This is a genomic window from Phaeodactylibacter xiamenensis (genome assembly GCF_965229835.1).
Lineage (GTDB): Bacteria > Bacteroidota > Bacteroidia > Chitinophagales > Saprospiraceae > Phaeodactylibacter > Phaeodactylibacter xiamenensis.
In genome coordinates this window covers 2364524-2422194 of record NZ_OZ245931.1, presented here as the reverse complement: position 1 = coordinate 2422194, position 57671 = coordinate 2364524, and the positions used below count along the sequence as shown (strand labels likewise).

42 protein-coding genes (2 of these 42 running past the window's edge) are annotated in these 57671 nt (G+C 50.9%); 29 read left to right on the top strand and 13 right to left on the bottom strand.

All coding sequences use genetic code 11. The features are described from left to right. A protein-coding gene (locus tag ACO08I_RS08940) for a hypothetical protein (RefSeq protein ID WP_421949104.1) crosses the window boundary here: on the bottom strand, nucleotides 1-143 show its 5' portion. Its footprint begins 127 nt before the window's first position; the window shows 143 of its 270 coding nt (coding positions 1-143); the start codon lies at nucleotides 141-143; its stop codon lies beyond the left edge, outside the window. A gap of 30 nt (nucleotides 144-173) precedes the next feature. Between ACO08I_RS08940 and ACO08I_RS08935 the strand changes: the two genes are divergently transcribed. Together ACO08I_RS08935 and ACO08I_RS08930 are read left to right on the top strand one after the other, a co-directional pair. Next, the gene (locus ACO08I_RS08935) at nucleotides 174-458 is read left to right on the top strand and encodes an AbrB/MazE/SpoVT family DNA-binding domain-containing protein (RefSeq protein WP_421949103.1); all 285 of its coding nucleotides are present in this window, start codon (nucleotides 174-176) and stop codon (nucleotides 456-458) included. Continuing rightward, nucleotides 455-871: a type II toxin-antitoxin system VapC family toxin gene (locus ACO08I_RS08930; RefSeq protein ID WP_421949102.1), complete on the top strand. Its 417-nt coding sequence runs from the start codon at nucleotides 455-457 to the stop codon at nucleotides 869-871. The genes ACO08I_RS08935 and ACO08I_RS08930 overlap by 4 nt, the downstream gene beginning before the upstream one ends. Nucleotides 872-883: 12 nt before the next feature. Here ACO08I_RS08930 and ACO08I_RS08925 read toward each other — a convergent pair whose 3' ends face one another. Continuing rightward, the gene (locus ACO08I_RS08925) at nucleotides 884-1879 is read right to left on the bottom strand and encodes a UPF0236 family transposase-like protein (RefSeq protein WP_081969018.1); all 996 of its coding nucleotides are present in this window, start codon (nucleotides 1877-1879) and stop codon (nucleotides 884-886) included. Beyond that, on the bottom strand, nucleotides 1876-2103 hold the full coding sequence (locus ACO08I_RS08920; protein ID WP_044220747.1) for a hypothetical protein: 228 nt from the start codon (nucleotides 2101-2103) through the stop codon (nucleotides 1876-1878). The genes ACO08I_RS08925 and ACO08I_RS08920 overlap by 4 nt, the downstream gene beginning before the upstream one ends. A gap of 108 nt (nucleotides 2104-2211) precedes the next feature. Between ACO08I_RS08920 and ACO08I_RS08915 the strand changes: the two genes are divergently transcribed. The 3 genes from ACO08I_RS08915 to ACO08I_RS08905 all read left to right on the top strand — a co-directional run bounded on the left by ACO08I_RS08915 (nucleotide 2212) and on the right by ACO08I_RS08905 (nucleotide 7896). Continuing rightward, on the top strand, nucleotides 2212-3426 hold the full coding sequence (locus ACO08I_RS08915) for a TPM domain-containing protein (RefSeq protein WP_421949101.1): 1215 nt from the start codon (nucleotides 2212-2214) through the stop codon (nucleotides 3424-3426). Nucleotides 3427-3503: 77 nt separating this feature from the next. Further along, complete coding sequence (locus tag ACO08I_RS08910) at nucleotides 3504-4745, top strand: hypothetical protein (protein WP_421949100.1); 1242 nt, start codon at nucleotides 3504-3506, stop codon at nucleotides 4743-4745. Nucleotides 4746-5040: 295 nt separating this feature from the next. Next, nucleotides 5041-7896, top strand: coding sequence for a M16 family metallopeptidase (locus ACO08I_RS08905; protein WP_421949099.1), 2856 nt, complete (start codon nucleotides 5041-5043; stop codon nucleotides 7894-7896). Nucleotides 7897-7920: 24 nt separating this feature from the next. Here ACO08I_RS08905 and ACO08I_RS08900 read toward each other — a convergent pair whose 3' ends face one another. Further along, a complete protein-coding gene (locus ACO08I_RS08900; protein ID WP_421949098.1) occupies nucleotides 7921-10881 on the bottom strand; it encodes a DEAD/DEAH box helicase in 2961 nt (986 codons plus the stop codon). 274 nt (nucleotides 10882-11155) lie between these two features. Between ACO08I_RS08900 and ACO08I_RS08895 the strand changes: the two genes are divergently transcribed. The 4 genes from ACO08I_RS08895 (at nucleotide 11156) to ACO08I_RS08880 (ending at nucleotide 20299) form a co-directional block, all read left to right on the top strand. Further along, the gene (locus ACO08I_RS08895) at nucleotides 11156-14923 is read left to right on the top strand and encodes a T9SS type A sorting domain-containing protein (RefSeq protein ID WP_421949097.1); all 3768 of its coding nucleotides are present in this window, start codon (nucleotides 11156-11158) and stop codon (nucleotides 14921-14923) included. Nucleotides 14924-14986: 63 nt separating this feature from the next. Continuing rightward, on the top strand, nucleotides 14987-16750 hold the full coding sequence (locus tag ACO08I_RS08890; RefSeq protein ID WP_421949096.1) for a PKD domain-containing protein: 1764 nt from the start codon (nucleotides 14987-14989) through the stop codon (nucleotides 16748-16750). Nucleotides 16751-17842: 1092 nt separating this feature from the next. Continuing rightward, nucleotides 17843-18526 (top strand): PKD domain-containing protein, encoded by a 684-nt coding sequence (locus ACO08I_RS08885; protein ID WP_421949095.1) that lies wholly within the window; start codon nucleotides 17843-17845, stop codon nucleotides 18524-18526. A gap of 12 nt (nucleotides 18527-18538) precedes the next feature. Beyond that, nucleotides 18539-20299, top strand: coding sequence for a PKD domain-containing protein (locus ACO08I_RS08880; protein WP_421949094.1), 1761 nt, complete (start codon nucleotides 18539-18541; stop codon nucleotides 20297-20299). 200 nt (nucleotides 20300-20499) lie between these two features. Here ACO08I_RS08880 and ACO08I_RS08875 read toward each other — a convergent pair whose 3' ends face one another. Further along, a complete protein-coding gene (locus ACO08I_RS08875) occupies nucleotides 20500-22365 on the bottom strand; it encodes a hypothetical protein (RefSeq protein ID WP_282775135.1) in 1866 nt (621 codons plus the stop codon). Between the two features lie 501 nt (nucleotides 22366-22866). Between ACO08I_RS08875 and ACO08I_RS08870 the strand changes: the two genes are divergently transcribed. The 5 genes from ACO08I_RS08870 to ACO08I_RS08850 all read left to right on the top strand — a co-directional run bounded on the left by ACO08I_RS08870 (nucleotide 22867) and on the right by ACO08I_RS08850 (nucleotide 28709). Beyond that, nucleotides 22867-25182 (top strand): hypothetical protein, encoded by a 2316-nt coding sequence (locus ACO08I_RS08870; protein WP_421949093.1) that lies wholly within the window; start codon nucleotides 22867-22869, stop codon nucleotides 25180-25182. A 10-nt stretch (nucleotides 25183-25192) separates the two neighbouring features. Beyond that, nucleotides 25193-26470 carry a dihydroorotase gene (locus tag ACO08I_RS08865; RefSeq protein WP_421949092.1) on the top strand — a complete coding sequence of 426 codons (1278 nt, stop codon included), beginning with the start codon at nucleotides 25193-25195 and terminating at the stop codon, nucleotides 26468-26470. A 68-nt stretch (nucleotides 26471-26538) separates the two neighbouring features. Then, nucleotides 26539-27105: a DUF4199 domain-containing protein gene (locus ACO08I_RS08860; protein WP_282775141.1), complete on the top strand. Its 567-nt coding sequence runs from the start codon at nucleotides 26539-26541 to the stop codon at nucleotides 27103-27105. A gap of 67 nt (nucleotides 27106-27172) precedes the next feature. Then, nucleotides 27173-27679, top strand: coding sequence for a DUF4199 domain-containing protein (locus ACO08I_RS08855; RefSeq protein ID WP_044222779.1), 507 nt, complete (start codon nucleotides 27173-27175; stop codon nucleotides 27677-27679). A gap of 52 nt (nucleotides 27680-27731) precedes the next feature. Next, the gene (locus tag ACO08I_RS08850) at nucleotides 27732-28709 is read left to right on the top strand and encodes a glycosyltransferase family 2 protein (protein WP_421949091.1); all 978 of its coding nucleotides are present in this window, start codon (nucleotides 27732-27734) and stop codon (nucleotides 28707-28709) included. A gap of 60 nt (nucleotides 28710-28769) precedes the next feature. On the opposite strand, the gene ACO08I_RS08845 is transcribed toward ACO08I_RS08850, so the two are convergent. Further along, nucleotides 28770-30293 (bottom strand): M20/M25/M40 family metallo-hydrolase, encoded by a 1524-nt coding sequence (locus ACO08I_RS08845; RefSeq protein WP_421949090.1) that lies wholly within the window; start codon nucleotides 30291-30293, stop codon nucleotides 28770-28772. Nucleotides 30294-30569: 276 nt separating this feature from the next. On the opposite strand from ACO08I_RS08845, the gene ACO08I_RS08840 reads away from it, so the two are divergent. From ACO08I_RS08840 to ACO08I_RS08830, 3 genes are all read left to right on the top strand, one after another. Further along, complete coding sequence (locus tag ACO08I_RS08840; RefSeq protein WP_421949089.1) at nucleotides 30570-33230, top strand: TonB-dependent receptor; 2661 nt, start codon at nucleotides 30570-30572, stop codon at nucleotides 33228-33230. Between the two features lie 159 nt (nucleotides 33231-33389). After that, nucleotides 33390-34337 (top strand): DUF4249 domain-containing protein, encoded by a 948-nt coding sequence (locus tag ACO08I_RS08835; RefSeq protein ID WP_282775151.1) that lies wholly within the window; start codon nucleotides 33390-33392, stop codon nucleotides 34335-34337. A 202-nt stretch (nucleotides 34338-34539) separates the two neighbouring features. Further along, nucleotides 34540-35220, top strand: coding sequence for a Crp/Fnr family transcriptional regulator (locus ACO08I_RS08830; protein ID WP_282775153.1), 681 nt, complete (start codon nucleotides 34540-34542; stop codon nucleotides 35218-35220). Nucleotides 35221-35325: 105 nt separating this feature from the next. Here ACO08I_RS08830 and ACO08I_RS08825 read toward each other — a convergent pair whose 3' ends face one another. The 3 genes from ACO08I_RS08825 to ACO08I_RS08815 all read right to left on the bottom strand — a co-directional run bounded on the left by ACO08I_RS08825 (nucleotide 35326) and on the right by ACO08I_RS08815 (nucleotide 39155). Further along, nucleotides 35326-36414, bottom strand: a complete 1089-nt coding sequence (locus ACO08I_RS08825; protein ID WP_282775155.1) for a T9SS type A sorting domain-containing protein — start codon at nucleotides 36412-36414, stop codon at nucleotides 35326-35328. Then, the gene (locus ACO08I_RS08820; RefSeq protein ID WP_282775157.1) at nucleotides 36404-37108 is read right to left on the bottom strand and encodes a DUF547 domain-containing protein; all 705 of its coding nucleotides are present in this window, start codon (nucleotides 37106-37108) and stop codon (nucleotides 36404-36406) included. Before ACO08I_RS08820 ends, ACO08I_RS08825 begins: the two co-directional genes overlap by 11 nt. Before the next feature lie 286 nt (nucleotides 37109-37394). Further along, nucleotides 37395-39155 (bottom strand): M28 family peptidase, encoded by a 1761-nt coding sequence (locus ACO08I_RS08815; RefSeq protein WP_421949088.1) that lies wholly within the window; start codon nucleotides 39153-39155, stop codon nucleotides 37395-37397. 188 nt (nucleotides 39156-39343) lie between these two features. Between ACO08I_RS08815 and ACO08I_RS08810 the strand changes: the two genes are divergently transcribed. Then, nucleotides 39344-40033 (top strand): hypothetical protein, encoded by a 690-nt coding sequence (locus ACO08I_RS08810; protein ID WP_421949087.1) that lies wholly within the window; start codon nucleotides 39344-39346, stop codon nucleotides 40031-40033. A 71-nt stretch (nucleotides 40034-40104) separates the two neighbouring features. On the opposite strand, the gene ACO08I_RS08805 is transcribed toward ACO08I_RS08810, so the two are convergent. The 3 genes from ACO08I_RS08805 to leuS form a co-directional block, all read right to left on the bottom strand. After that, nucleotides 40105-41007, bottom strand: coding sequence for a M20/M25/M40 family metallo-hydrolase (locus ACO08I_RS08805; RefSeq protein WP_421949086.1), 903 nt, complete (start codon nucleotides 41005-41007; stop codon nucleotides 40105-40107). Between the two features lie 135 nt (nucleotides 41008-41142). Then, nucleotides 41143-42267, bottom strand: coding sequence for an IS701 family transposase (locus tag ACO08I_RS08800; RefSeq protein ID WP_421946523.1), 1125 nt, complete (start codon nucleotides 42265-42267; stop codon nucleotides 41143-41145). Nucleotides 42268-42392: 125 nt separating this feature from the next. Then, nucleotides 42393-45215, bottom strand: coding sequence for a leucine--tRNA ligase (gene leuS, locus ACO08I_RS08795; RefSeq protein WP_421949085.1), 2823 nt, complete (start codon nucleotides 45213-45215; stop codon nucleotides 42393-42395). A gap of 186 nt (nucleotides 45216-45401) precedes the next feature. On the opposite strand from leuS, the gene ACO08I_RS08790 reads away from it, so the two are divergent. Further along, nucleotides 45402-46421, top strand: coding sequence for a hypothetical protein (locus ACO08I_RS08790; protein WP_421949084.1), 1020 nt, complete (start codon nucleotides 45402-45404; stop codon nucleotides 46419-46421). Between the two features lie 86 nt (nucleotides 46422-46507). After that, nucleotides 46508-46978: a hypothetical protein gene (locus ACO08I_RS08785; RefSeq protein WP_044222810.1), complete on the top strand. Its 471-nt coding sequence runs from the start codon at nucleotides 46508-46510 to the stop codon at nucleotides 46976-46978. 4 nt (nucleotides 46979-46982) lie between these two features. On the opposite strand, the gene ACO08I_RS08780 is transcribed toward ACO08I_RS08785, so the two are convergent. Then, on the bottom strand, nucleotides 46983-47573 hold the full coding sequence (locus ACO08I_RS08780) for a hypothetical protein (RefSeq protein ID WP_282784768.1): 591 nt from the start codon (nucleotides 47571-47573) through the stop codon (nucleotides 46983-46985). Nucleotides 47574-47750: 177 nt separating this feature from the next. Here ACO08I_RS08780 and ACO08I_RS08775 point away from each other — a divergent pair, with 177 nt between their 5' ends. The 9 genes from ACO08I_RS08775 to ACO08I_RS08735 form a co-directional block, all read left to right on the top strand. Continuing rightward, nucleotides 47751-48629 carry a cell division protein FtsX gene (locus tag ACO08I_RS08775; protein ID WP_282784770.1) on the top strand — a complete coding sequence of 293 codons (879 nt, stop codon included), beginning with the start codon at nucleotides 47751-47753 and terminating at the stop codon, nucleotides 48627-48629. Between the two features lie 22 nt (nucleotides 48630-48651). After that, nucleotides 48652-48987, top strand: a complete 336-nt coding sequence (locus ACO08I_RS08770) for a DUF3098 domain-containing protein (RefSeq protein ID WP_081968787.1) — start codon at nucleotides 48652-48654, stop codon at nucleotides 48985-48987. A 53-nt stretch (nucleotides 48988-49040) separates the two neighbouring features. Next, entirely contained in the window at nucleotides 49041-49835 is a 795-nt protein-coding gene (locus ACO08I_RS08765; protein ID WP_282784772.1) for an undecaprenyl-diphosphate phosphatase, read from the top strand. Between the two features lie 73 nt (nucleotides 49836-49908). Then, a complete protein-coding gene (gene truB, locus ACO08I_RS08760; RefSeq protein WP_238578290.1) occupies nucleotides 49909-50658 on the top strand; it encodes a tRNA pseudouridine(55) synthase TruB in 750 nt (249 codons plus the stop codon). 71 nt (nucleotides 50659-50729) lie between these two features. Then, complete coding sequence (locus ACO08I_RS08755) at nucleotides 50730-53288, top strand: T9SS type A sorting domain-containing protein (RefSeq protein WP_421949083.1); 2559 nt, start codon at nucleotides 50730-50732, stop codon at nucleotides 53286-53288. A gap of 150 nt (nucleotides 53289-53438) precedes the next feature. Then, the gene (locus ACO08I_RS08750; RefSeq protein WP_421949082.1) at nucleotides 53439-54536 is read left to right on the top strand and encodes a DUF4856 domain-containing protein; all 1098 of its coding nucleotides are present in this window, start codon (nucleotides 53439-53441) and stop codon (nucleotides 54534-54536) included. A gap of 84 nt (nucleotides 54537-54620) precedes the next feature. Continuing rightward, nucleotides 54621-55739 carry an imelysin family protein gene (locus ACO08I_RS08745; RefSeq protein ID WP_421949081.1) on the top strand — a complete coding sequence of 373 codons (1119 nt, stop codon included), beginning with the start codon at nucleotides 54621-54623 and terminating at the stop codon, nucleotides 55737-55739. Further along, the gene (locus ACO08I_RS08740) at nucleotides 55726-57090 is read left to right on the top strand and encodes an HTTM domain-containing protein (protein WP_421949080.1); all 1365 of its coding nucleotides are present in this window, start codon (nucleotides 55726-55728) and stop codon (nucleotides 57088-57090) included. Before ACO08I_RS08745 ends, ACO08I_RS08740 begins: the two co-directional genes overlap by 14 nt. Nucleotides 57091-57101: 11 nt before the next feature. Further along, nucleotides 57102-57671, top strand: the beginning of a protein-coding gene (locus ACO08I_RS08735; protein ID WP_421949079.1) for a TonB-dependent receptor domain-containing protein. Its footprint extends 1860 nt past the window's final position; the window shows 570 of its 2430 coding nt (coding positions 1-570); its start codon is at nucleotides 57102-57104; its stop codon lies beyond the right edge, outside the window.

Below are 57671 nucleotides of genomic sequence, written 5' to 3'. Positions count from 1 at the left end.
TGGTCTTGTTGGTCGGGCATGGCCATATGGTTGATCTTTAGGTATTGAACGGCTAAAATAGAAGGATATGCCGGAATGGACAATTTTGATTCCGGATTGTTGCGTCGTGGTTTAGCATTCCAATACTGGAACTGTTTTGCCAATTTTTTAGTTTTATTGCCAAAATGAAGATTATGGAAGTCAAAATAGACAAGTTTGGGCGCATTCTGATCCCCAAAAAAGTCCGGGAGGAACTGGGGTTGAAGGCTGGGCAATATCTGGAAATAGGGCAGGTGAACGAGCAGGAGGGAATTTACCTTAAAAAGCAGCCGGCAGCAGCACCGCAATTAACACATTCTGCTGAAGGCTTCCCGTTTTTTTTATTTGAAGAAAGCATGGAACAAGAGGACGTCCCTGATGCTGCAAGCCTGATTAAGATCTCACGCGAGGAAAGAGACCAAAAAATAATGGGCTTATGATCAGGCATTATTTTGATACTTCTGTTTTACTTCCGGCATTGGTTTCGGCACACCCTCAGCATAAAGCAAGTCTTCAGTTGATGGACAATGCGCTAAGCAGTGGAGTAGGTGTTACCTCGGTTACACATACCTATGCCGAATTGTATTCCAACCTGACAAAGCTGCCCAAAGGCTTGGCGATTCCACCGGATTTGGCCTTCCAGTTGATCACAAAAGAGATCGGGGCTATTTTTGAAATTGTTGAATTGGCCAGGTCTGACTACGAAGCCGCCCTTCACCGCTGCGCCCAAAAGGGACTGGTCAGCGGAGTGATTTACGATGCGCTGCACCTGCAGGCGGCTTTGAAGGCAGAAGTGTCCGTGCTGTACACTAATAATTTTTCCGATTTCGAACACCTTCTCGAGTGTGTATAACAAATTGCACAGCTATGCCGCTGCGACAAGTTGCTGGATCGTACTCCACGCTCCACTTTTACGATAGCACCGCAAATCCGCGATGGCTTGCGCCCCATCAACCGTCCAGCGTTGGCCGGATAATTTGAGCCGCTGCTGCAAGACACTACGATGAGCGGCCTCTACTGGTCCAGAGCCGATGAGCAGCCCTTCATCCCTGTAGGTTTTGTACTGCATACGGTCTTCATGCTCTTCGTAATAAGATAGCAGTTTCGCCTTAGCTTCCCGGGCTTCGTGATTTCTCGCTCTGAGGCAGCTTACGTTATCCACTACCTCGTGCACTCTATTGGCTGAGAGTACTTCACACTGGCCAGCCACCCAGGCTTTGCGTTTTTCATCTACTCTAAACTGATGTTTTGCAAAGAGCACCAGTTTTTCTTTGGCGTGATAGAAGTCTAATATTTGACGAGCCCCAGGGAAGTTGTCCTCGGCCCAACGCCATATCCATGGGGCTCCATCTCCCAAAATGACCTTTTTTTGATAGGGTACTAGATGGCGCTCCAGTTTAGGGAAAAACTGGTCGACACTGCCAAAATGGGACACATAGACGGATTGGCGTATTTGTCTGCGCTTGGCCGACAGTTGTACCACATCTTGGTGTTGAAATATGCGGCCGAGCTTAATTTCTTTCCAGCTCTTTTCCTCTCGTGTAGGGAGCATCATGCCATCCATCATCACATAAGTAGGCGCTTGCTCATCAGTAATTTCTAAACTGGGTATGGCCCCTTCCGCATCCGCGCTGACCAATGGGCCTACTAAACTGCCATAGTGCATACAGACACGCTGTATTTGCATACCAGATAAGTCTAGCCTAAGCAGTTCTTCCAGTGTCTCGCTAGCCTGCTCGTAAACACTGCCCTGTCCTAGCAGGCAGCACAGCTCCCGCAGGCGCTCACTGAGGGCAAAGCGTTTTGTGCCTTGGCATAGCACGTGGTTTTTAGACAGCGTAAGCTGCCCAAAACTTGTCAAGACTTTTTTTTAGCGTTGCGGCTCTTTGGCAGTGGCCCATCTTGTTGGGTAGCTACCTTTTGGGCAAATTGGCGGGCTAAATCTAAAACGCTATTCTCATAAGCTGACGATGAGGTCGCGTTGGCTTGAGATTGCAGAAAGTCGAGTAGCTCGGCACGCATGCCACTTAGTATCTCGTCGGCAACTTGTTCTAGCTCGCTCGGGGTGGGGGTTGGCTTCTTCATACTTTAAAGATAGCTAACTTGTGCAATTTGTTATACACACCCTTCTCGATCCTGCCGATAAAATTGAACTGAAAGCTGTACCTTAGGAGCCGGCTAATTCCTATTTCTATGCAAATCCGATGGCTCCTCCTGGCCGTAATGTTAATGTTGGCTGTTGCCGCGATGGCGCAGACCACCTATACAATTGAAAACCTTCCCAACCCCAAGGACAACGGCAGTGGCTACGTCAGTGATCCCGATGGTATCCTCAACTCACAAGACCGAAGTACGCTCAATGCCCTTTGCAGTCAGCTGGAACAGAACAGCACCGCTCAGGTGGCCATTGTTATCGTCAATTCAATCGGGCAGGAAAACCCCAAGGATTTTGCCACCCGCCTGTTCAATCACTGGGGCATCGGGCAGGCAGATGTAGACAACGGGCTTCTCGTCTTTTCGGTAATGGACCAGCGGCGCACGGAGTTTGAGACGGGCTACGGGCTCGAAGGCGTACTGCCGGATGTGATCTGTTACCGCATCGGTATGCAGGAGTTGGTGCCTTATTTCCGGGAGGGTGACTATGGCGCAGGGCTCATTGCCGCCACACAGCGTATCAAGGAAACATTGGAAAACCCGGAGACGATTGAGGAAATTCGCTCCAGCGGGCAGCCCCGGCAAATGATTGACGGGGTGCCGGATGGCCTGGTATGGTATGCTGTGATTGACGCGCTGTTTGTCCTTTTTCTAATCATCTGGCTCATCTATACCAACTATTCCAAGCAGGAACTTTATGACCGCTTCATGATGGTGCGCAAGGTGCACAGTTGGATTTTCATCCTCTTGTTCCCGTTGCCCTATGCCTTGTTTTACCCACTCCTCAGCCGTCACCTGAAGAAGCTCCGCAATCAGCCCCGTTATGGCCGCAAAACCGGTGCCATTATGCACAAGCTGCACGAAGTTGAAGATGACCGCTATTTGGAATTGGGACAGGTGGTAGAGGAGCATCTGGGCTCGGTCGACTACGATGTCTGGATTACCGAGGACGAGGAGGATATTCTCATTTTGCCCTACAAAAAACGGTGGAGTAAATACAAAGCCTGCCCGAAGTGCCAGTTCAGGACCTATGCGCTATCCGATACCAATGTGCTGCGCAATGCGACCTACAGCCACTCTGGCAAGAAGGAAGTCATTCACACCTGCAAGAACTGCAACTACCGCAACCGGCGCATCGTGGTCATTCCTAAGAAAACCCGTTCCTCCGGTGGTGGAGGCTCCTTTGGCGGTGGTGGCGGTAGCTCCTTCGGTGGCGGCAGTTCCGGTGGCGGAGGGGCAGGTGTGAGTTGGTAATGCACACTTAACAATTCCACAACATCTTTTTACCGAAAGGCGTATTATATTAGTCCGAAAACTCAAAACCAAAATGCATGATCCGGGCTAAGTACCTTACCTGTTTTATCCTGCTGCTTTCGGCAGTATCCTTATTTTCTCAAACCCTGACGTTGTCGGTTACCAAAGACCGCCTGCAGTCTGAGGATCTCAAAGCCATTATGGTGAGCAATCAGTATGGGGTACTCCGCTACTTTACTTTCGCCGGGCAATTGCCTAAAGATTCGGCCCACACTTTTAAGGTCCGGCAGCGGATAGGGGAGGCCCTGGCGCTTACTCTGGTGGAGGAAGTGGAGGATCAGGGCTACTACAGTTTTGAGAATACCACTTATATCGGGCTCAGCGATGGCGCAGTGATTGGAAGGGCGATGGCACCGAAAAAAGCCCCGAATTACCGCAATTTCAATGTGCGTGTAGCAGATGTGGATGGAGTGGAAGAATTTCAGTTGTTTGGCCCGCTGTCCCGCCGGCCGGAGTACCGAGTAAGCCGTGGCGTGCTCAATATCAGTGCCAAACTGGAAGACAATGCCGGTATTTTTGCCGTTATGCGCCTGCCGGGCGAAAACTTCCTGCGCCACTTTACCAGCCCCATGACGGCTGACAATAACTTCGAACTGTCCCGGGAGGGCCTGGGCAAAACCGTCTACATGGGCAAAATTGCCATGCCTTACCAAACCGAATGGGAGGGTACGATAAAAGGGATGCTGGACGGGTATGAGTTCCACTTGTTCAATAGTGCCCAGAAGCAGATCGGAGCTACAGATACCATCCCCTTCTTTGTGCCAGGTGGGGTGCAATTTGACTCCCTCAGCCTGTTCCTGTCCGACATCAACAATAAAGGCATCGCACTCTATGGTACTTACAAGGAGGCACTGCCAGCCAGAATCGATACGTTCAGCTTCGAACCTTCCTTCCTCCGTTCGGAAAGCAAAAGCTTTACCTTTGCTGCGGGCAGCGACGAGGGGCAGCACTATGCCATTTCCTATTACTACAGCCTGGGGCAGGGGCGCCCTCTTGCAAGCTGGCACCTCTGGGGTGAAATGGAAGGCATGGACCAGGTAGACTTTATCCTGCCCGATATCCCGGAGGAGCTGTACGAGATCATCCCCGAACTGGCGGAAATCGCCTCGCCGATTGCCATTGATAAGAATAGTTTTTACTGTACGCAGTACTGTGATGATTATGACTTCAGTGCCCGCCCGGCTCTGCTGGAAAACCCTAAGTGGCGTATGCGGCATGGTATGGTGGCTCGCCGCAAATTAAAGGAGTTGGAGGAGTAAGGTTAAAATTTCACTCCTTTGTAAAGGGTCTGAAAGCCCAGGTATCCCTTATCTAATACAGGAATTTGATCGTCTCCATTTGCAAATTCGCTCAGCGTAGTGGGTATTGGAGTAGACAGTAACGTAGACATGATAATAGTTGAAAATTAGATACCGAATATAGACAAAAAAACAGTGCCTTGCCACCCTGTTGATTTGAAGAATGGGCAAATATCGACGGGGAAGTTCCTATCTGTAAAACTTAATCCAGCGCCACTGTGTTGTTGCAAAAGTCAGTTAAAATAAGCATTCGACTATGGCCGCAACTACTTCCCTGACGCCCAAAACCATTGCCGGCGATCCGCTTCAGGTGCAGATTTATACCCTGCGCAATGGCATGACTCTATTCCTTTCCGTCAATCCGGAAGAGCCACGTATTCACACCAATATCGTTGTACGTGCGGGCTCCAAGCAGGATCCGGCTGATGCTACGGGCCTGGCCCACTACATGGAGCACATGCTCTTCAAGGGAACAAGCCGCATCGGTGCCCTGGACTGGGCGCAGGAGTCGAAGTTTCTGGAGCAGATTTCAGACCTGTACGAACAGCACCGTGCTACCCGCGATCCGGAGGCACGCCGTGCGATCTATCAGGAAATCGACCGCTTGTCTAACGAAGCGGCAAAGCTTGTTGCCCCCAATGAGTATGATCTGCTGTCGGGTGCCATCGGTGCCAAGGATACCAATGCTTATACTTCCGTAGACCAAACGGTTTACATCAACAATATACCGTCCAATGAACTGCAGCGTTGGATGCGCCTGGAGTCGGAGCGCTTCCGTATGATGGCGCTGCGCCTGTTCCATACCGAACTGGAAACAGTGTACGAGGAGTTCAATATCGGGCAGGATCAGGATAACCGAAAGGTGAACAAGATGATCCGGGAAGCCTTGTTCCCTAACCACCCCTACGGTACGCAGACGACGATCGGTTCTGCCGAGCATCTGCGCAGCCCTTCCCAAAAGAAAATACAGGAATTTTTCCGCACCTACTATGTGCCGAATAATATGGCGCTTATCCTGTCCGGTGACTTTGAGCCGGAACAGGCCGTTGCGCTGGCGGAAGCCCACTTCGGTGTCTTCGAGCCCGGTGCTGTGCCCCCGTTTAGCTACGAGCCGGCCCCACCGATTAAGGAGCCGGTAAGGCTGGAGGCCTGGGGGCAGGAAGCTCCCTTTGTGGATATCGCCTGGCGCTTTCAGGGCGCTGCATCAGATGATCCCATGATGCTGTCGCTCATTCAGAACTTGCTGCATAACTATCAGGCGGGACTGCTCGACCTCAACCTCAATCAGCAGCAGCGCGTCCTCGATGGGAGTGCCTGGTCCTGGCAGTTTCAGGACTACACTGCGCTAGGACTGGTAGCCCGCCCCCGGGAAGGGCAAACCATGGAAGAAGTGGAAGCCTTGCTCATAGGGGAGGTGCAACGCCTCCGGGAGGGCGACTTTGCGGACTGGATGCTGGAAGCGGCCATCAAAGATATCCGGCTGAGGGAGGTCAAGCTTACCGAGAGCAACCGCGGCCGCGTAGACCTCATCACGCAAGCCTTTGTCTTGGGCGTTGACTGGGGGCGGATGGTCAGCCGGTTCGACTGGTGGGAGAAGGTGACCAAAGCGGATGTGATGGAATTTGCGCAAACCAATCTGGGCGACAACCGGGTGGTGGTCTACAAGCAGCAGGGCGATGACCCCAACGTCATCAAGGTGGAAAAGCCGCCCATCAATGCCGTGCAGCTGGAACGCAACCGCCTGTCGGAATACGCACAGGACTTCCTTTCGGTAGAAACGCCGCCAATGCCACCGGTATTTGCGGATTTTGAAAAAGGCATTCAGCAGGTCGACCTGCAACCGGGGCTTCGCCTGGAATATGTCCACAATTACCGCAATGAGCTGTTCCGCCTGGACTACGTCTTTGAGCTTAACAAGCTTTCTGATCGCACCCTGTCAATGGCGATCGCCTACCTGCCTTACCTTGGCACTTCCCGATACAGTGCAGCCGAATTGCAGCGGCAGTTCTTCCGTCTGGGCTTATCCTTCGATGTGCACGTCAATAACGACTACACTTATCTGACGATCAGCGGGCTGAGCGAGTCAATGTCTGAGGGCATCCGTCTCATGGAGCATGTGATGGCCAACCTGCAGCCCGATGAGCAGGCCCTGGCAAACATGAAAGCTGATGTGATTAAGCGGCGCGAGCATGCCAAACAGAATCGCAATTTTGTCCTGCGCCGGGCGCTGGGCAGCTATGCCCGTTATGGTGCCGACTCGCCCTTCCGCTACCGTCTCGAGGAGGCGGAGGTTCGTTCACTAACTTCGGAGGAACTGATTCAGCGGCTCAAAAGCCTAAGCAATTACGAGCATACCGTGCATTATTATGGTCCAAACCCGGTGAAGGAAGTTGCTGCCGCCATTCAACAGTACCACAAGCGGGCGGAGCAGTTGAAGCCGGTACCGGAGAGCAGGTCCTTTGAACAGCCCCATACGTCAGAAAACGAAGTGCTTTTCCTCGATTTTCCAATTGTACAGGCCGATGTGATGCTGATTTCCCGGGGCACGCCTCACTTTAGCCTCGATGAATTTCAGCTCAGCGAGTGGTACAATGAGTACTTCGGCTACGGCCTGTCGAGTATCGTCTTTCAGGAAATCCGGGAGTCGCGGGCGCTGGCCTACTCCTCTTTTGCCTACTACAGTTCGCCCGACCGCCTGGACCAACCGCATTATTTGCAGGCCTATCTGGGCACGCAGCCCGACAAGCTACAGGAAGGCATTCCCGCCCTGACCGGCATCTTACAGGATATGCCCGTGCTGGAAGGGCAGGCGATGCAGGCCCGGCATTCCATCCTGCGCCGTATCGAAAGCGAGCGCATTGTGCCCGGCCGCTACTTCTGGGAGTCACTGACCGCCCGCCGGCTGGGCTTCGAAAAGGATATGCGGGAAGATTTGTACCAACGGCTACAACGCAGTGAACTGCCTGACCTGCTCCGTTTCCATCAGGAGCATGTCCGCGACCGTGCCTACAAGCATGTGGTATTGGGAAGTGCAGACCGCATGGATTGGGCGGCACTGGAACAGGTGGGGCCCGTTCGTAAGTTGAGCATGGAGGAGGTATTTGGGTATTGATCTTTAAGTTTTTCCTGTTTGGGCCTACCCAAACAAATACTCAATATCTCCTTTCGAGAACTTCGCCTTCTCCACATCCCCGATGATGTCTTCCGCCAGTTTGGACTTTTTCTCCTGAAGGCGGAGGATTTTCTCCTCGATGGTGTCTTTGGTAATGAATTTGATGGCAATCACATGCTTGTCCTGCCCGATCCGGTGCGCCCGGGCGATGGCCTGTTGCTCCGTCGTTGGGTTCCACCAGGGGTCAAGGATGAAGACATAGTCTGCGGCGGTGAGGTTAAGCCCGGTACCCCCGCTCTTGATGGAAATGAGGAACGGCTGCACCTCTGGTTTTTCCATGAAGGACTGAATGGCCCGCTCCCGCTCTTTGCTGCTTTGACTGCCGGTAAGCCAGGCGTAAGGCTGTTGGTGCCCTTCAAATTCCTGCCGGTAAAGTTCCAGGTGTTGCACGAAGGAGCTGAAGATGAGTACTTTGTGCCCGCCCTTTTGAATGGTCTCCCAATGCTCCAGCACGTCCTCAAACTTCCCGCTGCCTTTGGCGTAAGCCTCTACCGCCATTTTGGGATGGTTGGCAATTTGCCGCATCTTGGTCAGCGATTGCAGTACTTTAAAGCGGAACCGCGGATTGTCGGCATCGTAGTTTTCCAGCAAGTAGTTGCGGGCCGCTGATTTTTCGCGTTCGTACAGGCGCTTTTGTTCGGCCGTCATCTCGCAGTAGAACACCTGTGTGCTCAGCGGTGGCAGGTCTTTAGCCACTTCCTCCTTGGTCCGCCGCAGCAGGTAAGGCTGCACCAGTCGCCGGAGCTGATTTTTCTTATCCTCATCCTGAAGGCGCTCAATCGGGCGGATGAACTCCTTTTTGAAAAAGTTGAAACTGCCCAGCAGGTTGGGATTGATGAACTGCATCTGCGCCCAGAGGTCTGACAGCGAATTCTCAATCGGTGTGCCGCTGAGCGAGAGCTTGTGCAGGCCTTCCAGCTGATTGATGGCTTTGAAGACCTTGCTGTCCTTGTTTTTGATGTACTGGCTTTCATCCAGCACGATGTACTCAAATTCCATCTGCTTCAGCACCTCCACATCGCGCAGGGCCGTTTGGTAGGTGGTGAGGATAACATCGAAGCGCGACAGCAGGCGAATGTCTTTGTAGCGCTTTTGCCCGGTATGCCGGTACACCTGCAGGGTAGGGGCGAACTTCTTAATCTCCGCCTCCCAGTTGAACACCAGCGATGCCGGCAAGATGACCAGGGACTGCAACGGCTTAAGCGTATCGTGGTCGTCGGGGGCTGCGAAAAGGCCAAGCTGAGCGCCGGTATCCGTGTTGCCTTGTGTTTTGGCTTCCTGTTGGCGCTGTGCCCGCTGCGACTTGGCATGGAGGAGTACCGTGATAGTCTGCAGGGTTTTGCCGAGCCCCATGTCGTCGGCCAGACAGCCACCGAGCTGACTTTCGTAAAGGCCTACCAGCCATCTTGCCCCTTCCAGCTGATAAGGGCGGAGTGATGCTTTAAGCTGATTGCTGGGTATGAAACCCACGGCCAGTTGGCGTTCCTCGGCTACCTCATCGCCGGCGCTGATGCCAATTTCCTGCAAGAGGGTGAAGTGGCTTTTGGCCAGGCGCATCTGGTCTTTGTCCTTTTTCCCAAATTGGAACAGCCCCTTGTAGCGGGCCATCCACTCCTGCGGGATGAGAAAGAACTGCCCATCGGGCAAAGGGAAAAGCCGTATCCCGTCGCGTATGTACTTGGCCAGTTTCATAAAGGGGAAGGTATGCGCCCCAACCGTTACCTGACCTTTGAGGTCGAACCAGTCATTATCCTGATCGGCTATCAGCTCCACCTTGGGTGGGTGCAGGTAAAGTGCCTTGCCCTCCGCTGATGGTAGTTTTAGCGTAAAGCCTTCAGCCTCCAGTGCAGCACGGTTATCGCTGATCCATTCCAGCAGGGCGTAGCGGTCTTCGCTGGCATCTGTAAGTACAAAATGCTGATGCGCGTTGACCTCCAGCCCCTGGTTTTTCAGCTTCTCCACAAAAGCAGCCTCTACTTCCCGTTGACGGAGTGCCTGCAGGATGCGCACCTCGTCCCCCTCATCGAATTCAAGGCTTGTACGTTTGTCCTTCGGGTCGCTCCAGGTGAACGTGCTGCCTGGATAAGCCATTTGTACCGAAAGCACCCATTGCCCAGAGAAGAGGTCCTGTACAGGCTCAAGGATGCAGGCTTGCAGCTCCTCGTGCTGCTGTACCTCGAAGCCTTCTGCCTCGATTTCCGATTTAGCCGCCACTTTCAGGATGAACTTCTGGAAATAGGTCTTAACGGCTTTGCGGGGGATATGCACCTCTTCCTTTTTCTGAAAAGGCAGCACCATATTGCCGTTGATAGCAGGGGCACGGTACAGTTTGTAGTCCACAAAGAGCCAGGCCGGGTGGTTGGTAATCGGCACCACATCGCGGGAGCCAATCGCCCAGGCCCCGTCACGGTCAGCCAGTTGCAGGCGGTAGTGGACACCCGCTTCTTCCCGTTTGAAAAACAGCTGAGGCTCCAGGGGCTCCAGCCCGGTTTCAATGACAAAATCTTTGGCCAGCACGGTGCGCTCTACCTGCCAGGTCACAGGGAGCCCTTCAGCATTGGCACGCTCCAGGAGTTCCGCCAGGCGGGTGTGTACGTATTTGTAAATGGGCCCTGCCAGGTCGCGGTCCGCCAGGAGTGTTTCCAGCGTCGGTTTGCTCCGTTTGTTGGGCCGGAATTTTTCCGCCAACAGTTTGGGCTGCAGTTGCTCGATGAGGTCAAAGAGGCGGTCGCGGGTAGGCGTCAGCTCCAGCTCAAAGCTCCCGATGGTCTCCTTGAGCGCCTTCTGCTTGATGTGCGCCAGGTAGCCTTCCTGATCTTCACTAACGATGTAGGCGGTAGGGAGGTAGAGCTTCTCCGCAAAGTGGTAAATATCGTACACCACATGGTGCGTGGCGCGTTGTGTATCGGTTTTGAATAACTGCATGTTTGCGACTCCTGTACAGAAGGCGGGTACTTGTCAACGCTGCGCCTTCCCTTTACTTTGATTTTATCTGAACTGACAAATGTAGGGAAAAAAATGCGGGTATTGGGCAAGGAGCTGCCGTTTGGGGGACCAAACTTAACATTCATTTAATCCGCCTTTCTCCAGAACACCGGGAAAGATTCCGATATTGACATTGTGCTTATCCAGCGCCCTGAACTATGCTTTCTTTACCTATTAAATCCAAATATCGATGAATGTTTTAAATCCCCCGCGCTTGCTCAATTGGCTTGCCATGCTGCTCCTGACCACCGCTTCGCCCCTTTCCGCACAGCTTTTGCTGCAAGAAGGGTTTGAGGTGGAAACTTGTGTGCCTGTTACGTTGCCCTGCACTAACGGGCAGCTGATCGATGGAAACAATTGCATGCCAGGATGGAGCCCTTGGTTTGGGCGCCCAGCTATTGCGGCTAATGCCTCCCCTCCACAGGGGATAAATGCAGCATTGCTCGATTGCTATGTTGCAGAATCGAATAATATTCCCGCTATCTTCTCAGAGGGATTAATTGCAGCACTTGATGTACCTGCAAATGCGGGGGATGAAGTCCGTTTGAAGTTTAGCATTAATCCCTCAAATAATTATTTGTTCGCAAATCCTACTATTGAATTTTTTCTATCCTCCGGAGTACAAACGATTCCTATCGCAAACCCGGTTTGTCTGCAAGCACCTCCATTGGTGGCAGGTGCACAGCAGATAGCTTCAATACCTGGAAATACTTTGAACCCTGGCTGGCAGACGATAGAAGTTCCTTGTGTGACTGTCAATAATGCCTATGATCAATTGTTAGTGAGAATAAACATTGGAGTATCATCAAATGATGATTCGAATGCGGCCTGCGTAATAGACGACATCCAACTCCAAAAAGAGCCCACCTTCACTGAGCCCACCGCTACCATCACCAATGTAACCGGCGACCTGTGCAGCGGCGATGCCCTGTCGGTGACTTACGAGATATGTTCAGACGAAGACGTAATCCTGAATTTCGCCCCTTTTGCCAGCCCTGCCAGCATATCGGTGATACCGCCCAGCCAAAGTGCCAGTGTCAGTTCTGGAATGTGTAAGACCTTCACTTTTACCTATAATGAAACAACAGAACTGCCTTTAGGGGCGCCTATTACGCTGGGGCTGAACTATACAGTAAGCTATGACGGTTCCGTTTGCGACCATACCTCTACGGGGACGCTCAGCCAGTCTTTGGAAAAGTACTGCTTTGCCGAGGAGGCATGCTTGCCGGATGGCCAGCCATTTTATGCCCTTTCCGGAGGCAATTTCAGTGCACTATTGAGTGAAGGGCTGCTGCCGCCTGTGCAAGCGGCTACCACTCCGCAGTTTTTGTACTTTGAAGGGGATGCGGTGGTGGATTTTGCCAGTTATACTTTTGCGCAAGGCTCCATATTGTATTTTGACGAAGGTGTGGAACTTACCGTACCTAATGGGAACAGTCTGGAGGGCCTCAAATCAGAGTTCAATGGGTGTGAGCGTATGTGGAAGGGGATTACTGTGGAGGGAGGAGGTTCTTTATCCATAGAATCCAGTACGGTATCGGGTGCCCAATACGCCGTGCAAGCCTTGCATAATTCTACCTTGCTCATTGCGAACAACGTCTTTCAGGACAATTACATCGGGATTTACAAGCCTAATACCATGACAGCCTCGCCCGAGCAGGTCAATCAACCACTTCCGATTGCAGGGAATACCTTCGAGGGTACTGCGGCTGGCTTATTGCCGCCCTATCCCGGACAGGCACCTGCACCGGGCACAAGTGGGCTGGCAGGTATCGTAGCATCCAATTGCAACCTGCTGGAAGTGGGGATAGGGAGTACACCCAATAGTAACTTTTTCCGGGAGGTGCGCAATGGTCTGATCACCTTCAATACCGGCTTAAGGCTTAGAGGGGCTAATATCTCAGACCTGTCCGGTAGCTTTAACCCCACTACTATTGCGTTCCCTTCTGCCTTTGCCAACTTCCACAACTTAAGGGGGCATGGTGTCTTTTCGGGGCTTAACGACAACAGCGCTGCTCTGGTTTTTATTGGCTACAGCCACTTTGAGGGACTGACGCGCTGTACCCATATCGAGAACCAATCGGGTATTGCAACTGTAAATTTTGCTTTGAATTCTTCCATAGATACAAAGGATGGGCTGATAGTAGCCAACCACAGTGGGTCTACAGTTTTGAAGGAAGTATTCGATAATAACCTGGAATTTGAGCAGTATGGGATTGCCGGGCTGAACAGCACAGGGGCTATCCCTTTCTTCGTTGTGCGCAGTAATACCCTGGCTCAACTGAACAATAACAACTACCCTTTCACAGCTGGTGTGCTTTTTTCCAATACCATTAGCCCTTCGAGCTCTGGTGCCGTAAAGGATAACGTTATAGGTATGACGGACGATAACGGGCATGGCGTGTCCCTGACTTTTGTAGACAGGGTGGAAGTGGAGCGCAACCTGGTCGCCCATACCGGTAGCTCCACGCTGATTAAGCAAGAAGGTGCCGGGATCCATCTTAGCGAAAGCGGGGATCACAACAATATCCGGGAAAACACTGTCACTTTCAATATGCAAGCTGAGCGCCACAATACCCGGGGCATTGAAGTGCTGAACACTGCCTACACATACCTCTGCTGCAATACGACCGACGGGCACCGCACCGGGCTGCGCTTCAAAGGGGCCTGCCCTGACACCCGCTACCGGCAGAATGATTTCTTCGACCACGATACCGGGTTGCGCTGTGAGTCTGATGCCGTGACAAGCCTGCAAGTCCACCCTGGCAATGAATGGCTGGGGAGTTACGGCACTCAGAAGGCACTTCATTTGGGAGCATTATCTGAAGTCCTTAATTCATTATACTTAGTTGATTTCAGTACAAACCCTCCAATGACACCTAAAAACCCTCTACCTGATGTAAGCACTCCAAATACGACTCAACCATGGATAGTACCCGACGATGGCTTCGAAGCAGGAAACTGCGAAGCCGACCAGGTTTGTGGGGAAACCCGCAACCCCAAACTTTCCCGCTACGATAGCACGGCTGTAGAAGGGGGATACCTGGAGGCCGGGGAATATGGCCCCACCCGGGACTGGAGGGGCAGGCGGTCGGTTTACCAAAAACTGCAAGCTCATCCGGAACTGCTGAATGACAATGCACTAATGACCGCTTTTTGGGAAGAGGCAGCCAACACCCCCGTTGCGACGGTAGGGGAAATGGAAAGCGGCACTCAGCGTTTGTTTGCACTGGATAGCCAGGCAGAAGCCCAGCTTGCTGAAAGCGATGTGCAATTGGAAGAGTACCTGCTTAGCCTAGCTCAAATAGACAGTATTTTGAATACCGAGCTTTCTCCGATAGATTCAATAGCCTATCAAGCGGAGCGGGCCGAGCTTCGGGAGATGCTGGAAGGGGCTTTAGCGCAGCGCTCCGGGTGGGTCGCAGATTGGTATAGTAGTGTGCCGGCCGAAGCTTCTGGCCTGCTCAACGCCGGTGGAGCAATAGCTACAGAGTTACAGGCTGCTGCTAACGAATGGGCTGTATTCCAGATACTGCTGGAAATGACAGCCACGACATCCCCTGCGTTTTCCGGTGAGCAATGGCAAACCCTCCTGCAAATTGCTCAGCAGTGCCCAGACGAAGGCGGCAAAGGCGTGCAGCACGCCCGTACAGTGTTGGCAGCCTATGAGTCCATGGCGTACGATGATGAAGCACTTTGCAATCCCGAGCAGCCCTTCCAGGCACCAAGCTCTGGTAGCACCACTGCCAGCGAATTGCGCGCCTATCCCAATCCGGTACAAAACAGCGTGACCCTACAGTGGCAGGATGCTGCTCAGGAGCTGAGCCTGTACAGAGCGGACGGGCAGCGCGTAGCCCAATTCAATCTGCAAGCCACTGATCGCTTCCTGGAGGCGGATTTGAGCACTTACCCAAAAGGGCTGTACATTGCTGTGGTTCATTTGATAGACGGCAGCACTCAAAGCGTAAAAGTCATTAAATAATTCTTCCTGAAAAGCCATGCCACTTGAATTTTTCAGATGGCATGGCTTTCTAATACCTTTTTTATGCGATACTTTATTGTTTACTTGCTCCTGCTCTGCAGCTCTTTCCTGCACGCCCAACTCCACGACTATAACTGGATGATGGGATACAGCGGTGGGGAGGGTACAGATACAACGAATGAGTTTGGGCTGATGTGGTGGAGGTTTGAAGACGAAAGCCTTGAGATTATTGATCACCAAGCGGTAGGAGAAGCTACACTTTGGGTTAATAACGTGACTTTTAGTGATAGTTGTGGAAGATTATTTTGTTATTATGATGGAGAGAATATTTATAATCAAGTTCATCTCACCATGGATAGTGGTGCCAATTGGCATGAAACTGAATATCCAACTGGGTGGATAGCACCACAACTCGGTTTAGCTCTCCCAATTCCTAATTCAGAGCATTCTATGTCCATTATTAATTCTACTACGAACTCATTTCCTGATTTAACTCCAATCTCAAATATTGCAGGAGAAGATTTACTGTTTTCAGTTATTGATCTTTTGGAAAATAATGGCTTGGGTAAAGTCATACTTCGAAAAGAAGAAGCCTTACAAGATACTCTGGATTTTGGCAAATTGAGCGCCTGCCGACATGCGAATGGTCGTGATTGGTGGATAATTGTAGCCAGGTATACTTTTAATGAATTTCACCGGTTTCTTTTGACTCCAACCGGGCTTGAATGGGTGGGCACTCAACAAATCGGGGATAAAGTGATTATTGGAGGTGGACAAGCCTTCTTTACGCCAGATGGCAATAAGCATATCCGGTATAACAGCGTAGGAGGAGGAGAACAGGACAACTTGAGTATTTTCGATTTTGACCGATGCACTGGATTGCTCAGCAATCCCCGTCAGGAAGCTTTTGATCAGTTTGGTGGTGGCGGTGGGGCTGCGGTAGCAAAAGGCTCCCGGTATTTATATCTTGGAGCAGGTATTCATCTTTACCAATATGACCTATGGGCAGCAGATATTCTTTCAAGCCGCACCTTGGTAGCAGAATACGACGGTTTTATTGATTTTAACCCGACCACTTTCCATTCCTCCCAACGCGGTCCAGATGGTAAAATCTACATTTGCGGAGGTTTTGGAACTCGCTATATGCACGTTATCCACAATCCCAATGCCCCCTGCCCAGATTGCCGCATAGAGCAACGTGGCATAGAGCTGCCCACCTTCAATTTAGGCTCCGTCCCCAACTACCCCAACTATCGCCTCGGCCCTATAGACGGCAGCCCCTGCGATACCCTCGGCATCGACAACCTCCCGCTCTCCCGCTGGCGCTATGAGCAGGATACGCTCACGCCCTTCATGGTGCAGTTTTATGACCTGAGCGACTACGAGCCGGCCACCTGGTCCTGGGACTTCGGCGAGGGCAGCAGCAGTATGGATACCCTGCCCGCTCATACGTTCCCCGGCCCCGGCACCTACGAGGTCTGCCTCACCGTCAGCAACGCCAATGGCAGTGACACAAAATGCAAAACACTGGAGTTTACGGAGCCCGTCACGACCACCGAGCAAGCGGAAACAGCCCCACTTGCCACTGCTTTCCCGAACCCTTTCCGGGAGCGCTTCAGCCTGTCGCTGCGGGCAGGTTGGCTGCCCGTACAAGCCAATGCCGTGGTATACGATGTTATGGGCAGGCCCGTCCTCACGCAGCGCCTGTCTGCCGGCTTCAATACACTGGATTTGAGCGGGCACCCGGCGGGCGTCTACACCTGGCGATTGGAGGAGCAGGGGCGCGTGCTGGAGGTGGGGAAGGTGGTGAAGATTGGAAATCGTTAAAACTATTGTCTTATGCGGTATTTTATTGGTTTTTTACTTCTGTTCGGTAACCCTCTCCTACACGCCCAATTACACGACTATAACTGGATGATGGGATATAGTGGTGGAGAAGGAACAGACACATCGAACGATTTCGGTTTAGTACGGCTGGCTTTTGCAGGAGAACGCTTAGAGGTCATTGATCAACAAGCCTTTGGAGAGGCTTACTTTTGGGAGAACAACGTCACTTATAGTGATGATGAAGGACAACTATTTTGTTATTATGATGGTCAAAACATTTACAATCGCCAACATTTAATAATGGATGGCGGAGCAAACTGGCTGGAATCAGACTATTCTACTGGCTGGATATCTGCTCAATCAGGGTTAATTATTTCTATACCTAACTCAGATTCCTTGCTCGCATTCTTGAATACTCAGATTAATAATTTTGAGTTTCCTGCTTCAGGATCTTCAATAGCGGGAGAAAACCTTTATTACTCAATAATCAACAAAAACCAAAACGATGGTTTAGGTGCTGTAATTCTAAGAAGAGAGCAAATTTTAGAGGACACTTTAGATTATGGCAAACTTAGTGCCTGCCGCCACGCAAATGGGCGAGATTGGTGGGTTATTGCAGCTCGGCATACTTTAAATGAATTCCACCGTTTTCTACTTACGCCTATTGGAGTAGAGTACATTGGGGCACAAAAGATAGGTGATGAATTGCCAATAGGAGGGGGACAGGCTTTTTTTTCTCCAAATGGTAAAAAGCACATTAGGTACAATTCTGTTAGTAACGCCGTTGGCGACCATTTGACAATATACGAGTTTGACCGTTGTACAGGCCTGTTTGATAATTACGTGAAAATAATCCTTGACATTCCAGCCCTCAGAGGAGGAGGCGCAGTTTCTCGAAACTCAAAATACTTATATACTGCATCGGGTAACTTTTTATATCAATATGACTTGCTTGACAGCAATTTGCTTGAAACTCAAAATGTTGTCGCAAATTATGATGGGTTTATAGATTTCAATCCAACAACCTTTTATTTATCACAGCTCGGTCCTGATGGGAAAATTTACATTTGTGGAGGGCTATCTAATCGATTCATGCACGTTATCCATAATCCCGGTGCTCCATTCCCGGACTGCCGCATAGAGCAACGTGGCCTAGAGCTGCCCACCTTCAATTTAGGCTCCGTCCCTAACTACCCCAACTACCGCCTCGGCCCTATAGACGGCAGCCCCTGCGATACCCTCGGCATCGACAACCTCCCGCTCTCCCGCTGGCGCTATGAGCAGAATACGCTCACGCCCTTCACCGTGCAGTTTTATGACTTGAGCGATTACGAGCCGGCCACCTGGTCCTGGGACTTCGGCGAGGGCAGCAGCAGTATGGATACCCTGCCCGCTCATACGTTCCCCGGTCCCGGCACTTACGAGGTCTGCCTCACCGTCAGCAACGCCAATGGCAGTGATACGAAGTGCAAAACGCTGGAGTTTACAGAGCCCGTCACGGTCTCCCAGCAAGTGGAAACAGCCCCACTTGCCACTGCTTTCCCCAACCCCTTCCGGAAGCGCTTCAGCCTGTCGCTGCGGGCAGGTTGGCTGCCCGTACAAGCCAATGCCGTGGTATATGATGTTATGGGCAGGCCCGTCCTCACGCAGCGCCTGTCGGCCGGCTTCAATACACTGGATTTGAGCGGGCACCCGGCGGGCGTCTACACCTGGCGGTTGGAGGAGCAGGGGCGCGTGCTGGAGGTGGGGAAGGTGGTGAAGATTGGTAATCGGTAAAACCATTGTCTTATGCGGTATTTTATTGGTTATTTACTTTTATTCTGTAGCCCTCTCCTACACGCCCAATTACACGATTACAACTGGATGATGGGATACAGCGGTGGGGAAGGTACGGATACTACGAATGAGTTTGGGCTGATGTGGTGGAGGTTTGAGGATGAGGAGCTACGGGTTTTAGATCATCAGCACGAAGGGCAGGCAACACTTTGGGGGAATAATGCGGTTTACAGTGATAGTGCAGGGGGAATATTTTGTTATTACGACGGGAAAGACATTTACAACAAAAACCACACCAAAATGGATGGTGGCATGGATTGGCATGAAAGTCCCTACGAAACAGGCTGGCTATCACCTCAGAATGGGCTATTATTTACTCCTTTTGTTGGTGATAGTTTAATAACACTTATTAATTCTCAGCACTTTTCTTATGACTTGGGTAGCTCTAATTTAATTGCAGGACAAGACTTGTTTTTTTCTAAAATAAATACGATTGAAAATAATGGCTTGGGGAAGGTTGTGATCAGGAAGGATAAAGTGCTATTAGATACCTTAGATTATGGGAAGCTTAGTGCCTGCCGCCACGCCAATGGCCGGGATTGGTGGGTGATTGTAGCCCGTTACACCTTAAAGGAGTTTCACCGCTTACTTTTGACTCCAACCGGGCTTGAATGGGTGGGCACTCAACAAATCGGTGAAGGAGGTAATTTAGGTCTTGGCCAAGCCTTTTTCACTCCAGATGGCAATAAGCATATCCGGTATAACAGTGTAGGAGGTGGAGAACAGGACAACTTGAATATTTTCGATTTTGACCGTTGCACAGGGTTGCTCAGCAATCCCCGTCAGGAAGCTTTTGATCAATTTGGAGGAGGAGGAGGTGCGGCAGTAGCAAAAGGGTCCCGGTATTTATACCTTGGAGCGGGCATCCATCTCTATCAATATGACCTTTGGGCAGATGACATTTTATCAACTCGTACTCAGGTTGCCGAGTACGATGGTTTTATTGATTTTAATCCTACTACTTTCTACCAATCGCAGCGTGGCCCAGATGGTAAAATATACATTTGCGGTGGAGTAGGCACCCGCTACATGCACGTTATCCACAATCCCGATGCCCCCTGCCCGGACTGCCGCATAGAGCAGCGAGGCGTAGCGCTGCCCAATTTCAACGTAGGCTCAGTCCCCAACTACCCCAACTACCGCCTCGGCCCCATAGACGGCAGCCCCTGTGATACCCTCGGCATCGACAATATCCCGCTCTCCCGCTGGCGCTATGAGCAGGATACGCTCATGCCCTTCACGGTGCAGTTTTACGACCTGAGCGACTACGAGCCGGCCACCTGGTCCTGGGACTTCGGCGAGGGCAGCAGCAGTATGGATACCCTGCCCGCTCATACGTTCCCCGGCCCCGGCACTTACGAGGTCTGCCTCACCGTCAGCAACGCCAATGGCAGTGACACAAAATGCAAAACGCTGGAGTTTACAGAGCCCGTCATAGCCACCCAGCAAGCGGAAACTTTCCCACTTGCCACCGCTTTTCCCAACCCCTTCCGGGAGCGCTTCAGCCTTTCGCTGCGGGCGGGTTGGCTACCCGTACAGGCCAATGCGTTGGTATACGATGCGATGGGCAGGCCCGTCCTCAACCAGCGCCTTTCCGCGGGCTTCAACACGCTGGATTTGAGCGGGCACCCGGCGGGCGTCTACACCTGGCGGGTGGAGGAGCAGGGGCGCGTACTGGAAGTGGGGAAGGTGGTGAAGATTGGTAATCGGTAATGCTTCTCTTTTACAAATCCCAGGTAAATCGTCTATAAGTTTGCGGTCAAATCCATTGGATTTTCAGCAGATTGGAGGGGTAAGGGAAAATCCGGAAAGCGTAAAAATTTGTACTTTACTACAAAAAATTACATCAAAATTTGTAGTTCAGCACAAAAATTATTGTGCGGCGCCAGCTTCAGGCGGTGATCAACCACTAGTTATTCCGGGGTAAAATAATAACGCTCCACCCGCACCTCATCCAAATACACCCGTTGCCCTGCCGGATTGCGTAGGTATAGCCGCAGCTGCCAATCGGGCTCAAAGCCGCGCGGGAGCCGGAGGAAGAAAGCCGCCTCGCCCCATTGGTCAGGAGTACCGGCCTGCCAGATGGAGTAGCCGCTGTTGCCGATGTAGGAAGTAGGGCGCATCAGGCGGCGTTTTTTGCGGCGCCCATCTGCATTTCGCAATTCAGCAAAGAGGATGATGCCCAGGTCCCGGTTCCAGATGCGGTCGGCTGCGGGCATATAGGCACGGAGGCTGATGCGGAGCCAGTCGCCGGGCTGTGCAGTATCCAAAGCAATCTGATCAGACAGGGTGTAGTCGCCATCAGGTGGCAGCAAAGCGCCCTGCCCCTGAAAAACCTGCTCAGTAGAACGGTGCGGAAGATCGGCAGACTCAAAGCCTTCCCGGAAAAGCAGACCGGCTGCTTGTAGCGTGGTCGTGTCACGGGGTTGCCGCTCCTTCGTGTCGAAGGCAACCATGGAGTGCCAGGTAGGCTGCAGCGTGCCGAAGGTTTCCAGGTAGAAAGCGGCATTGCCTCGCTCCGACCAAATGATACCCTTCTTCATCTGCCAGGTTTGAAACAGGTTGAGCCAGGCGAAAAACAGCAGCCCCAGCCCCAATCCTGCGGCTGCCCAACGGTGCCTAAGTAAAGGTGCGAAACAGGCCCCCAATCCAAAAGCTAAAAGGGGATAGGTCTCCACCATGGGCCGGGAGCCCAGCCCCGGGAAGTAGGTCCAGGCGTAGTAGGAGTAGTGGATGTAGGCGTGCAGCCCCACCAACAGTGCAATGGGCAGCAGCTTGCCCGGAGCATGCCGGCGCAGTCGGAACAGCCCGATCAGACTGAAGAGCATCACTGGGGTGTAAATCAGCCAGCCATTGGAGAAGTCGAACCAGCCTTTGTAAATCATGGGCTGCAGGAAGTTGAAGCCTTCACCTTCGTAGGGATTGAAGTACAACTGCCCGCTCACATAGTACCAGTAACCCAATTGCGGACTAAAGGCGAGCCCCAGCCCCAGCCCGGCGAGCAACAGGTAAGCCGGCCGGCGCAGGAAAAATTGCCAGCGCTCGCCCAGGGTTGTCGCGCTATTCACTCCCCACAGCAGAGGGATGAGCAGGCTGATGACTTCCGGCACTCGCGTCAGGGCAATCAGGCCCACAATCAGGCCGATACCGAATGCTTTGGCCCGGCCGGGGCGGTCGTAGAACCTTTCGGTGAGCCATAAGAGCAGGCAGTAATTGAAAAATAGAAAACCGTGCGCCATCGTAACGTAGGTGGCGTGGTAGAATACGTTGGTGGCAAAAGCAAGGGTAAGCAGCACCACCGCCGTCACCCTGCTGCTGAAATACCGCTGCAGGACCCGGCTGAGCAAAAAGAACCCTGCTATCAGGTAAACGATAGTCGACAAACTGACCGCCAGCAGGTAGGGCTTGCTCCAGCCATCTGCGGTGTAAGCATCAGTGGCTTTCGCCCAGGCGTGGGCCAGGAGGAAAAAGGGCGTTTCCATCACCGGCACGCCCAGGGTGTATTTGATGTAGCGCCGCCCCCGTTCTGTGAGGCGTATGCCAAATTCATCCTCGCGGGGATCGGCAGAACCGGGGTTGGCGGCCTGCAGGCTGCTGATGGTCGCATCGTAGTCGCCTACGTCCTGATTAACCCAAAAAGAGACCACGTGCAGGTAGTAGCTGTTGCTGTCGCCGTAGTACAGGGCTTCATCCCACCGGTCGATGAGCACGTAACCAGCCAGAAAAAGCAGGGCGATGGCGAGCAGGGCCCGTCTGATGATGGGAGGAGTGGTATCCAATGGTCTGGGTTTGGTTTCGGGGCTGAAGATAAGAAAGGTTGGGTTGTTTTATGGGCGTTTGGGATTGAATTCGCGCGAAGTCCGTGGAGGGGTTTCACGCAGAGATCGTGGAGGGGATCACGCGAAGGTCGCGGAAGGGTTTCGCGCAAAGATCGCGGAGGGGTTTCACGCAGAGATCGTGGAGGAGGTTCGCGTAAAGTTCGCAAAAGGGTTTCACGCGGAGATCGCGGAGGGTTTTACGCAGAGGTTGCAGAGCGTGTTCATGCAAAGAAAGACTGATCTATCCTACCCAGCCCGGTATGCCAAACGTAACGTTGAGTCCTTCGTGGCTCATTCTTTGCGCGCGCTGCGTGAAACCAGGAGCAGCGAATGGCTCTGCGCCCTTTGCGTGAAAAAAATGCCAGCCCTATTGCGGTCTATATGCTAGGGTCTTTCCGTGAAACCCCACCTCATTTCCTCCCAAAAACGTACATTTGCTCCTAAACAAGGAACGCCGCCACCATGAAGGACCGCTTTTCAGATGCAAACCTTGGCCGCCTGGCTGTTATCGTGCTTGGTATTGCCTTGCTTTGGTTGCGCTTCCCTGATTTCTTTGTCACGCCCAATCTGGTCATCGAGCCCTATGCCGATGGCCTTAAGGCGTACACCAATATCGAATACCACGCCCGCCACGACAGCTCCTTCACCTACTTCGAGGGGATGAATTACCCCTACGGCGATCATGCTTCGGCTGCCGTTACGCAGCCTCTTGTCTCCGGGCTCATTAAAGTCGTGAGTGATTACGTGGTGGACATCACAGGCTATACCCGGGCAATCGTCAACTTTTCGCTGCTGCTGGGCATATTGCTGGGGGCTTATTTTCTCTATTTGTCTTTTTTGCGGCTCGGGACGGTTCCGTGGTGGGGGGCTGCCGCCAGTTTGGGCATCGTATTCCTGTCTCCCCAAATTTACCGGTTTATCGCGCACTACGGTTTGTCGCATATTGAGGTCCTTCCCATACTCTTTTACCTCCTCATCCGGCTGGAGGAAGCGCACAGCCTGAAGTACAGCCTTTGGATGGCCGTGGCGCTGCTGGTCTTTCCGCTTATCCACTTTTACTATTTCGTCATTATGGCGATGACCATATCCTTTTATTTTTTCTTTGGCTTTTTGCGGAAGCCTACGGTGCGCCGGTTTTTCCGTTATCTGCTGCACTTCAGCGTGCAAATTGGGCCGCCGCTGGTCTTCTTTTACCTTTGGATGTACCACAATAATCCGGTGACAGACCGTGCAGCGCGGCCCTGGGGTTTTTTCCACTTTCATTCCATCTGGGAGGATATTGTCACCTCCACAGCCATGCCTTATTTTGCCTGGATCAATGAGGAGGTGATCGCCATTCAGGATGGGGGCTTCGAAGGTAAAGGATACATTGGGCTGGTGGCGTTAATTGGCCTTTTGGTGCTTACCATTCGCTGGGTGAGCAGTGGCTTTAAAGCGTCATTTGTGCAGGCAGGCGGTGAGTTGCAGCCGTTTCTGAATAAAATGATGCTGACGAGCCTGGTGCTCCTGCTGCTATCTTTCGGGCTACCGTTTACTATTCCGGGGCTGGAGGGGCTGCTGGATTATACAGGCCCCTATCAGCAATTTCGGTCGGTGGGGCGCTTTAACTGGCCTTTTTACTACGCCATCAACCTGATTGTCTTCACTGAGCTTTGGGCATGGATAGACCAATCTAAAGCACAGTGGAAGCTGGGGCTGGGCATTGGGGCTTTGCTCTTGCTTGGCTTTGAAGCCTATCATTCCTGTACCGACCCCGACCTGAAACTGGATGACATCCGGCAATTGCACGAAGGCGAGACTTTTGCCGATTTGCCAGGCATCGACTACCGGGAATTTCAGGCCACCGTGCCCCTGCCGTATTTTAACCTGGGCAGCGATAACTTCTGGATGGAAACATCTGGCAATGTAATGCCCTGGACGCTTATGCTAGGTATGCAAACCGGCCTGCCCACCACAGGTGCTGCCCTGACCCGCACGAGCCGCAGCCAATCCTACAATCAGCTGCAGCTGGTGTCCGAGCCCTACCGTGTCCCAAAAATTCTGGAAGACTTCCCCAATGAAAAGCCACTGTTGCTGGTACTGGGCAAGTATCAGTTTGAGCAGCAGAAAGCCCGTTTCGAGCATATGCTTACCGGCGCGCAACTGCTTTTTGAGAATGATCAGTATGCGCTCTACCGCCTGCCCCTGACGGCTTTTGAAGAACGGATTGAGGCTAAGGTACGGGACATCAATTACACGCTCAAAGCAGACAGTGCGGCTTTGTACCCGGTGGCCGGTTTTCTTTCCCGGGATTCCACGCACAACTTTTTTTACGAAAGTTTTGACACCCTTGCTACAGAGCGTTACTACCGTGGGGGCGGGGCTTATACCGGGGAGGTCAGCCAACCGAACGTCCTTTTTGACGGCACCCTGCCCCGGCAGTATGGTACGGGCTGGTACACGTTTTCCACCTGGATCTATGTGGATGTCGACCGCCTGGCCACTGGCTTTTTCCATATTGAAGAGTATGATGCCCAGAGCGGGGAGCATTTGCAGGAACAGCACTACCGCATCTACGACCACTTCCGTACCTTTGATAGCAATGGATGGGCATTGGTGGAGATGGGCTTTATCCCTCAACGCTCCAACAGCCGTATCCGGTTTTGGGTAGACAATCAGGACATCGGAGAAGCACCACTTTTTGTCGATGAGCTGCTCATCCGGCACGATATTGCAGAAATTTATCAGAAAGGGCAGCATTACCTTTTTAAGAACAACCGGTGGTATCCGGTAGAATAATCACAGGCGCATGGACTTGCATATTAAGAACGCTACCATCATCGCACCAGGCAATCCACATCATAAGCAGGTGCGCAGCGTATTGATCCGGGAAGGACATATTCAGAAAATCGGGGAAACACCCTTTGAGAAGGAGGGTGCCCCTTTACTGGAAGCGGAAGGGCTACATTTGTCCATCGGCTGGATGGACTTCGGCGTGCAGGTGGGCGACCCCGGCTTAGAGCATCGCGAGACCCTGCATACCGCAGGCGCAGCGGCGGCGGCTGGTGGATTTACGGCAGTGGCGGCATTTCCCAATACGGACCCGGTTATTGATTCTAAGTCTGGGGTGCAGTACATTCGTCGAAATGCTGAAGGCAAGCTCGTCAACTTCCATCCCATGGGCGCGCTGACCCTGAAGTGCGCGGGCCGGGAAATTACCGAGATGATCGACATGCAGCGGGCTGGCGCGGTTGCCTTCACTGATGGCCCCATCGCTCTGCAGCATACCGGGGTGATGCTTCGGGCGCTCAATTACGTTAAAGCCTTCGGAGGAGTAGTGATTAATCAGCCGCTCGAGGACCACCTGCGGCACGGCGGGCAGGTGCACGAAGGCATCGTTTCTACTTCTCTGGGAATGCCGGGCATCCCATCGATAGCTGAGGAGGTGATGGTACGCCGAGATTTACACCTGCTGGAGTATACCGAAAGCCGGTTGCACCTCGCTAATATCTCCACCGCGGGCGCCGTGCAAATGATACGCGAAGCCAAAGCCAAAGGGCTGCAGGTAACCGCAAGCGTAGCCATTATGAACCTGGTCTACGAAGACGACGCCACCTCCACCTTCGACTCCAATTTCAAAGTACTACCACCCCTGCGGAGTGCTACCGACCGGGCCGCATTGAAAGCGGGCGTACTTGACGGCACTATAGACATTATCGCCTCCAATCACCAACCGCTGGAAGAGGAAGCTAAAAAGCTGGAATTCCCCTACGCGGAGTTTGGGGCAACCGGGCTGGAGACGTTGTACGCTTTATGCCGAACGCACCTGAGTGACTGGCTTACCGATGAACTGCTGATTGAGAAAATAGCCGGCAATCCCCGCCGCATTCTGGGGCTGGACTTACCCGAAATCAAAGAAGGCGCAATGGCAGAGCTGACCATCTTTCAACCGGATGCCCAATGGGTGTACGATCGCAACCGGGTATATTCCCGCTCCCTGAATTCACCAGTGCTGGGGCAGGAACTGCGTGGGCGTGCCCTCGCCGTAGTGAATAACAATCAGTCGTTTGTAAATGCCCATTCATAGAAAATACCGGCGGGGGAATAGGAATTGACCGATATTGAAGCTTATTCACCAACTTTAACCATTACAATATGAGTACGCTTGACAATCCTAATGAAACCATTGACCCTAAGGAAGTCTCTCCATGGCCTACCGGCAGCCGGCACGGTTTACTGGCCGGTTTAGTACTAATCATAGTCGGGTTGATTATTCACATGACAGGCATGGTGGACTACACCGGGCAAAACTCAGGCGGGAACTGGATTTCCAATATTGCTACCTGGGGTGTGATGATTGCGGCTATTGTATTGGCAGTGCGTCAGCACAAAGAGCAGGAACTGGGCGGATTTATCAGTTTTGGGCGCAGTTTTTACGTGGGCTTTATTGTATCTCTGCTGATCGCGCTGACTTCTGCGATTTGGGGCTATATTTTCTTTGCCTTTGTGGAGCCCGGGCTGATTGATACTATGATGGAGGTTAGCCGCGAGCAAATGATTGAACAGCAAGGTATGAGCGAAAGTGATGCCGATCAGGCCATGAGTTACATGACCTGGATGATGAATCCAGCTATGCTTTCGGTATTCGCAGCCGTAGGCTCCCTGATTGCTGGTATTATCTTTTCACTGATTATTGGTGCGATTATGAAGCGGGAAGCTTAGGCTATCTTTTGGATCATACTGTTTTTTGCTTTAGCCCCCGTATATTTGCCGTACAATCAATAAGCATATGCTAAAGCAAAACCGAGGCGTCAAGTACGGCATTATAGCAGGTGGGATTACCGTGGGTATCTACCTGCTATTTTATTTGATCAATAAGGAGCTGGTTTTCAATTCTTTCCTAAACTGGGCAACAGTGGGGCTCTATCTGGCTGTCGCCTGGAAAGCGATTGATGATGAGCGGCAGGCTATTGGCGGAAAGCTGGAGTTCCAGCAGGCGCTTAAGGTCGGCTTTACTGTCTTCGTGGTAGCCAATCTGGTGTACTACCTCTATTACTATCTGCTGCATGGTGTTTTTGATCCGGGGCTCGAAGAGGTACAGCGGGCTGTAATGTCTGAGACCCTGGAAGCCCGAAAAGAGATGCTAACGGAAGAGCAGTACGATGCTTTTAAAGAATCGTTGGAAGGAGATGGGCTGAAGGTTGGCTTTCAAAACACCCTGCTGACCTACGCCCGCAGCCTGATCGGGTACTTTCTGATTTCCCTTGGCCTGGCGGCTTTAGCCAGCCGGAAATGATCATCTTTTCTAACTTTTGCGCGTTCTTCACTTTAAGACCAGAAGCTGATACATGGATATTTCAATTGTCGTCCCGCTTTTTAATGAGGAAGAGTCCCTGCCGGAGCTGGAAGCCTGGATCCGCCGGGTGATGGAAACGCATGGTTTCTCCTACGAAATTGTATTTGTGGATGATGGCAGCCGGGATGGCTCATGGCAGGTGGTGGAACGTCTGGCTCAGGAGAACACCTGTGTCCGGGGCATTAAGTTTCGCCGCAACTACGGGAAATCTGCTGCCCTCAACCGGGGCTTTGCTGCCGTACAGGGCGATGTGGTGGTCACCATGGATGCAGACCTGCAAGACTCCCCTGAGGAACTGCCGGAGCTTTACCGCATGATTACAGAAGAGGGGTATGATATGGTGTCCGGCTGGAAGAAAAAGCGCTACGATCCGGTGCTTACTAAGAACCTGCCAAGTAAGTTTTTCAATTGGACGGCCCGCCGCATGACGGGCATCCACCTGCACGATTTTAACTGCGGGCTAAAGGCTTACCGCAATGCCGTAGTCAAAAGCATAGAGGTGTACGGCGATATGCACCGTTACATACCGGTCCTCGCCAAATGGGCGGGATTCAAGAAAATAGGGGAGAAGGTGGTGCAGCATCAGGAGCGTAAATATGGCACCACTAAATTTGGTATTGAGCGCTTTATACGCGGGCCGCTGGATCTGCTCTCGGTCATTTTTATCTCCAAGTTCGGCAAACGGCCCATGCACTTTTTCGGTATGTGGGGCGTTTTTATCTTCGTCATCGGCTTCTTTGCCGCAGGTTATATTGGCATCAGCAAATTGTACCGTCTGAGCCAGGGGCTGCCTACAATTCTGGTGACGGACAATCCCTATTTCTACATTTCTCTTACCTGTATGGTTATTGGTACGATGTTGTTCCTTTCCGGCTTTTTGGCCGAGCTGATCTCGCGCACGGCTTCTGACCGAAACAGCTATCTTATTGAGCGGGAAATCGGATCAGGCAAGGCAATGACAGAGCAATAAAAAGGCACGTACCAATGCTGAAGCTGATACGTGCCTTTCGTTCCTGCTGGAATCTATTGCTTAGCGTTCGTACAACTGCTTGCCAACTTCCTCATACTTATCGCCTTCCACCCAAAAGGGGCGGTCTTCGTCATCCGCAATCAGGCGGGCCGTGCGTGCCAGTGCCTGACAGAACTTATGCAAATAATCGAAGTCGATGGAGTCCGGGTTGTCAGCTGCCTGATGGTAATAGGTACTGATTTCCTCATCAAACGAAGTCAAACCGGGGCTAAAGCACATGGCCGGCACACCTAGTTTTGCAAAAGATACATTATCAGAGCGGTCGAAGAGGTTCTGCTCCGGTGCAGGGTTGGGGAATACATCAAGCCCGAAAATGTTAGAAGCTGCTTCCACAAGTCCGTCTGTTCCGGTGCGGCCGAAGCCTACGATGGAAACATAGGAGGGGTCGTTGTAGCCTGCACCATCTGTATTCAGGTTGAAAATGACCTGTTCCATTGGGATGAGCGGGTTTTCGGCGTAGTATTGACTACCAAGTAAGCCGATTTCCTCACCGGTCACTGCCAGGAAGATAACGGAACGTTTGGGAGGCGCTTCTGCCAGTGCCTGCAGGGCACCGAGAAGTGCGGTCGTTCCCATAGCGTTGTCCCGGGCACCGTTGAAGATGCTGTCCTCTGGTGTGTAGGGAGAGCCACCATTCTTACCGGTACCAACGTGGTCGAAGTGAGCCGTGATAAGCAAATATTCGTCCTTTAATTCCGGATCGGTGCCTTCGAGCAACCCGATGACGTTGTTGGAAGTGACAGCCCGGCGGGAGAAGCCCTCACTGCTCAGCTCCACCTTTGTCTTTTTGCTATCCTTCATGGCATTGAAGGTCTCTTTGTTTTTTTCCTTGATCCAGCCATAAACAAAGTTGGGGTTGGATTTGGTGGTCTCCATTTTATCAGCCAGGTTAAGGCTTTCCTTGCCAAAGTAAGACAGGAAGAACTGCCAGGGGAACTGCAGGCGGTAGAGCTCGATCAGGCCAACCGCGCCTTTTTCTTTAGCCAGTTTACGCTTTTTGCTCATGGAGTTGAAAACGGTCAGCGGGTCTTGTCCCTCCGGCGTGCCAGGCAATACGAAAACGAGTTTACCTTCCACATCAAGCTTGTCATAGTCATTTATACCTGTTTCCTCGTCCACCCAGCCATAATTGGCAAAGACGGCTTTGGTCTTAGTCGGTTCAAGGTTGCCGGTCATCATCAGCAGGTTGTCGCCCTGTGTGTAGGTCTCGTCCTCAATGACGATCTTAGCCGCAGATGGAGGCGTAATGGCTTCAAAGGGGACAGGCTGGTAGTAGCCCTGAGCGCCATCCACTTGCTTTAGACCAAAGGTGGCGTACTGGGAGGCGATGTAAGCAGCCGCAATATCGTTGCCCATTTCGCCGGTGCGCCGGCCCTGCAGGGCATCAGAAGCCAAAAACCGGAGGTGGGCTTCCATATCGGCCTTGGTGATGTCAAATTCAGGGGCCCGGCTGTCGCTTTGCGCCTGAGCAGTTGTTAAGCAAATAAAGGCAAGCCAACTTGCCAGGATTGTCAGTTTTTTCATTAATTCCAATGGTTTGGTTACACGAGTCCTGTCCTTATTAGAGGAGGTTCCTCAGATAAGGGTTAAAGGTAATGATACAGGACGGAATGATCGGTATTGAATCTACGGAAGTATCGAATTGGAAGATTGATGACGCCATTAGCCCGCTGAAAGGCCGCAGATGCTGCTATACGTCTGGTGTTCAACCGCTAGTGTCTCCCCGCTGTTGTTAATCCTGAAAAATCCCTGTATTTTTGGAAATAGGAATAGCGACTTTCCTGATCCGCAAATGCCTTTATGAAGCGACTTCTACTTTTAATATTGCTTACCATCCCTTGTGCTTATGTGCTGGTTGCTCAGGGAGTGCTGGATCAACAGGTCTCTGCTGAGTTTTGGGAGGTATCGCTAGAGGAAGCGCTCTACCGGCTGGGCGACGAGCATGATTTACGGTTGTCCTTTTCCAACGATATCCTTCCTCCGAAGGTCATTACGGCAAGGTTCGAGCAGCGCACTATCGGAAGTGCTTTAGGCCAGCTACTACAGGATACGCCCCTAAGGATTAAAGAGCTTGGTGGGCAAATTGTGATTTTCTTGCCAGTTGATCTTGAATTCACCATCAATGGTATTTTGGTGGATGCCAGTACAGGTGAACGCCTGATCGGTGCCAATATCTACGATAATAAAAGTGGCAAAGGCACGGTCACTAATGAGTATGGTTATTTTAGTATTACCCTTCCAGCTGGCCCGGTAGCGCTGGATTTCTCTTACGTTGGCTATGGCACTCTTTCTTCTGATTTCTATTTAATGGACAATCAGCGCCTCGATCAGCAACTACGGTCTGACCTTCAGTTGGAGCCAATAGAAGTGGTGGGGTACAAACCCAGGGTTGACCCGAAAATGGTACAATCCGGAGGGGCGACACAGCTAAACATGGAGCAGTTGGAACAGCTGCCGGCTTTGGCTGGGGAGTCTGACCTGGTCAGGGCCTTACAGTTGCTGCCCGGTGTTCAATCTGGTACAGATGGATTGGATGGGCTGCATGTACGGGGCGGAGGCAATGGTCAGAACCTGATCATGATCGATGGTGTACCGGTCTACAACATATCTCATGCAGCGGGGCTGTTCTCGGTATTTAATACGAATGCCGTCAAAAGTGCCCAGCTCTATAAAAGTGGATTCCCTGCCCGTTTTGGTGGGCGTTTATCTTCCGTTCTGGACATTCGTACCCGTGACGGCAACAACCAGCACTATGAAGCTGAGGCAAGCCTTGGGCTTTTGTCAGGTCGGATGACGCTGGAAGGGCCGATTCAGAAAGGTAAAAGCAGCTTTATCGTTTCCGGCCGCCGTAGCCTGATTGGCTGGTATCTGCAGCCGCTTGCCGAGAGCATACGTTCAGAAGAGGACCGGCAGAGCCTGGTAGACTATGATTTTTATGACGTTAATGCCAAACTGAACTTTACGCTTTCAGATCGGGACGACCTTTACTTTAGTTTTTATACAGGCAAGGATGCTTACCGAAACCGAAGCCTGGCATTGGATACTCTGTTCACTCAGGATACCAGCGTCTTAGAGCCTGTACCTTTTCTCTCCTCCAGAAGTGCGCTGGAGGAGATGACCTGGGGGAACACCGTGACTTCCATGCGTTGGACTCATCTGTTTGGCGATCAGCTGTTCGCAAGCCTCACTGCTTCTTACAGCGGGCTGGATGTGGGCATTACCTACGAAAGGGGCGATTCTCTGACGAATGCAAGGTCTGGGAGTGTAACGGACCGGTACATTAGTATTGGGAGGTACTTTTCGCAAATTGATGATTTTGGTGCGCGGCTTGACTTTGACTACCGGCCTGCGCCTGTACAATCGCTTCGGTTTGGGTTTTTTGCCACCCGTCATCTGTTCGAACCAGGCCTTTTATCACTCGAACTGGTTGAGAAATCAGATACCCTCCGGCAGCCCCGGATGCAAGCCAGGGCTATATCTGCCAGTGAATTTGGGGGCTATCTGGAAAATATCTGGCAGGTTAGTCCGGAGGTTAAGGTAAATGCCGGGCTTCATCTGGCTGCATTTCAGGTAGATGGGCAGACTTACTCCTCTTTGCAGCCCCGGTTGATTGCCAACTGGAGCATTAATAACCGTCTTCTGCTGAATGGCTATCTGAGCAAAATGACACAGTTTGTCCACCTGCTTTCCAACTCTACACTTGGCCTGCCCAATGACCTCTGGGTGCCTAGTACTGCATCCGTTAAGCCGGAGCAGAGCTGGCAGTTTGGTTTGTCTTCGACCTGGCAGTTTGGGGAAGGCTGGCAGCTTACCGGCGATATGTACACCAAGTATATGAGCCAGCTGCTAACTTACTCGGAAGGGGCGCTGTTTTTTAATAATTGGGAAAGCAATCTTACCTCAGGGACAGGACAGGCATATGGCATGGAGCTGCTTTTGGAAAAACGGCAGGGAAAGACTACCGGATGGGCATCCTACGGGCTGGCCTGGGCGGACCGGCGCTTCCCACTCGTAAATAACGGGAGGCGGTACCCTTACAGGTATGACCGCAGGCACAGCCTTACCCTTGCTTTCGTGCATGTCTTCAACGAGTGGCTGGAGTTTTCCGGATCATGGGCAATGAATTCCGGTTTTGCTTTTAGCCTTCCGCAGGGGCGTTATCAGGTTTTCCTGCCTGGAGTCGGGAGCATCAACGTCGTTGATTATGGAGAAAAGAACAGCTTTCGGATGCCCGTTTATCACCGCCTGGATTTTGGGGTAAACCTTTACATCGAAACAGAAAGGGTTCGGCATACTTTAAACCTGGGCGTTTATAACCTGTATAACCGCCGAAACCCATTGTATTACAATCTGGAAACCCGCTATGTAACCGAGGGCAGCGAAATAAGGGAAGACCGCCGGTTTAGCCCGGTATGGTTGTTGCCATTAATCCCTGCACTGAACTATTCTTTAAAATTATAATTGTATATTCGCTGACATCTCCTTATATTTTAGGGGATATTATTGCTAGAGGGGGGCTCTTCGCCGAAACCCTATTTATGCCGGAATAATATTTTGACAAACCGCTTTGATTTTAATGTTTGTTTTAAGTGTTTTGGGTATGGAGAAAACGGATAGTTTATGCCGCGTTTGATTTTTTTACCGATTTTTTTGGCTATGCTAAGCTTTGTGCTTAGTTGTGAAAAAGTCTTTGACGTTAATTCGGCTATAGATGCCCGTTCGTCTGAACTCGTGGTGGTAAGCAGTTTCACACTGGATCGTACATTACAGGTCTATGTATCTTCCTCCGGAAGTATCCTTGATGATGAGCCAATCGCTTATATCGATAACGCTATTGTAGAGCTCTACCGCAATGAGGAATTTCTGACTCAACTGAGCTTTTCTGAAGATAAGGACAAGATATCAAACCTGCCATTCTATTCTGCAGGAGATTTCCAGCCCCAGGTCGGGATCAAATATACCATTAGGGTGGATGCGCCGGGCTTTGAGACGGTCACTGCCCATAGTCAAATCCCTACGCCTGTCAAAATGGTTTCTTCTGAGATTTCAGATTTGCAGTTTTCTGAGATGACGGGAGAAAAGGAAACTCTGGTCCGTTACCGCGTTGGAATCGCCTTCGAGGATCCCGGGCAAATAGATAATTACTATCACATCAACCTGCTGCAACAATTTAGAGAATATGCAATTATTGAGAATGACACCCTGTATTTCAGGGAGGAAATGAGGCCTGTAATTTTTTCGAACCAACTGAATACCAACTTTCAGGTCGCTCATGTTGGCGGAGGTTTGTTGTTGGCAGATGAAGATCAGGATGGCCAAACCATCCGGTTAAACCTACCTGTTGAATTTAGTTATTTGCCGAACCGTGATGAGCTGGGTAAGCTCTTTATCGAGCTGCGGGCGGTTTCCAAGGAGTATTACCAATACTTCTCAACCATAAGCAGGCAGAATGGCGTGTCGGACTCCCCCTATGCTGATCCTGTAATCGTTTACGATAATATTAACGGCGGGCAGGGGGTTTTCGCAGGGTTTAGCACTTCCAGCGACTCCCTTGTTGTCGGGTATTGACGTTTCCTGACTCCCCGTCTTACACTCCCCGCCTTTACATACTTTCCCTGCTCTGGTTATTTTGTTATTCAGTTCATCTGAAAAAACTTCTTCTTCGCATAGGGGGACTTCTGATATTTAGTGTCTCTATAGGTGAAATTGCAGAATACATGGCATTGAATATTGTCCATGTTTGAAAGTGAGATTACCTAAAAGAGCTAACATGAACGCCGAAGCAAAATCATCATTTATTGACCTTTTTCCCCTCTTCTCCGTTCTCTCTGCTGAGGACAAAGCGGCGCTGGCAGAGATGATGGAGTATAAGGTGAAGCCGAAGTATTCCTTCATTTATATGCCGGGAGATGCTTCAGAATACATTTATTTCCTAGCCAAAGGGACTGTGAAAATTGGCACACATTCCACAGATGGTAAGGAGATTATTAAGTCACTGATCCACCCTACTGCAATGTTTGGGGAGTTGGGTTTGATAGGAGAGCCTTATTATAAGGATTTTGCACAGGCTCTTAAGCAAGATGTTCATGTGTATCAGCTCAAAGTATCTGATATGAAAAAGCTGATGCAGAAGAGTTTTGACCTCTGCACTTCGGTCATGAATCTGTTTGGCGGCCGGTTGGTCCGGGCAGAGGACAAGCTGGAGTCGCTGATTTTCAAAGATGCCCGCACTCGTATTATTGAATTTATCAAAGACGCCGTCAATAAGCGCGGCCGCCGGGTAGGCTACGAAATGCTGCTCAAGCACTCCCTGACGCACCAGGATATTGCCAATATCACCTGCACTTCCCGTCAAACGGTAACACTAGTGCTTAATGAGCTTAAAAAATCAGACCTTATCTATTTCAACCGGGGTAAAATCCTGGTAAGAGATATGGCAAGGCTGGTTTAAGTGAATAAAGTCAATCACGAGAATTGGATTAAAAAGGTATAAGAATCGGATTTAAAGAAAGCCCCGGTAAGCGTACATCCGCTCCGGGGCTTTTTTCGTTAGCCTTCACCTGACGATAACTCGCTGCGCTCCGAATCGCCCTGTTGTATTGATCAGAAGTAGGGTATATACGCCTTTAGGCAGATCCGTCGTGGCTATGGTGTGGTTTTCTCCATTCACAAGAGCCGTGTGTATTAATTTTCCTTGTGTATCGAATAGCTTTAACCCATATTCATCTTTCGGAAAATTTAGCTGCAGATAATCCCGTGCCGGGTTGGGAAATGCCTGAAACTGAACGGTTGGATTGGCTTCGTGGGAGGTAGAAGTTAATAGCAGGTCTCCTATGCCGATAGCACGCGCGTCCAGTACAGGGCGAGACCGGATATCGTCGCCATTATGCAATGTCGCAACTGCAATGAGCCTCAGGTGTTTGGGGTCCCAGTCATTAGAAAGGTCAAAGCTGCCAACCCACGAGTAGGTTTCCCCCGTTTCAGGTTGATCAGGCAACCCTGCATTGCTTCCCCATGTATCATCAGCAATATCCCGCACTACGTTCATAAAGGGGTACATCTGTATGGAACCTCCCTGCCCAAACAAAGGGTGCCCTGTTACTTCGTTGTAGTAGTTGGATTGCTGATATCCCGGGGCTGTACTCCGGATGGAATCCTCAACTATTATAACACTTAGCCTGAGTGCTCCCGGTCCGGGCAGTTCCTGCAGTAGCTCAAGAGACACTTCAAAGCTCAGGCTGCCGGTTGCCGCCTGGGGGGCAAAATGTATGTCAAGGTCCAGGTAATCAGGCTCCTCTAGTTGTGCTTCGACCAGGCTTTCCCATTGACCGGTACTGGCGTAAACTGGGCCAGCCGGGCCCGGGGGTGTCCTATTGATTACACCAAGTGGAGTACCAAATATGAGGAACTCATCCTTCCAGGCGGTGCTGTGCGGGTTAGCCATGGGGTCTACGGAAGAATGATGGTACGCTAAAATCACCCGATCCGGATGATCTGCGGCTATTTGCGAGGCAATGAGGTGTGCATTAGGGCATTCCCCACACCAGGAAGAGGTGTAATGTTCCAGTAACACCCGGCGCTGAGCAGTAACCTCAATGATGCCGCTCAGAACCAAGAGTAAAATCAGGGTATTCTTACTGTGCATTAAGCGCCCAGTTGTATTCCCGGAAGCTCACTTTGGCACTGTCCTTCACATCTGTTGTGGTGTAACGGTCCACGAAAGCTTTGACATCATCAAAATCCTCACCGTACCAGTTGAAAATCTGGGACAGTTCCAGTGATTTGGCGCTGATTGTATTGTAGGCTTCGTTATTGATGAATGCTTGTGTTTGCTGCTCCAGATATTGCTCAAGATTGTCTGCTGTCCAGGCGTGGTTGAGCAGGGGAGGGCAGGACTGCGCTGCACAATTGACCGCAAAGTGGATACGAGGCTCGTTATAGCTGGGGCGGATGATATCGTGCTCGATCTGATTAAGCGAATAGGTTTGCCGGCCCAGCTTTATCCATTTAACGTCCCAGGGATTGCCATCGTGAAGGTCCCGGATACTCTTGACCGGATAATTATCCACGATGAGCTTGACCGTGAAGGCATTATAAACATTAATCCAGTAGGCGAGCTTTTCATCCCGGCTCCAGCTGTCCATAGGTGGGTGGTTAGCCAGTTCTTCGAGATAGGCGTTCAGGTCTTTATTATTTTTTGCCAGCTTTTTGTAGTTGACCGCGCCGTCCTCCGAGACGTACTGCTGAAGTACTGCCTCCCAAAGGCTGTGATCGGGTGTGGAGGCTTCGGGCGCAGATAGGGTGGTCATAATGGCCAGTAAAAAAGAAACGTAGATCATAGTTAGGTATCGATTTATGTGGGGGGAAGATAATCATTCTATCGTTCACAAAACGTGTGCATAACAAATTGCACTTTTTGAATAGCTTGCCAGCATTTGCCGTTTGCCTCTCCTGGATAAGCTGGAGCAGAGCGGGAAGCTCTACCCCAGCAGCCATAGGGCTTAAATGCAGAGGGTTGCCTTTGTGTTTTGTACAATTTGTTATACACACTCACAAAACTGATTTCCCGGAAGTGATGTTGCCTGCTCCGGCTTCAAATGTTCCGGAGCGGACATCTGCCTTCTCTTAGTAAGCGTAAATCATCGCTTTCGTATCCACAGGCCGCCCATCGATCACCAGGCTGTAGTAATAGGTGCCGGGTGTGTACCGATGGTTTTCATAGCCGTATACTACCTGCACAAGCCCTGGGTTGAGCTCAACTTCGTACCGTGCGAGCTCTCTGCCTTGTGTATCTGCAATTCGTATAAAGGCGGTATTGTAATCAATGGGGGACTCGACCATAACACCGATCGTGGTAGCTTCATCAAAGGGATTGGGGCGGTTCTGCAGCAGTGTTAGGCCCTCGTAGGTTTTCACTTCCTGAGTGCTTGTTGTAAGGTTGGCAAAGGTTTCTTCTGAAAAATGGCTCTCGATATTGTTGGAATCCAATGCAGCGGCTGACATAAGATATACCGTGCCCGGGGGGAGCCATGAAAGCGTATCCTCCAAAGCGGTTACGGTAACAAGGGTATCAAAGTAAGCGGTCTCTGTCTCGAAGCTTCGGATGCCGAGGCGGTAAAGCCCGGTACCAGCCGCGTCTTCAAACTTGTAACGCACGCCTGCCAGGGTGGCTTCCAGCTCGAAGTTGTCTGGCGTAGCCGGTCCCATAGCACTTGCAGCGGCAGCACTGCCGTTCAAGACAGTATTTCGGGCCAGATAGTTGAAGTCAACGAAGAAGCTATCTATTTGCCCGTCATCATCAGTATCCACACCGAGGATGTCCTCCATGGTGTGCTGCCGGTCATGATAGTCCGGTGTGCTGGGGTTGCCATTGCCATGCTCATTGGCAGAAGTAAAGCGCACTGCAGAGTAGCCTCTCTGCCGGAAGGGGATATGGTCGCCGCCACGCCCGGCCCGGTCCTCCCGTGATATGATATTGACTTCAGCAGCTACAGGCACAATGGGAGCAATATTTTCATCATACTGCAGTTTGCTGTAGCGGGCCAGCAACCGGGAAGAAGATGCTCCAAAGAGCCCTCCGTTTGAGGAATAGACCCGAACGTTGATGCTGTCAATGGCATTCAGGCCCGGGCAGCCGGGAGGTGAGGCGGTCGCCCCGCAAATGATGCCGCCCACGATATCGTTGTTGTAGACGCCACGGATTTGAATGTTTTCCTGCTCGGCGTATTCGGCGAAAGCGTTGGCACCAAATAGCCCCTGCTCTTCTCCTGTGGTGATCATGAAGACGATCGTCCGGTTAAAAGCATACTGGCTCATCACCCTTGCCAGCTCCAGGACCAAAGCTGTCCCTGTGGCGTTGTCCTCCATACCGTGTGCCATGCACCCGGTGTCACAAACCTCAGCACAACGGCTGTCCATATGGCCTTCAAGGAGTACGACCTCGCCGCGGTCCGGTCCAATACCGGGCAAAACAGCAAGCACGTTCCTGTGCTGCCCCATGCCGCAGATATCCTGGTCAAACTGGAAATATCCGACTTCAAGCCGGCCCTCCTGTGCTGCCGGGAAATTTTCGAACTTGTTGTGCGCCCAACGGCGGGCTGCCCCCATACCGAAAGTAGCACTCGTAGTATCAGCGCCAGTATTGCGGTTTTCGAAACTGCTTAATTCCACGAGATAATCATATAAGGAATCAGGAGATACGGATTCCACCAAATCAGCAAAGATGGCATCCGGATGATTGATCAGGGTAGCAGGCTCGTAGGTATCGGCCGGATAATTGCCCTTAAGCAGGTCTTCCATGACGGGATTGGTCAGCAACAGGTTGGTTTGGCTGTGAACGGTAACTACAGACAGGACTGTAAATAGGGAAAGTAAAAGTCGCTTCATGGCTCTTTTTTGTGAGGATTGGAGATTACTAATACCCAAGTATAATAAAGTTGGTTTTGAAAATGTTTTGAAGAGCAGCAGGGAGCGGTAATTGGATTTCTTTAAAGTTATATTAACTTTTGTGTGTATGGAATTCCTTGTCCTGTACTATCTTAACAAATGAAACCAAAACCGAAATAAAGGAAATCATGAAACTTAGAATCCTACTTGTACTACTGCCTTTGTCCTTTGCCCTGAACAGCTTAGCACAGGATTGTTCCACTTTTTTCCCTTTCAAGGAGGGGGCCTATATGGAATATACCACCTTTAACAAAAAAGGTAAAGTGGAGAGTATTACGGAAAACACCGTAAAGGTTATTAATGAAAGTGAGGGCGAAATTGAAGCGGAAGTCAGCACTATCCTCAAAGATAAGAAAGGCAAAGAGTCTTACTCCGGCACCTATCAGGTCTTTTGCAAAGATGGCAAGCTGCTTATGGATGTCAACTCCATGTTCAATCCGGCTATGCAACAGTCCTTTAGCGGCTACGAAGTGACAATTGAGGGTGATGCGCTATCCTTCCCAAATGATATTGAAGTCGGCCAGGAACTGCCGGATGCTTCCTCAAAGATTACCACAGCTGCAAGCGGTATTAATATCGCTTCTATGAATATTGAAATAACGGACCGAAAGGTAGAAGGGAAAGCGACGATTTCCACAGAAGCAGGGTCTTTTGAGTGCTATAAAATCAGCCAGACTTCCAACATCAAAATGATGATCAGCCGTTCTTACTCCACGGTAGAGTATTTTGCAGAAGGCGTAGGAGTGGTTAGGTCTGAGACCTACGACGGAGGTGGCAAACTGCAAAGCTACATGGAACTTACTGCAATTGAAAAATAAGGCTCTAAAGCCCATTTGAAGGAAAACCATTGTACGCAGCTCCTTTCGGTCAACCGGGAGGGGCTGTCCTTTTAGGGCCTTGCGAAGTGGAGGATAGCTTTCCGTATGACTTCAGCGACAGCAGTATAGAATACAGGCATGATCCGGTCTGCATCATCAGTGGGCTGATGATAATCTTCGTGGTCCTCTACGCCAAAGTATAGAAAGGGAATATTTTTTTTGTGAAACTCGCCATGATCAGAGGCGTATGTCCAGTCATCAGAGCGCGTTGGCGTTGGCGATTCGTGCCCAAACCCGACCTGTATCGTTGCATCTTTTGCAATACGGTCTAATGGTGCGCGCAGTTCAGGATAATGACCTGCACCGCAGATGTAAATTTGTTCCTTGGCATTGCGGCCGATCATATCCATATTGATATTCAGGATGATCTGCTCTAATGGCACCGTTGGTTCATCGACAAAGTGGTTGGCGCCGCGGAGCCCAACTTCTTCAGCATCCCACGCTGCAAATAGAAGGCTGTAAGGCGTGGGGTTGGCCTGAAAGTATCTGGCCAGCTCCAGAAGTGCGCCCACACCTGAAGCATTATCGTCTGCGCCATTATAGACTTCACCACCCCGTTCGCCAACATGATCGTAATGTGCGGAAATTACAATAACCGAGTCCGGTGCTTCCGTACCCCTAACCATCGCCAGTAGATTAGTGGCTTTGTAAGTCTTTTTAGGAAAACGGCTGTAAAATTGGAACGGCTGCCGGTAGCCCTCCTTTCCTGCAGGCATTAACCCGTAATCTTCAAACCGCTGCAGGATGTAAGCGGCAGCAGCAGCATTACCTTCACTATCTGTTTCCCTGCCTTTTAATGCATCAGAGGATAGAAACCGCACATGAGACATGAGAGAGTCGGTAGCTATCATACTCGCTTGCGCAAATGCAGTAGAAGACACTAACAGCAGGGAAAGGATAATGAGGTATTTCATAAATATAACTGACCTTTCGCACGCGAAAGGTTATGATAATTGAAAAAATTAGCAGTACTCAGGGTGCTTGGCACAGCAAGCCCACTCAGTGCATGGCACTGAAAAAGCACTCGCATGAACAAGTTAATCAAGGCCTTACCCCAAAAGAGGGGTGGCTAGCCCATCCGGCGGTCCAATTTTAGGGACATAGGCTTTGAGCCTTTGCACCTCTTGAAAAGCCGCCCTGAGGGCATTGACATAAATTTTGGTTTTTAGGGCAAAGTGGTTGGTCTGCTCTTTTGCAGCCAGCAGTTCGAGTTTAGTCCAGGCAATCATGGCAGCAAAAACATGGTTGCACTGGGATGTCTCGTGCTTGGTGGGGGACTTTTCCAGCCCCACGTTTTGTTTGAGCGATTTGTGGAATACCTCCACTCCCCAGCGTGTCCCGTAGGTTGTGCAGATAGCTGGGCCGCTTAGCACCAGATCGTTGGTGACCAGGTACAAGTCTCCAGTTGAGCCGTCTTGGTTTATAAAGACCTGCTTGACCAACTGGACTTGGAAATCCAGCCCTTTGAGGTAAACAGTAATGGCCTGGCCTGCTTGCAGTTCTAGCCCGTCGACTCGGTGGAACTTGCCTTCCAGCTTGTCTTCCATGCTAAGGGCGACCTTGCGGTTGCTCTTCAAGGCACTGATGAAATGCTTGCCCAGCTCATAATGCACGAACTCGAAGTTCTCCTTGGCAGCAAACCAAGTGTCCCATACCACATAGCGGAAGGGCACGCGGTTGTATTTGACAAGTGCAAAAAGCTGGTCGCGCAGCATCTCGTTCTTGCTGCGGGGGCTGCGCTTCTTTACCTGCCCGCTTTTGGCATCCACGTATTCTTGCGACTTGCGCACGATCTCAAAAGCAACAGGCAGCTCTATACCCTGTGGGCTCTGGTAAAGGAAATTCAGGATGTTGATCCCTTTGGTGTGCCCCGCTTTCGGCTTCTTGGAGTGGTCCCAGTGCCAAGTGACCACTTCATTCTCCGTAGAGTGCGGCTTCTCCTCGATCGTGTCATCTATCTTGATGACCGCGTCCGGGTGCTCCACTTTACGTACCAAAGGCTTTATGCAACGCCAATAGTCTTTTGCCGTGAAGGCTTCCTGCCCTAAAAAACGGCTGATCTTGTCATGGCTCAGTGCCTGATCGGTCAGCTCGGACAAGCCGGTGGCTGTCGCCATGCGAAACGATGCCAGCAGGTAGTCCGAATACAAGTCAAGTAACTTTGGGTCTTTCATCTTGCGCTCCTTTGAGCTGCAAGATAACTGCCCTAACATTATTAATCAATTTTCCAAATCTTTCGCGTGCGAAAGGTCAGAATATAAATTAACGGCCCGGCTTAAACCAGGCCGGACCGTATGTTTTAACCAACTACGATATTGATCATGCGCTTGGGCACCACAATAACTTTGCGGATAGTCTTGCCTTCGATCCATTTTTGGATGTCTTCCAGCTCCCGGGCAGCTGCCTCAAGGTCTTCTTTGGAAGCATCGGAAGGGAAGGAAGCCGTAGCCCTGGTTTTTCCGTTGATGGCAATGGGGTATTCCACTTCATCTTCTTTGAGGTACTCCGGATTGAAAGCCGGATATTGGCCATCTTTGTGAACGCTGCCTCCGTGTCCAAGCTTTGACCAAAGATCTTCTGCGGTAAAAGGAGCAAATGGCGCTATAAGTACAGTCAGAGGCTCCAGGATGTTCCGCTTGTTGCACTTCATCTTGCGCAGCTCATTAGTCGCAATCATGAAAGCACTGACGCAGGTATTGAAGGAAAAACGTTCGATGTCCTGCTCCACCTTCTGAATGGCCTGGTGTAGCACCTTAAGCTCGGCTTTGTCCGGTGCCTCATTGCTAACCGTGAAGTGCCCATCCTTATCGGAAAACAGATCATAGAACCGGCGCAGGAATTTATAAACGCCATCGATACCCTGTGTGTCCCAGGGCTTGGCCTGTTCAATAGGGCCCAGGAACATCTCATACATCCGGAAGCAGTCGGCTCCGTACTGTGCCACGACATCATCCGGATTGATGACATTAAATTTCGATTTCGACATTTTGCCGACCTCGCTGTAAGTCATCATTTTACCTTCTCCGTTGGTTTCGAAAGCTGCACCCTTGAACTCCGGGCGCCAGTCGAGGAACTGCTGAACGCCTGCTTCATCAAGATAAGAATCGGCCTTGCCATAGTCGCTCACGAAGTCTACATGGACCGGTATTTGAGCCCACTCTGCATCCGGGTACTGCCCGATCATGTCAGCCGAGACAAAGCGCTTCTGCCCTGTGCTGTTTTTATCGAGGTAGATAAACTCGATCACGCCCTGTATCATACCCTGATTGATCAGCTTTTTTGCGTACTCCTTTTTGGGGACCAATCCAAGATCGTAAAGAAAGTGGTTCCAGAATCGGCTGTAGAGCAAGTGGCCTACCGCATGCTCAGACCCACCGATGTACAAGTCTACATCCTGCCAGTAGTCCACGGCTTTTTTGGATACGAAAGCCTGATCATTGCCGGGATCCATGTAGCGATACCAGTACCAGGAGGAGCCTGCCCAACCTGGCATGGTGGACAGTTCGTAGTCATATTGCCCCTTGTACTTCCAGTCGTTTGCCCGGCCCAGCGGTGGCTCACCGGTCTCGGTAGGCAGGTATTTGTCTACCTGTGGCAAGACCAGTGGCAGCTCGGACTCGTCAATCAAATAAGGCACGCCATCTTTCCAGTAAGCAGGCACAGGCTCTCCCCAGTACCGCTGACGGCTAAAGACGGCATTGCGCAGGCGGTACTGAATTTTCCCACGGCCGGCGCCCTGTGTTTCGAGCCAGCTGATAAGTTTAGGTACGGCTTCTTCGTATGCCAGCCCGTTGATCAGCTCTGAGTTGATGTATTTACCTTCTTTGGTGGCATCAGCTGCTTCGTCCAGATTTTGCTGGGCATCGAGTATGGGCACTATAGGCAGCCCAAAGTGCTTGGCAAAGTTCCAGTCCCGCTGATCACCGGAAGGTACCGCCATGACGGCTCCCGTACCATAGCCCGCGAGCACATAGTCGGCAATGTAGATGGGCACTTTCTCTCCGTTGACCGGATTCAGGCAATAACTACCGGTGAAAGCTCCGGTAACTTTCTTGACCTCTGCCATACGCTCCACCTCAGAACGGGAAGCGGTCCATTTGATGTATTTTTCGATTTCTTCCTGTTGCTCCGGCTTGGTCAGTTGAGCGACGAGTTCATGCTCAGGAGCCAGCACCATGAAGGTAACGCCATAGATGGTGTCTACCCGGGTGGTAAATACTTCAATTTTGGTATCCGGCGTTTCCTCCAGTGCAAACTTTACGCTTGCGCCCTGAGAACGGCCAATCCAGTTGCGCTGCTGCTCTTTCAGGCTTTCCGGCCAGTCAACGTTGTCAAGCCCGTACAGCAACCGGTCCGCGTAGGCTGTAATGCGCATGCTCCACTGCTGCATAAGTTTGCGCTCTACCGGATAGCCGCCCCGCTCGCTGACGCCATCTTTGACCTCGTCGTTGGAGAGTACCGTACCCAGTTGGGGGCACCAGTTGACATAGCTTTCCTCCGGGAAGGTAAGGCGGTAGTTGAGGAGGAACAGTTGTTGTTCTCCTTCTGACATATTTTTCCATGCCTCGGCTGTTATTTCAGGAGTTTCCTCATTGGCTACAGCATTGAGGTTGGCGTTGCCCTGCTGTTCCAGGTGCTGTACAAGTGTTTCTATTGGCAGGGCTTTGTCGGCTGAAGTATCGTAATAGTGGTTATACAGTTGCATGAATATCCACTGCGTCCACTTGTAATAAGCCGGGTCACAGGTTTGTACCTCCCGGCTCCAGTCGAAGCTAAAGCCAATATTATCCAGTTGCTCGCGGTACCGCTGTATATTCTCTGTGGTAGATTTTGCGGGGTGTACGCCAGTTTGAATAGCGTATTGTTCTGCCGGTAGGCCAAAGGCATCGTAGCCCATAGGGTGCAGGACATTGAACCCTTTGAGTCGCTTATAGCGGGAGTAAATATCCGAGGCAATGTATCCAAGGGGATGACCAACGTGGAGACCGGATCCGGAAGGATAGGGAAACATATCAAGTACGTAGTACTTTGGCTTATCGGGGTCTATGTTTACTTTGTAAATCCCCTCTTTTTCCCAGAATGCTTTACACTTACTCTCGATTTCTCCGGGTTTGTATTCCATGCTACAGCTGCGGTTTTGATGGTTGATTAAACGTTGATGGGCAAACAGGAGTTCCCCATGCCGTTTTTCAGAGCGCGAAAATAGGTATTTTCCGGTGAAAACCCCACGTGACAGCAGGATGCAATTCGCTGGGGGTGGCGTAAAAGCAGAAAGCGTTGTATTTTTGTTAGCTAAATGCTTTGGAATATGGTGCAGATTGCGAATCCTATCTACGATGTGGTCTTTAAATACCTTATGAATGATGAGAAGCTGGCAAGGCTGCTGCTCTCTGCTATTATAGGAGAAGAAGTAGTCAGTCTGAAGCTACGCCCCACTGAGCATCAATTTCCCGTTGGTAAAGCACTGATGGTAATGCGCATGGACTTCAGTGCCCGCATCAGGTACGCTAATGGAGAGGAGCAGCTCGTGATTCTGGAATTGCAGAAGGCCAAACTGGCTACAGATATTATGCGGTTCAGGCGCTACCTTGGCGAGCAATACCGCAACAAAAATAATGTGGTACAGGAACCCGCAGAGGAGTATGCGCAGCGAAAGGCACTGCCTATACTCAGTATCTATTTCCTTGGGCACAAGCTTGATCATATCACTGCGCCTGTGATCCGGATCAACCGTTCTTACACGGATGCCGCAACCGGAGAAGTTCTTCAGGAAAGGGAAATCTTTATCGAGAGCCTCACCCACGATAGCATTATCATTCAGATTCCCTACCTGACTGGCCACCGCCGCAATGAGTTAGAGCAATTACTATCACTATTTGACCAATCTTTTATCAATGAAGACCGGCACCTGCTCAATATAGAAGAATCCGAGGTTCCAAAGCGCTACCGTGCACTGCTTCGCCGATTGCAGCAAGCCGTTGCTGAGCCAGAAGTCCGTGAAATCATGGATGCAGAGGATGACCTGATCGAAGAATTTGAGGACTATCAGCGCATGATAGCAGAAAAAGAACGAGAGCTTTTCGAAAAAGAGCAGCGGCTCTCCCAGAAGGACCAGGAGCTCTCCCACAAAGACCAGGAGCTCTCCCACAAAGACCAGGAACTTTCGCAGAAGGACCAAGCGCTTTCGCAGAAGGATCAGGAGTTACAAAAAAAGCATGAACAACTACGCAGAGTCGCTGTCACGCTGACAAAAGCAGGGCAGTCCCCTAAAGAGGTCGCTGCTATACTAGGCATTGAACTTGAAGAGTTGAATGACCTGCTTTCCTGATTCAATCACGTCAGATTATATTAAACGAATGGATTGCGTTTTTTTACTGCAAAATCCAGCCTTATCTTTACACAAAAAATGAAAACATGCTGAAAAGTCTGATCAAAGTAGGGTTGTTGTTAGTGGGCGGCATCCTGGTGTACAATTACTTTTTTGGTACGCCGGAGGAGAAAGCACAATCCAAGGAAATATTCACCAGTGTAAAAGACCTCACAAAGTCAGCTTTTGACCTGCTTAAACAGGAAAAGCAAAAGTTTGATGAAGGCAAATATGACGAAGCAGTTGATAAAGTAGGTGGGCTCCTCGACAACCTAAAAAGCAAAGCCGAACAATTGGAAGACAATCGCGATTTGCTGGACAAGATTGCTGAGCTCGAAGAAAAAAGAAAACGGCTAAGTGAGGATATCAATCGGGAATTACCGGAGAATTATAACAATACACCTGATGAACGGCCCACTATGGATAGCTCCAGCCGAAAGGAAATCGAGAATGAATGGGAGGATCTCGTTCGCAAAACAGAGGGGCTGATGGAGGAAATGGAGAAAAAAGAGCAATAAGGCTTTAATCAAGCATCGCTCGTGTACACTTCTCAATAGGCGAAATACCGTCTATAAGTAGGTTGCCACGGTATGCACGTCCCTGGTGGGGATGGTAGGCTTCAAAAACAAGGTAGTAAACATCTTGTTTGACAAAAAACTCTATTTCGTATTCTTCCCAGCGGGATTGCCGGATTACAGGAGACTCATAGAGAACCTGAGCTTGCTGACATTTAGTAGTGCCACCGTAAATACGTAGTTGTAATTTGCCGTTGTACGTCTCATAGTTGTCAGAATGTGAAAGGAACAGGGTTAGTGTATAACAATCGTTCTTCTTCAATGGCTGGGATAGCCGTTGCCCTATACTTTCCCAGGTCCCGTCCTCACGGGTAATGAGCCCTACGTAAGTGTCGCCATCTTCTGCTGGCTGATAAACGCCCCACTGCCCGGGAAGAATATCCGGCGTCGAACCCAGCTGGCACCCAAACCACCCACTGGGTACTGTGGCATCCTGAGCGGCATCTTCAAAAGAGGAGTTGTTTAGAAAAATAGGTTGCGCCAGTAAGGTAATCCCGGGTAAGCCCGATATTAACAGGACAAGGGCAAGGTTTCTCATAGCATGCATGCTTTTTTACAAAAACGAAAGCAAAATTCGCTTTGTTGCCTGGCACTTCCGCCTTTATGGAGGTTTAGAGGTTCTGTTTCGCTTATATTTTCTAATTTTGCGCGTATTCAACAAACCGAACCCTACAATTTGCAGCCTTTTTTACGGCGCACCTAGCAAATACCTTCTATGCCCGAGCAGCAAGATCCACGTCGTTCAGGAAGCCGTCCCAATTATTGGCATTCCATCATCAGCGTAGCATTGGTGCTGTTCGCCCTTGGCTTCTTTGCCCTGACGCTTTTTAATGCACAGCTGATCGTTAACGAACTTAAGGAAAAAGTTAATCTGATCATCGAATTGCAGGGGGAGGAGACCGATAATATGGCCAGGCAAATCCTGCAGGAAGTAGACCAAATGGGTTTTGTCCGTGAAGGCTCTGCCGAGTTCATAAGCAAGGAACAGGGGGCTGAATTGATGCGGGAAGATTTTGGTGATGACTTCCTGAAGCTTGACCTGCCTAATCCTTTGTATGATGTCATCACCTTCAACGTGAAGGCTGCTTACATGCACCCGGATAGTTTAAAAGGGATTCGTACCGCTCTGATTGAACGCGAAGGCATAACTGACGTATACTATCAGGAAAGCCTGGTGAATGATATTGCGGATAATATCAAAATGATCGGCATCGCAGCACTGGCTATTTTAGTTTTGTTTCTTGGTGTTGCAGGCTTGCTTATTCATAATACTGTCCGTCTGGCGCTGTATGCCAACCGCTTCCTGATCAAGAATATGGAACTGGTTGGTGCCACCTGGGAGTTCATTAGCCGGCCATTCCTGCGCAGAGCGATGATCCATGGCCTGTTTAGCGGAGCATTGGCATCCGGGGCGTTGTTGCTCCTGTATCTCTACGTTCAGGCGGATGTACCTGGGTTACGGGATATTCAGGACTGGACCGGGATGTTTATATTGTTTGGTTTACTGTTAACCATGGGTATGGCCATCAATACGGTCAGCACATTCCTGGTCGTTCGCAAATATTTGAAAATGAGAGTAGATGACCTCTACTAAATTAATAGTCTAAATTGAAGTCATGAGTAAGGAAAAACCTGGAAAGAAAAAGGTGGTCGTTACCACTGATAGTAAGAGTACAGCAAAAAAAGTGGTGAAACCAACGAGCTCCCGCCGCAGTACACGGGAGGTTGAGTCTCCTCAGATGGAGCTGGCATTTGGCAAGTCTAACTACATCCTCATCGCAGGAGGGCTGGGGCTTGTTCTCCTCGGGCTGATCTTAATGGCAGGTGGCGATATGCCTTCTCCGGATGTATGGGAAGACGATATCATTTACAGCGCCCGCCGCACTGTGCTTGCCCCTATCGTGATTTTGATGGGGCTGGGGATGGAGATTTGGGCAATTTTTAAGAAATAGCCGATTGTCAACCCTTCCTGCTTTACGGGTAGGAAGCTCAATTATGCACAATCATGGAAGATATCCTTCGTTCTGTTCTGCTCGGAGTCATTCAGGGGCTAACAGAGTTTCTGCCTATCAGCAGTAGTGGGCATTTGGAACTGGCTAAATTTTTTCTGGGTGACGACAGCATGGCAGAAGAGAGCTTGCTTATGACCGTGACTTTACACGCGGCTACCGCGCTTTCCACGCTATTGATTTTCCGAAAGGATGTGGCGGAAATTCTGCGGGGGTTATTGCAGTTGGAGTGGAATGAAGAGCTGCAGTTTTCCCTTAAGATCGTCCTGTCCATGATCCCTGCTGCATTCGTAGGGCTCGTTTTTGAAGAGCAGATTGAACAGCTATTCGATCAACGCATTATGCTTGTTGGGTTTATGCTCATCGTTACCGGGTTGTTGTTATTCCTGGCAGACCGGGCAAAGCGTACCAATAAAAGTGTCTCCTATATCAATGCCCTGATCATCGGAATCGCGCAGGCTATTGCCATACTGCCCGGGATTTCCCGCTCTGGCGCTACTATTTCTACTTCTGTTCTCTTAGGGATCGACCGAGAAAAGTCTGCCCGCTTTTCCTTTCTTATGGTCGTTCCCCTTATATTGGGCAAAATGGCGAAGGATATACTGGATGGAGAAATGGTAATGTCAGCGGATCAGGCTATCCCCCTGGCGGTAGGCTTTGTTGCTGCTTTTGTAACAGGAGCCTTCGCTTGCCTTTGGATGATCAGCCTGGTGAAGCGTAGTAAATTGACCTATTTTTCTGTATATTGTTTTATCGTTGCTGCAATTGCCATTTTCATGGTGACCTCTTAAGGCTTGTAGCAGCCTTATTTGTATGGGTAGTACCTGATGATACTGCCCGTTTGTTGTTTATAAAACACTTTAAATGGACATGGAGGGAGATGACCAACCGGTTCCCAGGTATGACTTTAGAGCAGGTGCCACACTTCTAGTCGACAAGCCACAAGGCTGGACATCATTTGATGTCGTGAATAAAGTCCGCTACAAAATCAAGCATCGACTGAAGGTGAAGAAGATAAAAGTCGGGCATTCAGGTACCCTTGATCCCATGGCAACAGGGCTTCTTGTACTTTGTACAGGTAAGTTTACCAAAAAGCTAAACGATCTGCAAGGGCTTTCCAAATCCTACACGGGAACTATGTTTATTGGCGCGACAACGCCTTCCTATGATGCGGAATCGGAAATACAGGAGCGATTCCCAACTGACCACATTACCCCCGAAATTATCGAGCAGGCCCGCCAGCAGTTCACTGGCAAAATACAGCAAGTACCTCCTATGTTCAGCGCAATCAAGGTAGATGGGCAGCCACTTTATAAAAAAGCCCGGAAGGGCGAAATCGTTGAGGTAGAGCCCCGCGATGTGGAAATCTTTAGCTTTAAGATCACCCGGGTGGAGTTGCCGGAGATCGACTTCGAGGTCAGTTGCAGCAAAGGCACCTACATCCGTTCACTGGCGCACGACTTTGGGATAGCCTTGCAAAGCGGCGCATACCTGACCGCCCTTCGGAGGACCAAAGTTGGAGATTTCGATATTAAGAATGCCTGGTCTCTCGACAATCTGGTAGAATTTATCGAAAATGGACCGGTTATCGGTGCTGAAAAGGCTGCTGAATAGCGCCTATCGTACAGTTTTTAGCTGTTGTGCCTCCTACAGCCAGATAGGATTTCCTTATTTTGAGATCAAAAATGGGTAACCTTCTTGCTTTTTCCCGCCTGCTGCTGATTTTTTCCATTTCCCTGAGCGCTTGCACAGGGGTACAGCAAACTGAACCTTACGAAGAAAAGGAAAGCGGTGCCGCCCTTGCTATGGAAGAATGGGGCAGAGTCCGGTCTTATCCTGATGGGAAAATTCAAATGCGCAACCTGACCATCGCCCACGAAGCACAACAAACGCTTCTGGAGTTTCGTGGCAATTCAGCTGAATGGGAGGCAATGGGGCCTAAGAATTTCGGTGGCCGAACGCTCTGCCTGGCTTTCCATCCTAACAATCCAGACATTCTTTATGCCGGTTCTGCCAGTGGCGGGCTTTGGAAGTCCACTTCAGCTGGTGTTGGTGTAGAAGCTTGGGAACGTGTACCCCTGGGGTATCCGGTACTAGGGGTAAGCAGCATTGCTATTAACCCGGACAACCCGGAAGAAATGTATATCGGTACCGGTGAGGTATACAATTACACAGTTGCTATGCCTGGTGTTTCCGACCGGCTTACCCGGGGTTCATATGGTATGGGTATACTGAAAACCACTGATGGCGGATTGACCTGGGAAAAAGCCCTGGATTGGTCCTATGAAGACATGCGGGGTGTTTGGGATGTTATTATCAATCCGCAAAACACCAATACCGTGTGGGCAACCACCACAGAAGGTACTTACCGCTCTCTGGATGCCGGGCAAACCTGGAGCCTGGTGCATGACTTCCCCATGGGTATGGACTTAAATCTACATCCGGCCGACACCGCTGTGCTATTCGCAACCTACGGGGGGTATGAAAGCCCTCAGGCTGGTATCTTTCGCTCTTCCGATGGGGGCGCAAGCTTTCAGCCAGTCCCAGGCTTGCCTACCGACTATTCCGGAAAGGCGATGTTGAGTATCAGCCCTTCTAATCCGGAGATTATTTACATCTCCCTTGCGGATGCCTTCGAGAGCCGGGGGCTCTATAAGTCTGAGGATGGTGGAAATAACTGGGGCCTAATCAATACCGATGATATTGCCCGGTTCCAGGGCTGGTATTCTCATGATGTGGCGGTTAAGCCGGATAATCCGAATACCATTATTTACACCGGTGTAGACTTGTTCAAATCCGTTGACGGTGGCGCAACAGTTGCTCAGAAAGCCTTTTGGTTCAAATGGTTCTTCGGACAGACACCGGTGGGTGGCCCGGAAGGCCCCTTCGACTATGTGCATGCCGATATTCATGCAGCTTACTATTTCCCTTTTGACAACAACACGGTCTTCGTAGCTACAGATGGCGGTGTTTTTGTATCCGAAGACAACGGCGAGTCTTGGTCTGGGCGAAATGGAGGTTATCAAACCCAGCAGTTTTACGCTAAGTTTTCCAGCAGCCTGACTAACCCTAATCTGGCGATCGGTGGCTTACAGGATAATGCAACGGCTGTCTATCTGGGGGATGACTCCTGGTACCGCGTAATCGGTGGCGATGGGATGTGCACCGCTATTGACCAGGAAGATAACAGCCGTGTCTATGGCTCCTTTCAGCGGCTGAATATCCGGCAGAGCTTCAATGGCGGGCTGGACTTTGGTCCGCTGCCCATCAGCAGTCTGGGTAATGAAGTGACAAACTTTAATGGCCCCTTTATCCTTGCTCCTCAGAATCCGGCTACTATTTATGCCGGAGCACAGCGCTTGCACCGAAGCAATAATTATGGAGTAAATTGGGCCGCCACCTCCAGCGGGCCGGTCGATAGCGAATACGAAAATCCAATCCTGACAATCGCTGCTGCACCTTATGATCAGAATGTACTGCTGGTGGCAACGGCTCCATTGCTGGGCGGTACCGCAAAAGTGATGCGCAGTTCGGACGGTGGGTCTTCCTGGAGCCCTGTTAATGGTTTGCCAGACCGGGTTTTTATGGAAATCACTTTCGACCCTGCAACTCCGGGTACCGTGTATGCGGTTTGCTCTGGCTTTGGTACGGACCATGCCTTCAAATCTGAAGATGGAGGGCTCACCTGGTTATCGATCAGCTCAGGCTTACCGGATATTCCCGCCAATTCTATCGTAGTTGACCCTGAACAGCCCTCCGATTTGTATGTAGGCAATGATCTGGGCGTTTACGCTTCCTTTGATTACGGACAGAGCTGGGAATGGTACTCAGATGGCATTGCGGATGCTGTTATGGCCATGCACCTAAGTATCGGAGCAGGGCGTAAACTCCGCGTAGCCACCCATGGATTGGGCATTTACGAAACCGACCTTCGCGATATTGTAAGTACAGAGGGCCCCATGGCTAGCCGTTCCCGACTGCTGCCCGCTTTCCCTAATCCTGCTGATAATGAGCTCACTGTTCCCTTCGAATTAGGCAGCGCAGCTCAGGTAACCCTGCGGGCGTACAATGGGCAGGGGCAGTTGATAACAACTTTGCTGTCCGGGCAATATGCTGAAGGAAAGCATCAGGCTACCGTTGATGTCTTAGGTTGGCCTTCCGGGCATTACGCCCTGGTACTGGAGGGCACCTTCGCCAATGGGCAGGCTTTGCGCAAAGTAAGTAGTCAGGTGGTAATGCACTAAGTCGAAAATTAGCGTTCAGCTTACGCAAATTACCTAACGCTAGGTAGTTTTTGGATCTTGATGCCTTAATTTGGGTATTGTGAGCCCGAATATCGCCGGTTACTTTTGCATCTGTGTTTATTTAGATTTAATCCACTTAAATAGAGACGGATGCCAAACTACAAACTACTGAGCCTTGCCCTTGCAATAAGTGTACTATTTTGGAGCTGTGATTCCGAAGAGGATAACAGTTATACCATACCTGATACCTACAGCTTTGAGAATGTAAGCTACGATGGACAGGTACAGCGCCTGCAGATGCTCCTGGAAATGAAAAGCTACCTGGGCTCCGCCAATACGCCCGGTACGGTACTCGACGCAAGCCGTCTGAAAGCTATGTACGCTAATGATGCAGCCGCAGCCAACTGGACCTTGGAATATGATGCCTCCAAGCAGCTGAAAAGCAAAACCTTCGAACAGGAACAAGCCCGGTTTGAAACCCTGATGGATGCCATCGCCCAGCACAGCCAGTCAATAGTGCCTGGTCAAGAAGGCGTTGCCGGTGTGGTGGTCAGTCTGGATGGCGCCAAGCAATACCTGCTGAATGAAAAAGGCGTGGAATTTGCCCAGTTGATCGAGAAAGGCCTCATGGGCGCCTGTTTCTACTATCAGGCCCTGACCGTCTACTTTGGGGACGATCGCATGAACGTCGACAACGAAACCATAACCCCCGGCGAAGGCACCGACATGGAGCACCACTGGGATGAAGCTTTTGGTTACTATGGTGTGCCCACAAATTTTCCTCTCAATAAAGACAACATCGCCTTTTGGGGTGTTTACTCCGACCGCCGTGACCCCATTCTCAACTGCAATCAGCAGATGATGGATGCTTTTATCAAAGGTCGGGCTGGCATCAGCAATGACGACCTCACCGCCCGTGACGAGGCCATCGCGGAAATCCGTCAGACCTGGGAAACCATCACCGGGGCGACTGCGATCAGCTACCTGAACACGGCCATCGAAAGTTTTGATGATATGGCGATCCGTGCGCACGCCCTGTCTGAAGCCATTGCCTTCACCTACGCCATTCAGTTCAGCCCGGAGAAGCGTATGAGTAACGCGGAGGTTGCAGCAGTGCTTGAAGACATTGCCGGCAGCAGCGATTTCATGGAAATGGACTTGTACAATACCACTCCTGAACGCCTGAATGACGCTAAGATCAAACTGGCGGAAGCTTTAGACCTGATGGAATCCAAGGACAGTTTCTAATAAATCCGTCGGAATCTTTATCCCATAGTTCCAGCGCAATGTCCCTTAAATGGGCAAGGCTGTTACCCACAACCCACTAAATTTATGCAATTGTTAAAGCCAATTTTTTGTTTTGCCGGCCTTGCTGCCCTTCTTTTGTTTGCGGGTTGCGGGGACGAGATGGGCGGCGCACAGCGGCCCTGTGAAAGTGATTTTGATCAGCAGTCCTTGTTTACCCACATTGCGGAGGAAATCATTCTACCGGGGTATGCCGCTCTGGAGCTGAGTGCAAACAACCTGCATGCTGCTGCTTTCGATTTTGCGGAAGCCCCTTCCACCCAAACCCTGGCCGATGCCCGGGCAGCCTTTGAAACAGCTTATCTGAGCTGGCAGGAGGTCGCACAGTTCGAGTTTGGGCCGGCGGAAGCAGTGGCCCTGCGTGCCACACTGAATAACTTCCCGCTCAATGCCTCCGCTTTGGAATCTAAAATTGACGGGGAGGACTACGACTTTACCAATCCTAACACTTTTGATAAAGGCTTTCCCGCCCTGGACTATCTGCTGTACGGGTTAGGAGATGGGAGTGAGGAGGCTGTATCCGCGCAATTTGCAGATGCCAAGTATGCTACTTTTCTAACGGAGCAGACGGCATTTATTGCGGATGCTGCCAAGACGGTCAGTGATGCCTGGAAAAACGGGTACCGCGATCAGTTCGTGGTCAATGAAGGTACTGCCGCCGGTGCATCCCTCAGTCAGATCATCAATGGGCTGAATGAGCATTATGAGATGATCAAGCGGGACAAAATCGGCATTCCGGCCGGTGTGGTTACCCTCGGCTTTACCAATCCGGATAAGGTGGAGGCGCCTTACTCCGGGCTGTCACTGTCACTGGCCCAACGAGCCCTGCTTGCCGCCGAACGTTTCTACCTTGGTATCGGACAGGATAGCCAAAATGGCCCCGGTCTGGATGACTACCTCGAAGCAGTCAATGCCACCAAGGAGGGCGAAAGCCTTAATGCCCGCATTCAGCAGCAGTTTGAAGCAGCAAAAGCGGCCATTGAAGCGGTGCCTGCACCCTTACGAACCGCTGTGGATGACAATAATGACCTGGCCGTTACCGCCTACAACGAGATTACGAAACAAATTGTGAACATTAAGACCGACATGCCCTCGGTTTTATGTGTCGCCATCACTTATATCGACAACCCAAGTGATTCCGATTAAACAATATCGAGATTGGCTTTCCGCGCCCCGGCGCATCGCCCCGCTTGTCACTTTCCGCATCCTTTTTGGCGGATTGATGGCAACCGGGGCTTTCCGGTTTATGGCGAGTGGGTGGATCGAACGCCTGTATGGTGAGCCGGATTTCTTTTTCAAGTTCTACGGTTTTGAATGGGTCGAACCGCTCAGTGTGGCGGGGATGTACTGGGTATATGGTATCGTTGGGCTAAGTGCGTTGGGCATTATGCTGGGCTTATTTTACCGCTGGTCAGCCTTGGTCTTCTGGCTGAGTTTTACCTACACGGAGTTAACCGATGTAACCAACTACCTCAATCATTATTACCTGGTTGTGCTATTGGGGTTGCTGCTGATCTCTTTGCCGGCCCATCGCCGTTTTTCCCTTGATGTATGGCGCAAACCGGCGCTAAGGGTGGAAACCGTGCCAGCCTGGTGCATATACCTGATCATGTTACAGATCAGTATGGTCTATTTTTACGCAGGCTTTGCCAAACTAAATGCCGACTGGTTATTTCGGGCGATGCCACTCGCGGTTTGGTTACCGACTAAGGCAGACTGGCCATTGGTGGGTGCCCTTTTTACACAATCCTGGGCGGCCTATGCGTTCAGTTGGGCAGGCGCTTTTTATGACCTGACCATCCCATTTTTCTTGTTGGGGCGACGCACCCGTCCCTGGGCCTATGTAGCCGTAATTGCGTTTCATGTACTGACCAGGCTGCTCTTTAATATTGGGCTTTTCCCGTTCATCATGATCTTTAATACGCTCATCTTTTTTCCGGCGGCGGTGCACGAACGCTGGCTGGACAAACTGGGCTACGGCAGTGGAGCTACTGGCCAAAAAATGAATGTTCCGAAAGCACAAATGTCATTGCTCCGCACCGGGCTTCTGGTATACTTCGCCATTCAATTCCTGCTGCCACTGCGGTACCTCTGTTACCCGGGCAATGTCCTGTGGACGGAGGAGGGCTATCGTTTTGCCTGGCGGGTCATGCTGGTGGAAAAGGTAGGGCAGGCCACTTTTACCGTCCGTGATCCGCATACCGGAAGACAGTCTGAAGTGGACAATTCCGATTATCTAACAGCCTATCAGGAAAAGCAAATGGCTATACAGCCTGACCTTATCCTGCAATACGCCCACCATCTGGCAGAAGTCTACCAACGGGATTACGGTATTGTCAATCCGGAGGTTACCGTTGACTGCTTTGTGGCCCTAAACGGACGGGCAAGCCAACGCCTGATCGACCCTAATGTCAACCTGGCAGCCCAAACCGACCACCTAATGCCTAAACCCTGGATTTTGCCCTTTAGGCAAAACGAAATTATTACTCAGCGATAAAGCGTGTAATCATGCTACGAATACTGCATACTGTTTCTATTGTTTTTTTTCCGCTATTGCTGTTGGGTCAGCAGTACGGCATTACGGGTGTTGTAATGGCGAAAGCCAAGGCACAGCCGGTCGGCGGAGCCACGCTTTTTCTGGCAGAAACGGGCGCGGTTGCGGAAACCCACCCGGATGGCACTTTCGAGCTGGAAGCAGAAGTTCCCGGCCCCTACAGCCTGACCGTTTTCATGCCGGGCTTCACTACGATAGTCCGGGAAGTCACCCTCAGCCCGGAGCAACCAGTGGCGGAGCTTGAACTGGCGCTGGAGGGGTTAAGCATTGATATGGAATCGGTGGAGGTGCACGCATCACGGGGCGCGTACAGCATGTCCCGACTAAGAAACGTGGAGGGTGCCGCCATTTATGCAGCTAAAAAAAGTGAACTCATCGAATTGGAGAAAGCCATGGGCAATCTGGCTGCCAATAACGCCCGGGAAATTTACAAGGGCGTACCAGGGCTCAATATCTGGGAAAACGATGGTGCCGGACTTCAACTGGCCATCGGTGCCCGGGGGCTGGACCCCAACCGAACCTCC

Excerpts from the sequence above, each read along its gene's own strand:
- ACO08I_RS08815 (WP_421949088.1), bottom strand. The coding sequence starts at position 39,155 with ATGAAGCGACTTTTACTTTCCCTATTTACAGTCCTGTCTGTAGTTACC.
- ACO08I_RS08935 (WP_421949103.1), top strand. The coding sequence starts at position 174 with ATGGAAGTCAAAATAGACAAGTTTGGGCGCATTCTGATCCCCAAAAAA.
- ACO08I_RS08775 (WP_282784770.1), top strand. The coding sequence starts at position 47,751 with ATGCCCGAGCAGCAAGATCCACGTCGTTCAGGAAGCCGTCCCAATTAT.
- ACO08I_RS08915 (WP_421949101.1), top strand. The coding sequence starts at position 2,212 with ATGCAAATCCGATGGCTCCTCCTGGCCGTAATGTTAATGTTGGCTGTT.
- ACO08I_RS08905 (WP_421949099.1), top strand. The coding sequence starts at position 5,041 with ATGGCCGCAACTACTTCCCTGACGCCCAAAACCATTGCCGGCGATCCG.
- ACO08I_RS08910 (WP_421949100.1), top strand. The coding sequence starts at position 3,504 with ATGATCCGGGCTAAGTACCTTACCTGTTTTATCCTGCTGCTTTCGGCA.
- ACO08I_RS08810 (WP_421949087.1), top strand. The coding sequence starts at position 39,344 with ATGAAACTTAGAATCCTACTTGTACTACTGCCTTTGTCCTTTGCCCTG.
- ACO08I_RS08750 (WP_421949082.1), top strand. The coding sequence starts at position 53,439 with ATGCCAAACTACAAACTACTGAGCCTTGCCCTTGCAATAAGTGTACTA.
- ACO08I_RS08790 (WP_421949084.1), top strand. The coding sequence starts at position 45,402 with ATGGTGCAGATTGCGAATCCTATCTACGATGTGGTCTTTAAATACCTT.
- ACO08I_RS08865 (WP_421949092.1), top strand. The coding sequence starts at position 25,193 with ATGGACTTGCATATTAAGAACGCTACCATCATCGCACCAGGCAATCCA.
- ACO08I_RS08845 (WP_421949090.1), bottom strand. The coding sequence starts at position 30,293 with ATGAAAAAACTGACAATCCTGGCAAGTTGGCTTGCCTTTATTTGCTTA.
- ACO08I_RS08820 (WP_282775157.1), bottom strand. The coding sequence starts at position 37,108 with ATGATCTACGTTTCTTTTTTACTGGCCATTATGACCACCCTATCTGCG.
- ACO08I_RS08770 (WP_081968787.1), top strand. The coding sequence starts at position 48,652 with ATGAGTAAGGAAAAACCTGGAAAGAAAAAGGTGGTCGTTACCACTGAT.
- ACO08I_RS08920 (WP_044220747.1), bottom strand. The coding sequence starts at position 2,103 with ATGAAGAAGCCAACCCCCACCCCGAGCGAGCTAGAACAAGTTGCCGAC.
- ACO08I_RS08840 (WP_421949089.1), top strand. The coding sequence starts at position 30,570 with ATGAAGCGACTTCTACTTTTAATATTGCTTACCATCCCTTGTGCTTAT.
- leuS (WP_421949085.1), bottom strand. The coding sequence starts at position 45,215 with ATGGAATACAAACCCGGAGAAATCGAGAGTAAGTGTAAAGCATTCTGG.
- ACO08I_RS08885 (WP_421949095.1), top strand. The coding sequence starts at position 17,843 with ATGCACGTTATCCATAATCCCGGTGCTCCATTCCCGGACTGCCGCATA.
- ACO08I_RS08785 (WP_044222810.1), top strand. The coding sequence starts at position 46,508 with ATGCTGAAAAGTCTGATCAAAGTAGGGTTGTTGTTAGTGGGCGGCATC.
- ACO08I_RS08880 (WP_421949094.1), top strand. The coding sequence starts at position 18,539 with ATGCGGTATTTTATTGGTTATTTACTTTTATTCTGTAGCCCTCTCCTA.
- ACO08I_RS08900 (WP_421949098.1), bottom strand. The coding sequence starts at position 10,881 with ATGCAGTTATTCAAAACCGATACACAACGCGCCACGCACCATGTGGTG.
- ACO08I_RS08835 (WP_282775151.1), top strand. The coding sequence starts at position 33,390 with ATGCCGCGTTTGATTTTTTTACCGATTTTTTTGGCTATGCTAAGCTTT.
- ACO08I_RS08850 (WP_421949091.1), top strand. The coding sequence starts at position 27,732 with ATGGATATTTCAATTGTCGTCCCGCTTTTTAATGAGGAAGAGTCCCTG.
- ACO08I_RS08800 (WP_421946523.1), bottom strand. The coding sequence starts at position 42,267 with ATGAAAGACCCAAAGTTACTTGACTTGTATTCGGACTACCTGCTGGCA.
- ACO08I_RS08805 (WP_421949086.1), bottom strand. The coding sequence starts at position 41,007 with ATGAAATACCTCATTATCCTTTCCCTGCTGTTAGTGTCTTCTACTGCA.
- ACO08I_RS08890 (WP_421949096.1), top strand. The coding sequence starts at position 14,987 with ATGCGATACTTTATTGTTTACTTGCTCCTGCTCTGCAGCTCTTTCCTG.
- ACO08I_RS08780 (WP_282784768.1), bottom strand. The coding sequence starts at position 47,573 with ATGAGAAACCTTGCCCTTGTCCTGTTAATATCGGGCTTACCCGGGATT.
- ACO08I_RS08830 (WP_282775153.1), top strand. The coding sequence starts at position 34,540 with ATGAACGCCGAAGCAAAATCATCATTTATTGACCTTTTTCCCCTCTTC.
- ACO08I_RS08745 (WP_421949081.1), top strand. The coding sequence starts at position 54,621 with ATGCAATTGTTAAAGCCAATTTTTTGTTTTGCCGGCCTTGCTGCCCTT.
- ACO08I_RS08755 (WP_421949083.1), top strand. The coding sequence starts at position 50,730 with ATGGGTAACCTTCTTGCTTTTTCCCGCCTGCTGCTGATTTTTTCCATT.
- ACO08I_RS08870 (WP_421949093.1), top strand. The coding sequence starts at position 22,867 with ATGAAGGACCGCTTTTCAGATGCAAACCTTGGCCGCCTGGCTGTTATC.
- ACO08I_RS08825 (WP_282775155.1), bottom strand. The coding sequence starts at position 36,414 with ATGCACAGTAAGAATACCCTGATTTTACTCTTGGTTCTGAGCGGCATC.
- truB (WP_238578290.1), top strand. The coding sequence starts at position 49,909 with ATGGACATGGAGGGAGATGACCAACCGGTTCCCAGGTATGACTTTAGA.
- ACO08I_RS08765 (WP_282784772.1), top strand. The coding sequence starts at position 49,041 with ATGGAAGATATCCTTCGTTCTGTTCTGCTCGGAGTCATTCAGGGGCTA.
- ACO08I_RS08860 (WP_282775141.1), top strand. The coding sequence starts at position 26,539 with ATGAGTACGCTTGACAATCCTAATGAAACCATTGACCCTAAGGAAGTC.
- ACO08I_RS08930 (WP_421949102.1), top strand. The coding sequence starts at position 455 with ATGATCAGGCATTATTTTGATACTTCTGTTTTACTTCCGGCATTGGTT.
- ACO08I_RS08855 (WP_044222779.1), top strand. The coding sequence starts at position 27,173 with ATGCTAAAGCAAAACCGAGGCGTCAAGTACGGCATTATAGCAGGTGGG.